A 56,374-nucleotide genomic window follows, 5' to 3' on the forward strand; every position below is an offset into this window, starting at 1 on the left:
CCCGAAGGAGCTCGAACAGTGGTGCAACGTCTTCATCTTCGACATCTACACGATCGGCGCCGAGCTTCAGCAGGATGACCCGAAGAACCTTTACGAACGGGTCACCCAGATCAAGGCGCCGATCTTCCTGGCGTTCGGCGACAAGGAGCCGTTCATCCCGACGCCCGCATTCAACGGGCTGACGGATCTCGGGCGCGACGTCATCACGCCGTTCATGACGCGCATGACCAATGCCGGCAACCGGCCGATGCTCAAGATCTACCCGGAGACCGGACACTTCATCCACACCGACAATCCGGTCGAGTATTCCGCCGACGTTGTGGACTTCGTGACCAAGGGAACGGTCGATACTTCATCGCCGCAGGGCACCGATCGTATGATCAAGGGCGCAGTGGCGTCGGCCATCCCGGTCGCACCGACACCGCCCGGCGCGGCGCCGACGGCCGGTCTCAACAAATAGGACCGGTTCATGCCGAGGGTGCAGGCGGGAGAGGTACAGCTGGGCTGGCGAGAGTGGGGACAAGGCGACGTCACCGTCGTCTTCATCCACGGCAATCTCGCTAGCAAGGACTGGATCGAGCTCGCCGCGCCGCTGTTCCCCTCGGGCCTGCGTGTGATCGGCATCGACTGGCGCGGCTGCGGCGACAGCGACCGGCCGAAGGCCGCGGCGGACTATTCCAACTACTCGATGCAGCAGCATGCCGAGGACATGCTGACAGCGCTGGATACGCTCGATATCAAGTACTGCCACCTCGCAACGCACTCGACCGGCGGCATCATTGCCGCACGCATGTTGCTGATGCAGCCGCAGCGCTTCGGTCGCGTGTTCGCGCTCGATCCGGTGACCCCGCTCGGCATGGCCTTCAACGCCGACCAGATCGGGTTGTTCAGGGCCATGATGGCCAGTAAGGAACTGACGCGGACCGTGATGGCGACCGCGGCCACGTCCCTGTTCGTCCCGGAGAGCATGGCGCCGAATGCGGTCCCGCGGTTCCGCGAGGGCCTCGGCGAGATCCAGGCCTTGTTTGACCGGATCATCGAGCAGACCTTTGGTGTCTCCGAGGGCATCTGGATCGGGACGCCGGTCAACCTCACCCGGGAGAAGGAAAGCCGCGAACTGGAGCGGCGCATGCCGGACATCGGACATTCGCATCTGGTGCTGTGGGGCGAATGGGACGGCTGGATTCCGCCGACCGACCTCCGCGCCATGGCCGAGGCGATGCCGGATTGCCGGCTGGTGATCGTGCCCCGGGTCGGGCACTCGATGAATCTCGAGCTGCCGGCGCTCTATGCCGGCTATTTTGGAGCCTGGTTCGGGGGGCTCGCTGCATAACCCAAAGGGAGTAGTGCCATGGTTGAGATCAATCCGTCCGCCGAAAACGTCCGCACGATGCTTGCCGAGGCGCTCGGGCGCATACGCAAGGCCAACGCTGAGTATTTCGATCTGCTGGAAAAAGGCCTCAGCTCCTCGCCCTTGCCGATCGCCGGCCAGGCCAAGGAGTTCTGCGCCCACATGCAGCGCAACGTGACTGCGACATTCGATCTCGGCGACAGGCTCATCCAGGCCAAGGACATGCAGGACGCCCTCAAGATCCAGTCGGACTTCTTCCAGGACCAGATGCGCACGCTCACCGATCAGGCCAAGAACATGGGCGAGTCGGCCATGAAGGCGGCGACCGGCATGTTCGGCCAAAAGAGCTAGGTTGAGAGGCCCGAGAGGAGAAGCTCATGGCTGAAATAAAGAAGCTCTCGGCCGAAAAGGCGCTCGAGAAAATCCGCAGCAGCGATCAGGAGGCGTCCAAGGACCAGCGGCGCGATGACAAGATGGATGCGCTGAACGAGGAGATCAAGCGCATGAAGGCACAACGCATGCGCCTCGATCGCAAGCGTGACTGAACTGATCGGGTTCGGGGGAGCCCGCGGGTTTGGCCGACCTTGCGTTGACCATCGCAACGAGTTCACATTGGAGCCGTCGTCGACCTCAACCCGACGACGGCTTTTTCACGGGGGGACAATGGCACTCCAATTCCTCGTCGGCACCGTCGTCAGCCTCATCAACATCATGATCCATGCGCTGGTGACGATCGGCGCCATTGACGTCGCCCGAGCGGCGGGGCTTCGCCACACGGTACGGCCGCGTTTGCATCTGATGACCGTGATGGCAGGGACCGCCGCGGCGCTGATGGTGGCGCACACGCTCGAGATCCTGGTCTGGGCGCTGGCCTATTGGACGATCGGTGCGACACCGCCCGGCAGTGAGGTGTTCTATTTCACGTTCGTGAACTACACCACGCTCGGCTACGGCGACATCACCCCGGTCGAGACGTGGCGCCTGACGGGGCCGATGGCCGCAATGAACGGCATCCTGCTGTTCGGCTGGTCGACAGCGGTCCTGTTCGAAGTCTTGCGCAAGACGCTGGAGCATCTCGCTGCGATCGACGCGCCCGGCTTCAGTTCTGAAGATCGAGGCTAGCGAGCTGCTGCCGGTCCAGCAGCACGATCTGGCGCTGGTTGTTGCCGATGAAGCCGAGCGTGCCGAGCTCGTGCAAATGCGAGATCGCGCGCGAGACGGTCTCCAGCGTCAGGCCGAGATAGTCGGCAATGTCGCGCCGTGACATCGGCAGTGCCATGACGCCTGCGGCCGTCAGCCGCTTGTCCATCTCGAGCAGGAAAGCGGCGACCCGCTCCAGCGACGTCTTCCGCCCCAGCAGCAGCATGTGGTCCTCCGCATGCTGGAGATTGGTCGTGGTCATGCTGAGCAGGTTCTTGGCGACCATGGCATCGCTCTCGGCCACGGTCTCGAGGCTTTGCCGCCGGATCAGGCGAACGGTCGTGTCGATGATGGCTTCCGCTGTGAAACGATGCGCGCTGCCGTTCTCCAGCCCGAAGATGTCGCCGGCGAGATGAAACGCGCCAATCTGGCGGCGTCCGTCGGAGAGCAGCTTGTAGCTCCTGACCGCGCCGGTCTTGACCTGATAGACGTACTCGGCCGGCTCCTTTTCGCCGTAGATCTCGTTGCCCTTTTTGTAAGTAAATTCGTTCAAACTGACCAACGGATTCGAATCGCTGGTCATGCCGAGGTCATTGAGCGAATTGGGGCGGGGAAGCGGGTCGGTCGTGACGCGTACGAACATGGGCCAACTCCTCAACGTCGATCGCTGAATTGGTCTTGAGCGAATATTCATTGCGAGGAGTGCGCCGCGCTGTCCCACTCTCGCCGAGGTTGATCTACGACGGAGGTCGGTTTTTTAACCATTGTCTCTAGGGGCATTGTACCAAGGGACAGGACGGCAATATCTTGCACGCAGTGAGAAGACCTTCGCGCCGCTGGAATGCATCTTCGTATCGCTGTTGTTTCAATTTGCGGAGTGTTCGTTATGCCCGGTACCATTCATAAGGACGGTCCCGTAGCGTCTCGAACGGACCAGGATATCGAAAATCCCGCGGAACCCACCGCGGCAAAGAGGTGAAATTGCCCGGCCTTATCCACGTGGTCGACGACGATGCATCGTTCCGGACGGCGATGGAACGCCGTCTGAAGCTCGCCGGCTATGACGTCGCGACGTATGCGGCGGCGCAAGAGCTGCTCGACCGGCTGCCCGACGACGACAAGCCCGGATGTATTTTGCTTGACGTGCAGATACCGGGGCTGAGCGGCCCCGAGCTGCAGAGCCGTTTGATCGAGCTCGGCTCGACGCTTCCAATCGTCTTTCTCACCGGCCATGCCGATACGCCGACCACCGTCCGGGCCATCAAGGCGGGCGCTGAGGACTTTCTGACCAAGCCGGTGTCGTCGGAGCAATTGATCGATGCGATCGAGCGCGCATTGGCGCGGCAGGCGACCTCGCTGAGCCAGCGCAGCAGGCTCGATGGTTTCCGTACGCTTCTAGCCCTGCTGACGCCGCGCGAGCGCCAGGTGTTCGACCTGATCGTACGCGGCAGAATCAACAAGCAGATCGCCTATGAGCTCGGCACGACCGAGCGCACGGTGAAGGCGCACCGCCACCAGGTGATGGAGAAGATGCAGGCCCGTTCGCTTGCGGAGCTCGTTTCGATCGCGGAGCGGCTGGGAATACTCGATGCAAACGACGGAACGCGTGGCTGATTGATCGTCGGTCGCGTTGTCAGCTCCCTGTAAGCCGGACCTGTCCGAAGGGACAATATGAAACTGTGTTGACAGAGCGTTGATGAGAGCGCGGCACTGACGCCTCAACTTGTCGGACGCGTTGCCCGGTCAATCCGCTCAGTCAACAAGAAGGCCATCCATCTTGTCGACACGCAGGTCAGTCTTCGTCATCGACGACGATACATCGATGCGCATGAGCATCAAGCGGCTGCTGCGCGAGCACGGTTTCAGCACGCTGCTGTTCGGCTCGGCGACTGCGCTCGTCGACCATGGCAGTTTCGACGAGGCCGTCTGTCTCATCATCGACATCAATCTGAGCGATCAGTCGGGGATCGAGCTGCGCCGGCGGCTTGCGCATGATGGCGTTACGGCGCCGGTCATCTATATCACCGGCAATGACAGTCCGGCGAACCGCGCGGCCGCGCTCGAGTCGGGATGCGTCGCCTATTTGACCAAGCCGTTCGCGGCGCATGCCTTGATCGGATCGATCGAGCGGGCCTGCGCCGGCGTCAACTAACTCATTCGTCGACGTCCTGCTGCATCGTCTTCGCTGGCGGGCCCTTGCGTGCGGACGCGAATTGCGCGAGCGGCAGCGTTGTCGTCAACGACAGAAGATTGGAATCGACGACCTCCAGAACGAGTGCCTTCCCCGATTCCATGTCCTTGATTAATTTCGAGTCGGCCACATCACCGGCAATGCAGGCATTGGTGAGGCACCAGGTGTACGGCACCTGATGAGGGCTGCCCTGGTCCACGGTCAGCTTGACCGCGTGTTGCAGATGCATGCCGACGGGCACGAACAATTGCAGCCGTGCGGTCTTGCTGTCCTCGCGCTCGATCAGGTCGATGCGCACCGCCATCTGTCCGGTCGGAAACCTGCCGGTGATCGACGTTCGGCATAGGGTCGGCGCGCCGCCCGGCTTGAAGCAGAGTTTTTGCCAATCTCCATAAGTAATGTCCTTTGCCTCGCGTGGTCCGCGCGCTGCCACCTCGGCGGGCTTGGCAACTTGCGACTTTTCGCGCGCCACAGCTCCAGTGATCGGGGTTACGCCGAAGACAGCTGCGAGCAGCAGACCCGGCAGGCAGTGACGGATATCGACCATGGTTAGCCTCCAGACATCGCCTGCGCGCTCACTTCTGCGCGTCGAGAAATTTCGAGACCAGCGGGGACCAGATCGGGACCGCGTCCGGCGAGCCGATGAAGAAATGTCCTTCATTCCCGAACGGCGGCATCAGATGATATTCGGCCTTGCCGCCGGCGGCGCTGAAGGCCTCGTGCATGCGCTTGGAGAGGGCGGGGCCAAAGAACGTATCGTTGTCGATGTAGATCCACAGCATTGGCACGCGTGAGGTGCGGCCGAAATCCGCAGTCGCCTCGACCAGCTTGTCGGGCGCGCAATTGTTGTTGGGCTTGCCGCCGACCCGACCACCGCGACCGGCCGCGAAGATGATGATCGCCTTGACTGGCGGCGGATTGAGGCTGGATAGCGCGATCGCGGCCCAGCCACCTGCGGATTGCCCGACCACGATGACGTCCTTTGGCACGATCCGCTTCTCGGCGGCCAGGAAGTCGATGATCCAGAGATCGACCTGCGCTACGGCGCGGCCTGCGTCATGGAAGTTCGGATTGGTGCACTTGCCGACCTTGGAGAAGAACGGGCCATAGATGCCGCGTTCGGGGATGTCGAGGGCGGATGCGCCATAGCCGGTGCCGACCGGCGCCACCACGAAATAGCCGCGCCGGGCGAACCATTTGGCGGCGTCACGGAATTCCACCAGCGGAAAGAAGCTGCGGTCGGTCGGATTGAGCGAGACGCCGTGGTTCATGATGACAAGCGGAAACGGACCGTCGCCCACGGGCCGTGCCACGTAGCCGAACATCGGCAACGGCAGCGCCAGCGCCCAGATCTCCTCCTGGATACGGGTGGTATCCGCCTTGTCCTCGGCGCGCGCCGGCGCGGCAATCAGGACGAGAAGTGCGGTCAGCCAGCGGAGAATGTGAGCAAACCGCATCGGCACCTCCGTCAGCCGGTGTAGGTGGCGGCCACGATGATCGGGCCGAGCACGGTCAGGATCACGTTTCCGACGGCATAAGGCACGGCAACGCCGAGCACCGGCGTCTGGCTCTCGGCGACCTCGCAGGCACCGTTCACGGCGGCATCGACGGTCATTGCGCCGGCCAGCGCACCGCACGTGACGACCGGGTTCATGCGCAGCACGTAATAGGCAAACAGCGTCGCGACGACCAGCGGCACGATGGTGATGACAAGACCCATGCCGACCAGCAGCAGGCCATGGGCCTGGATCGCGGCCCAGGCGGCGGCACCATTGCCGAGCCCGATGGCTGCGATGAAGCCGCCGAGTCCGAGATCGCTTAGTGTCTGCTGCGCAGCGGGCGGCAACGCGCCCATCGTCGGCCGGCGCGAGCGCAGATACCCGCAGACGAGACCCGCGATCAGCGCACCGCCGCCGCCGCCGAGCGTCAGCGCGACGCCGCCGACCTTGAAGCTGACGAGGCCGGCGAGCAGACCAATGGCAATACCGGCGGCGAGGAAGGCGATATCGGCGCGGTCGCCGGCGCGCAGGATCTGGCCGACATTCGCTGCGGCCCGCTCGATGTTCCGGGTGCTGCCGACCAGCGTCATGACGTCGCCAACATAGACTCGCGTATCGGCGCTCAGGGGAACCTCGCGGCCCATCCGCGTCAGCGCACGCAGGAAGACGCCGCGCGCATTGCCGCCGACGCGTTCGGCGACGTCCTTGATGGAACGGCCGTGGAGGTTCGGGCTGTCGACCAGTACCTCGATCACGTTGCCGGGGATCGCCTTGAGGATTTCGTCGGCGTCGATCTCGGTACCGATGAGCGGCTTTGCAGCAACGATGGCTGCGGTGCGTCCGGCGATGACGACGTTGTCGCCGGCCTCAAGCACGGTGTCCAGATGCGGCTCGACGTCGATTCCTTGGCGCACAATGCGCTCGACGACCGTGCGGCTGCCGATCTCCTCTTCGATCGACCTGACGGTGCGGCCCGCAGCCGCTGAAACGAGATAGGCACGCGCCTGGAATTTTCGGTAGGAAAGATTCTCGGTTTGCGGCGTCTCGCCGCCGGAGAGCTCCGCCTCCAGCTTCTTTGCTTCGACCTTGAGATCGATCCGCATCAGTTTTGGCGCGACGAACGGCACGAACAGCAGCGTCAGGATATAGCCGAGCACATAGGTGACGGCGTAGCCGGCCGCGATGTTGGCCTCCTGCTGCTTCAACAACTCGCTCGGCAGGCCGAGTTGCGCCAGCGCGCCGGATGCGGTGCCGATCACGGAGGATTGCGTCAGGGCGCCTGCGGCGATGCCGGACGCGGTGCCCGGGTCGAGCTTGAAGCTGAAAGCGAACGCAAGGACGATGAGGAGTCCCGTGCCGCCCATCACGAGCGCCATCGCGACCTGCGCCAACGTGCGGATGCTAAGCGAGGCAAAAAACTCGGGCCCCGACCGGTAGCCGATCGTGAACACGAACAGGCTGAACAGGATCGCCCTGAGGATTGGCGGGAAGGCAAAGCCCCCGAGCTGCCCGATCAGCACGGAAACGATCAGGATGCAGGCCGTGGTGCCGATTGCGAAACCGCGGACCTTCACGCGCCCCAGGATCGTGCCGATGGCAACGGCCAGCAGCAGAAAGATCTCCGGAGCCGCGGAGATGATCCACCTGAGAGTATCCATGGTCGCATCTTCCCCCGGGCGTTTTGCCCGATCTCAATCCTGCAATCCGGGGATTGCTTGATCCAAATCAAGCCAGCCGCCGGTACGGTGTTGCCCATGGGATCATGCAGCAACTGCGACAGCCGACATTCCCGACATGAGTTCTCTCGACATCACCGCCGGTTCGTCGATACGCCGCGATGAAACGGTTTTGATCGTTCTACTGCTCGCCTTCACCGGCGGTTACATCGACGCCTACACCTGGATCATCCACGGCGTGATGGCGAACGCCCAGACCGCCAACCTGATCTTTCTCTGGGTGTATGCGATGACCGGCGACTGGGCGAGGGCGCTGCACTTCATACCGCCGATCCTCGCCTTCGCGGTCGGGATCGTGATGGCGGCCTGGTTGCGCCGCGTTGCGGCAGAGCGAGCCAGCGCGATCAGCACGTTGGTCGAGATCCTGCTCCTGATCGCGATCGGCATCCTGCACAATCGGCTGCCGGATCGTGCCGGAACACTCGGGATCTCGTTCGTCGCTGCCATGCAGGCATCCATCTTCACCAAGGTCGAGGGCGCGGTTTGCAGCACGGTGATGATCACCGGCAACATGCGCCAGGCGATCGAGGCCGCCTTCGCGTCCGTCGCCGGAGCTGCCTCCAACGGAACGCTGCGCCGCTCGGGTATCCTGGCCGCGTTGTGCGCCGTCTTCGGCTTTGGCGCCGCGGTGGGTGCCTTCGCGACGAAAAACATCCCCGATCTGACGCTGGGCATTCCGGTGATCGCGCTGTTGATCGTGCTGCTGCGCTGCGAAGCCGGGCGAGGCGAGGTGCGCGCATGAACGGACCAGCCGAGCCACATGTGAGCTGGATGCGGTTTTTCCCGCCGGCCGGCTGGCTTGCCGCCTATCGCGGTGAGTGGCTGTCGTCGGATGCGATTGCTGGCATCACGCTCGCCGCTTACGCGATCCCGGTTTCGCTGGCCTACGCCGCGTTGGCCGGCCTGCCGCCGCAGGTCGGAATCTACGGCTATATGCTGGGCGGCATCGGTTATGCCTTGCTCGGATCGTCGCGGCAGCTCGCCATCGGTCCGACCTCCGCAATCTCCTTGATGATCGCCGGAACCGTCGGCGTGCTCGCCGGCGGCGATGTGGTGCGCTACGCGCAGATCGCGAGCCTTGCCGCCTGTGCGGTGGCGGTGCTGTGTTTCATCGCCTGGCTGTTCAAGCTCAGCGTCCTCGTTCGCCTGGTCAGCGACAGCATCCTGGTCGGCTTCAAGGCCGGGGCAGGGCTCACCATCATCATGAGCCAGTTGCCGAGCCTGCTCGGTGTTCCCGGCGGCGGCCATAATTTTTTCGACCGCGTCATCAAGCTCGCGGGCCAGCTCGGGGACATCAACCTCCTCATTCTGGGCGTCGGCGCGGTTGCGCTGCTACTCCTCCTACTCGGCGAACGGTTTCTGCCGGGAAAGCCGGTCGGCATCACCATCGTGGCGCTGTCGATTGCGATGGCAACGCTCCTCGGATTGCCAGCCCTTGGCGTCCCCGTCACCGGGAAGATTCCCGAGGGACTGCCGTCACTCGCGTTGCCGACGTTTGGCCTGCTGGAGTTCGACGATCTCTTCCCGCTCGCTGCCGGCTGCGTGCTGCTGGCCTATATCGAGGGTGTCTCAGCCGCCCGCAGCTTTGCCGCCAAGCACGGCTATGCCCTCGACGTGCGGCAGGAATTTTTGGGGCTCGGGGCCGCGAACCTCGCTGCGGCCTTCGGTCACGGCTATCCCGTCGCCGGTGGCCTGTCGCAATCGGCCGTCAATGACAGCGCCGGCGCACGGACGCCGCTGGCGCTGGTGATCTGCTCGGTGACGCTTGGGCTGTGCCTTCTCTTCTTCACCGGGCTCTTGACCAATCTGCCCAAGGCGGTGCTCGCGGCCATCGTCTTTGCGGCCGTCTACCGCCTGGTAGACATTCGCGCACTGCTGCGGATGTGGCGGGTCAGCCGCATCGACTTCTATGCCGCGGCCATCGCGCTGGTGTCCGTGCTGCTGCTCGGCATATTGCAGGGCGTCCTGCTGGCATCGATCGCGTCGATCTTCCTGCTGCTGGCGCGCGCCTCGCAGCCGAACGTCGCATTCCTCGGCCGGCTGCCCGGCAGCGGCCGCTATTCCGACCGCGCCAGGCACGAAGGCGTGGAACCTCTCATCGGGGTCATCGCGTTCCGCCCCGAGGCTTCGCTGCTCTACATCAATGCCGAGACGATTCTCGAGACGGTGCTGGTCGCGCTCCGGAAGGCGCCGGACATCCGCCTGGTGGCCTGCGACCTTTCGGCGTCGCCCTATATCGATCTGGCGGGCGCCCGCATGCTGCGCGATCTCTACGACGAACTCGCCTCCCGCCGCGTCGCCTTCTGCATCGTTGGTGCGCACGCGCAACTGCGCGATCTCTTGCGGGCTGAGGGATTGGCGGAGAAGACCGACAGCGGTCAGTGGCTGCGATCGCTCGACAGCGTGCTCGGCGATAGCCCTGCCAAATAGGGCCCGGGAACCAGTACACAGGGACGAGCCGATCCGTCACCTACGTCCGGACCGGCTAAGCCATATCGCTGTTGCACCGCAAAGCCCGTGCCTTCGGCTGCGGATCGTCTCATGTCATGCGCGACCGTTGACTTGGATCAATGGAGCGCGCCGCGCGCTACCCACGATCCATCATCACCTTTGCTCCAAAGGACCAGCAGGGATTCGGGAGAGAAACATGTCCAAGGACGCCAAGCCTGCACACAAGCGCATCGATCAGTTCTCTACCGGCCCGGGAGGGCGGGCCGACGATTGGCGCGATCTCGTGGAAACGGCAAAGGCATGGGCGCGCGGCGGGGACCGCGCGAAGTACGATGCCGCGCTGGCCGATCTCTCGGTGACCGAGGAGTTTCACGGCTATCCCGGCCTGCATCTGATGGGAGCCCTGCGGGAAGCGGCCGCGACGGGCGATGCGGCAACTTCGCTCGCTCTTGCGACACGGCTGACGCAGGCGTTGACGACGCGGTCCTTCCGCCAGCACGCCGGCGACTGGAATGCAAGCGATGAGGGCAATGGCGAGACCCCCGATCTTGTACCGCAGGTGTTTGGGACGCATGCCGCGCGCCGTCCCTATTTCGAAACGCTGATCGTCACAGGTGTCCCGGCCGGCAGCTGGCCCGCGCTCGCCAACGAATGGCGCAAGCTGCGGCGTCCGGTCGATGCTTTCGTCTACGAACCCGTGATCGTCGGCAGTCTCGAAGACGCCTTCTGCGCCACGCTCCTCAATCCCAACCTTGCAGCCGTCGTCATCAACGAGGGGTTCGGGCTGCGCTCGCGCCATGATGCGCCGGTGCTCCGCTCCATGACTGCCGCCGCCGGTCTCAACGACGAATCCGACGCCTCGACGCTCCGGCTCGCCCACATCATCAAGCGCGTCCGTCCCGAACTCGACATCTATCTCATGTCCAACCGCGACGTGGAGGCGATGGCCGGCAATCCCGAGGCCAATGTCGCCCGCCGCATCTTCTATTCCATCGAGGACCTGCTCGAATTGCATCTCTCGATCCTCGAGGGCGTGCAGGATCGCTACGACACGCCGTTCTTCGACAATCTCAAAAAGTATGCGCAGCGTCCTATCGGAACGTTCCATGCGCTGCCGATCGCGCGCGGCAAGTCCGTCTTCAAGTCGGACTGGATCCGCGACATGGGCGAATTCTACGGCCTGAACCTGTTTTTGGCGGAAAGCAGCGCGACCACCGGCGGCCTGGACAGCCTGCTGGAGCCGACCGGCAACATCAAGAAGGCGCAGGACAAGGCGGCGCGGGCACTCGGCGCCGATCGCGTGTTCTTCGTGACCAACGGCACCTCGACGTCGAACAAGATGGCCGTGCAGGCGTTGCTCGCGCCCGGCGACATCGCGATCGTCGACCGCAACTGCCACAAGTCGCATCATTACGGAATGGTGCTGTCGGGCGCACAGCCGCTCTATGTCGAAGCGTTTCCGATGACGGAATATTCGATGTATGGCGCGGTGCCGCTGAAGACCATCAAGCAGGCCCTGCTGAATGCCAAGGCCGACGGCCGGCTCGACCGGGTCAAGTTGCTCGACCTCACCAACTGCACCTTCGACGGCCACATCTACAACACCCGCCGGGTGATGGAGGAATGCCTCGCCATCAAGCCGGACCTGATCTTCCTGTGGGACGAGGCCTGGTTCGGCTTTGCGCGCTTCTCGCCGTTCCTGCGGCGGCGCACCGGGATGGGAGCGGCCAACGAGATCGAGGCCTGGATGCTCGATCCGAAATCGGTCGAGGCCTATGAGAAGCAGCAGGCCGAGCTCGGCAAGAATCCGTCGGACGAGGTCTTGCTCAAGACCCGGCTGATTCCCGATCCGCGTAAGATTCGCCTGCGCGTCTATCAGACCAACTCGACCCACAAATCGATGTCGGCGATCCGCCAGGGCTCCATGCTCGCGGTCAAGGACGTCGAATTCCACACGGTCGAGCAGCAGTTTAAGGAGGCCGTGTTCACGCACGCCTCGACCAGCCCGAACCAGCAGCTTATCGCGAGCCTCGACGTCTCGCGGCGCCAGATGGAGCTCGAGGGCTATGGTCTCGTCGCCAACGCCATGGAGATCGCGCTCGCGATCCGCCAGGCGGTCAACAACAATCCGCTGATCTCGAAGTATTTCCGCGTTCTCGGCGCCGACGCCATGGTGCCCGCCCAATATCGACAGAGCGGATTCACTGATTATCTCTCACCCGGCGTGAACTGGGCCAACACGCTGAAGAGCCTCGATGACGATGAATTCTGCCTCGATCCGACGCGCATGACGCTGGTATGCGGCACTGCCGGTTTCGACGGCACGCAGTTCAAAGGCATTTTGTCAAACGAGTACAACATCCAGGTCAACAAGACCTCGCGCAACTCGGTCCTGGTCCAGTCCAACATCAACAACACCCGCAGCGACGTCGCGCATCTGATCCGCGTGCTGGCCGAGATCGCGGGCGAAGTCGATCGCGGGCTCGCGCAGGGTGGTGCCAACGCCAAGAAGACGTTCGAGGCCCGGGTCAACAGCCTGATGAAGGACGTGCCGGATCTGCCGAACTTCTCGCATTTCCATCCAAGCTTCCGCAGCGATGCCGGCACCAAGACCAACGAGGGCGATATCCGCGGCGGCTTCTTTGCGGCGTACGATGCGGCTGGGTGCGAACACATCCGTCTCGGCGATCCCGAGATCGATCGCCGCCTGAAGGCGGGCCCCGAGCTTGTCTCCGCCAATTTCGTGATCCCGTATCCGCCGGGCTTCCCGATCATGGTGCCGGGCCAGGTCATCACACAGGAGACCATCGACTTCATGCGCAAGCTCGATGTGAAGGAGATCCACGGCTACGACGCCAAGGAGGGCCTGAAGCTCGTGCGGACGGAAGCCTTGGCGAAGATCGGCCGGCCGAAGCCCGGCGCCTCGCCGAAGCTCAAGGCCGCGTCATAAACAGGGGACGACAATGCAGGGGTTTTTCACATTCTTGCAGCAGAACCCATATCTGCTGCTGTTCTTCGTCGTCGGCCTCGCCGTCTGGATCGGCCGGGCCAGCATCAAGGGTTATGGCCTCGGCATGGTCGCCGGCGCCATCGTGGTCGGCGCAGGCCTGTCGGTCTGGGCGTCGACCTACGGCGTGAAACTCGAGCTGAACAACTTTGCCAAAAGTCTGTTCTACTACCTCTTCATGTACGGCGTCGGCCTGCGCGTCGGCCCGTCCTTCATCAACAGCCTCAGGGGTGACGGCCTCAAGTTCTGTATCCTGGCGGTCGTATCGAGCGTGATCGGCCTCACGCTCGTCGTGCTCGGCGCCAAGCTGTTCGCGCTGCCGACCGGCGCGGCCGGTGGCATGCTCGCGGGCTCGCAGACCATGTCGGCCGCGATCGGCTCGGCCGAGCAGGCGATCACCTCCGGCGTCGTCAAGCTGCCCGAGGGCATGAAGCCCGAGGAAGCCGCCGGCATGATCGCGCTGTCCTACGGCATCACCTATATCTGGGGTACCGTCGGCATCATCCTGATCTGCAAATACCTGCCGCGCTGGTGGGGTGTCGACGCCAAGGCGGCGGCCAAGCAGTACGAGCAGGAATTTGGCGTCAAGGATCTCGAGGGCGGCGGTCTCACCGGCTATCGCCAGTTCGGCCTGCGCGCCTACCGGCTGGAGAACCAGGCACAGGTCGGGATGAGCATTGCGGGCTTCCGCAAGAGCAATCCCGAATACAGGATCGTCAACGTGCAGCGTGGAGGGGAGGCCCTGGGCGCCGATCCCGACCTTGTCCTGCAAAAGGGCGACGTCATTGCGCTGGGCGGATCGACGCAACATCTCACCGACAAGATGGGCCTCATTGGTCCTGAAGTCGCCGACGCCAAGGCGCTCGGCATTCCCATGGACCAGGCCGACATCCTCGTCACCAACAAGGAAGTCGTCGGACGGACCTTCGAGTCCTTCCGGGATACCGCGGTGGCCGGCCAGCTCCAGGTCACCAAGGTCGAGCGCGGCGGCGTCCAGATCCCGGCCGGCCTCAAGACCGAGTTGCAGCGGATGGACATCGTCTCGGTGGTCGGTCTGAAATCCGCCGTCAACGAACTCGGCGAGATGTGGGGCCGGATCGCGCGAAGCAACACATCCACCGACCTCTTGACGCTCGCGGTCGGCATGATCATCGGCTTCCTGATCGGCCGGATCGAGTTTCCGGCCTTCGGCGCCAAGATCGGTCTCGGCAACGCCGGCGGGCTCCTGCTGTCGGGCGTGATCGTATCGTCGGTCGTGTCGCGGCTGCGCTTCTTCGGCAACACGCCGAATGCGGCGCGCAATGTGCTTGAGGATCTCGGACTTGTGGTCTTCGTCGCGATCGTCGGTGTCAATGCCGGTGCCGGCCTGCTGTCGCAGCTCACGGGAGCGATTGCGCTGAAGATCTTCATTGTCGGCTTCATCGCCTGCACGATCCCGCCGTTCATCGTCTGGGCGATCGGCTACCACGTCTTCAAGATCAACCCGGCCGTGCTGATGGGTGGTGTTGCCGGTGCACGTTCGCACTCCGGACCGTGCCGTGAGGCCGCGGTCGAAATCCAGAGCTCCGTGCCCTGGATCGGCTTCCCGGTCGGCTACGCCGTCTCGGGCATTTTGCTGACCGTGTTCGGCTACTTCGCAATGCTCCTGGCTCAATAGCCCGGCGCTGTTATCAAAGGAGAACGAAAGTTATGAGAAAGTTTGCCATCGGTGCCGCTCTGGTCGCCTTGCTCGCAGGTGGAATCGGTTTCAGCACGCCGTCGCGCGCCGAGACCGGCCAGGTCGCTGTCGTCTTCACCAAGGGCGGGTTCATCGTCGGTGTCGGTGGCGGGGAGGGCGTCCTGCTGTTCCGCGGCAAGAAGTATCCGTTCACTGTCTCCGGCATGAGCGTCGGCTTCACGGTCGGCGCATCGACCACAAAGCTGGTCGGCCGCGCGCTCAATCTGAAGAGCCCGGCGTCGATCGAGGGCTCTTATGCGGCGGGCGGGGCCGGTGGCGCCGTTGCGGCGGGGGCCGGCGCCGTGCAACTGCAAAACGCCAACGGCGTGATCTTGCAGCTCTCCGGGCCGAAGGTCGGCGCGGAGGTGTCGGCCGCGGTCGGTGGCGTCACGATCCGGCTGAAATAGGCCGGGAACCGGAGCGGGCCGTGCCTCGCGCGGCCCGCTCTTCTCAATATCGTTCGGTCACGAAGTTCATGCCCTTCAGGCTTGCCTGGTCGTCATAGCGTCCCTTGTTGGAGCGCTTCGGCAGCTTGACCTTGTCCTTCTTGACGCGCTTGTAGGGGATCGCGCTCAGCAGATGCGCGATGCAGTTCAGCCGTGCCCGGCGCTTGTCGTCGGAGCGGACGATGGACCACGGCGCATGCTTCGTGCTCGTGGCCTTCAGCATCAGGTCGCGCGCCCGCGAATAGTCGTACCAGCGGCCGTAGGATTCGACGTCCATCGGGCTCAGCTTCCATTGCCGCACTGGATCCTCGATACGGGCCTCGAAGCGACGCTCCTGCTCCTCCATTCCGACCTCGAGCCAGATCTTGACCAGGAGGATGCCGCCGTCGACGATGTATTGTTCCAACTGCGGGCAGAGCGACAGGAAACGCTGGTGTTCCGCCGGCGTGCAGAAGCCCATGACATATTCGACGCCTGCGCGATTGTACCAGCTCCGGTCGAAAATCACGATCTCGCCGCCGGCAGGAAACTGCTCCATGTAGCGTTGAAAGAAGATCTGGGTCTTTTCCCGATCCGACGGTGCCGGCAGTGCCACCACACGGAACACGCGCGGGCTCACCTTCTCGCTGATTGCCTTGATCGTGCCGCCCTTGCCGGCGGCGTCGCGGCCTTCGAAGATGACGATGACGCGGAGCTTGTTCGCCCTGACATAATCCTGGAGGTGGCAAAGCTCGATCTGGAGCTTTTCCAGCGCCTTCTCGTAGTCCTTGCGTTTCATCCGCTCCGATGTTGCGTCCTTGGCCATGCTCAATCGCCCCACGAGATCGTGACGCCGACGTCGCCGGGGACGCCGCCCGGGAAATCGATGATCTGGTAGGCGATCCGATAGCCGCGCGGCTTCAGATGGTCGGTCCAGAGCTGGAAGATCTCCTTGGGAATGCCGGTCAGGGTGTTTTCCCAGCCCTTTTCCATCTGGTTGATGGCGCGGCCCTTGTCGGTGCAAAGCGTGTTGGGAAAGCGATAGACCTGAACCTCGGTCAGGCCGTTTCGCACTGCACGTGCGATGATGGTTGAGGCGAGCTTGACCTTCTCCTCCTCGGTCTTGCCCGACGGCTTGCTGAGCCGATCGATCAGGGCATGCTTCTCGGCTTCGGCCGCGGCGGCGACACGGGCATATTCCTCGGCCTTTTGGGCCTCCTTGAGCGCAGCTTCTTTGCGGATCTGCGCGGCGTTGGGAATGAGATCATCGAGGCCGGCCATGGCTGTTGCTCCCAAATGGCGGTTTGCAGTTCAGCGTTCCCGGCAACGCTAGGTCTGGCCGGCGGCAATCCCTTGATTCAAATCAAGCAAACGCGCAACGTAGATGGGCAGGGTTGCCGCAGGAGCGTCGCGCGCGGCGGGCCTTACGTAGGAGAGATCATTGAGCGAGCAGCTTCATCCGATGGCGCCGCACCATCTGCCATTCTATCTCGCACCTGGAAGCGGCACCGACACGCTGATGGTGGTGATGGGCATATTCCTGGTCGGCGCCATATTATGGGTCGGCACGCTTTACTGGAAATTGCACAGCCTGCCCGAGCGGATGGCGCACAAATCGCAGAAGCTTCAGTTCGAACTCGTCGCTGTGCTAGGCCTGATCTCGCTCTTTACCCATATGCACATTTTCTGGGTGGCTGGCCTGTTGCTTGCGCTGATTGATCTACCCGATTTCGGGACGCCGCTGCGCAGCATCGCCGACTCCGTTGAGAAGATCGCCGACGCAACGCCGGCCGACGAGACCGTGGTTGCCGAACCCGTTCCGCCGCCGGCCGAAAAGGCCGGTCCGGCCAAGGAGAAGGAGCATAGCCATGTTTGAGCTCATGTTCTGCTCCCTCCTGACCATCGTGCCCGACTACCTCTACCGCCGCTACGTTCAGGGCAAGCGCTTCGGCAAGGAGATCACGTTCTTCTCGGTCTGGTATGAACTCAGATGGGGCATCACCGGCTGCCTGATGCTGACCGTGTCCCTGATCACGATGATCTTCTATTTCCATCCGGCGACAGACTCCGCGACGCTGTATTTCCGCACTGTGCCGGTCATGCCCGTAGGCGTCGCTGGCCGGGTGGCTGAGGTAAATGTCGGCTTCAGCCAGGACGTGAAGAAGGGTGACGTCCTGTTCACGCTGGACAGCTCGAAGCAGCAGGCCGCATTGGAAACCGCCAAGCGTAAGGTTGCGGAAATTGATGCGTCGATGGCGTCGGCGCAAGCCGACGTGGTCAAGGCGGATGCACAGGTTGGCGAAGCCAAGGCAAACCTGCAGCAGGCGAAGGACGAACTGGACGTGAAGTCCGAACTGCAGCGTCGCAATCCCGGCATCGTACCTCAGCGCGACATCGAGAAATTGCAGGTGCTCGTCGATCAGCGACAGTCCGGCGTGGACGCCGCCAACGCGGTGAAGCAATCAGCGACGCTGCGGATCTCGACACTCTTGCCCGCCGAGAGGGCCAGCGCTGAAGCAGCGCTGGCAGAGGCGCAGGTGCTTCTGGATCAGACGATCATTCGTGCCGGCCTCGACGGCCGGGTCGAGCAATTCCTGCTGCGCCCCGGTGACGTCGTCAATCAACTGTTGCGGCCGGCAGGGGTGCTCATCCCGGAAGGCGCCGGCAGAAAGGGCCTTCAGGCCGGCTTTGGCCAGATCGAGGCGGGCGTGATGAAGGAAGGCATGGTGGCCGAAGCAACTTGCATATCAAGGCCATGGGTCATCATTCCAATGGTGGTCACGTCGGTGCAGGACTATATTGCCGCCGGACAATTCCAGGGCGGACAACAACTGCTCGAAGCGCAGAATAGTTTTAAGCCCGGCACGATCCTCGCGTTCCTTGAACCGCTTCATAAGGGCGGACTCGAAGGCGTAACCCCGGGAAGCAGTTGCATCGTCAACGCCTACACCAGCAATCACGAGGAAATTTCTGCAAAGGATACCCCGACGAGCCGCAAGGTCGCGCTGCACGTCGTCGACGGTGTCGGCCTCGTGCACGCCATGCTCTTGCGGATCCAGGCGCTGCTGTTGCCGATCAAGACGCTTGTGCTGAGCGGCCATTGAATTGGCCGGAGTGATACCGTGCCGCCGCAGCTTTGGCGGCGGCCATGAACAAGCCAAGGCTTGATTCATATCAAACAAGCCCGCCTCCGATCCTCCTGAATGACGATCCATCCCAGGAGGATTGACATGAAACGAGCAAACTTCCTTTGCGCGGCATGGGGCGCGACGGCTGCGGTTCTGGTGCTGGCGGCCTCTCCGGCGCGCGCCGATGATCCGGCAAAAATCCTCAAATCGATGACGGATTATCTCGGCAGCCAGAAGACGCTGTCGGCCTCCTTCGAGAGCGACATCGAGATCATCACGCCCGAGCTGCAGAAGATCCAGTTCACGAGCTCCGGCCAGATGAAATTGAGCCGGCCGGACAAGCTGAGGGTACGCCGGACCGGCGGCTATACCGACGTTGATCTTGTCTATGACGGCAAGACGATCTCGCTCTACGGCAACGACGCCAAGACCTATGTGCAGGCCGAGGCGCCGGGCACGGTCGATCAGATGATCGCCGCGATGCAGGCGCGCTCGGGCCTCGGCATGCCCGGCACAGATCTCATCCTGTCCAACGCCTATGATGAGCTGACGGCGACGACGATCGAAGGCAAGCATGTCGGGCAGGGCGTGATCGACGGCGTCGAATGCGAACATCTCGCGTTCCGCACGCCGGAGACCGACTGGCAGATCTGGATCGAGCCCGGCGCCAAGCCCGTGCCGCGCAAATACGTCATCACCAGCAAGACGCTGACCGGCGCGCCACAATACACGCTGCGGATCAGGGACTGGAAGACCGACGCCTTCGCGGACGCGGATACTTTCGTGTTCAAGGCGCCGGCCGGCGCCAGCAAGATCGACCTTGAGTCCGCTGCCATCGCGGATTTCGACGAACTCCCCCCGGGGACCCCACAAGGAGCCAAGCAATGATCCGAGCAAAGATCTCGTCGCGAAAAATGTTCATCGGGGCGGCGGCAGCAATCGCCTTTGCCGCCGGTCTGTCCTGGAATGAGACGAGCCGTGTTGCCGACCGTGCTTTCTTCCCGGAAGCGCAGGCGCGGGTCGGGCGGCCCCTCACGCCCATGAGCTATGCGGGCGTCGCGCGACGGACGACGCGCCGCGCCGTCGCTGTCGGTGCCGCGGCCGGCGCGGCAGGGGCCTATTATGGGTCGTCCTGCGTGCAGGTCGTCGATGCCTATGGCCGGGTTGTGACGCGCTGCTGAGATGGAGATCCTGCGAGACGCTTGGCTATCGCGCGAGTCCCGCTAGAGTTGCGGTCAGGAGCAGCCGATCGAAGCTGCGGGAGAGAGGATGAGCGGGCGCATCGCCGTTGCTGCGGTCAAGCCGGGCTGGCCGATGATGGTCGCACGGCTGTGGTTTTGCTTGTGCGTCGGGATCGTCGTCGCGGCTGGACCGGCGAGCGCCGCCGATCGCGCCGAACCAAAGCGGATCGTCCTGCTGCATTCCTTCGGCCGGGATTTTCGTCCCTGGAGCGAATATGCGCGCAGCATCAAGGCCGAGCTCGAACGCCAATCGTCCTATCCCCTGGACATCCAGGAACACACGCTGCTCTCGGCCCGCTTCAACAATCCGGGTCCGGAAACGCCGTTCGTCGATTATCTGCGCTCGCTATACGTGGGGTGTCCGCCTGATCTTGTGATGAGTATCGGTGCGCCGGCGGCAAGGTTCTTGCAAAAGTATCGTGCGGAGCTGTTTCCCGACACGCCTATGGTGCTGGCGGCCGTAGAGCAGCGCCTCGTCAACCGCGCGGGCCTGACCGGCAACGACACCGTTGTCTCCGTGTACAACGATTTTGCAGCGTTCTTCGCTACCATGCTGAAGGTCATGCCGGATACCAGGACCATCGCCGTCGTGACCGGCACCTCGCCGCTGGAAAAGTTCTGGCGCGACGAGATCAAGCGGGAGGCAAGACCGTTCGAAGACAGGGTTGCCTTCGTCTGGCTCGCCGATCTTCCCTTTGCGGAGATATTGGCGCGGGCTCCGAGCCTGCCGCCGCACACGGTCCTGTTCTGGCAGTTGATGTCGGTCGACGCTGCTGGCGTCTCGCATGAGGGCGACAACGCTGTGCGCCAGCTTCACGCGGTCGCCAACGTGCCGATCTTTTCCTATCAGGAAGCTTTCTTCGGTCGTGATACCGTGGGCGGCCCCATGCATTCGATCGCGGACGTCTCAAGTCGGACCGCCAATGCAGCGGTCCGAATTCTCGACGGCGAAAAGCCCGCCAACATCAGGTTCGAGCCGGTCCAGTTCGCTCCCCCGCGATATGACTGGCGCGAGATGCAGCGCTGGGGCATCAGCGAGCAGAACCTGCCAGAAGGCAGCCAGATTCTGTTTCGGGAGCCGACCTTGTGGGAGGCTTACCGGTGGCAGATCGTGCTCATCGCCGCGGTGATCCTGATGCAGGCGGGCCTGATCAGCGGAATGCTTCATCAGCATCGTCGACGCCGCCTTGCCGAGGTCGAGTCGCGCCAGCGCCTTGCCGAGCTCGCGCATGTCAATCGTTATGCCGCGGTCGGCGAGCTCACGACCTCGATCGCACACGAATTGAACCAGCCGCTCGGCTCCATTCTCACCAATGCCGAGACGGCGGAGCTCATGCTGAAGAGCGCTTCGCCCGATCTCGACGAGATCAGGGAAATCCTCGCCGACATCAGGCGCGACGATCAGCGGGCCAGCGAAGTGATCCGCCGGTTGCGCAGCATCTTGCGAAAAACACCGTTCGAGACCGCCGAGATCGACCTGAACGAGACGGTCGGCGAAGCGATCGGGTTTCTGACGGCGGTCGCCGACCGGCGCAAGATCGCCCTGAGATTCGCAGCCGCCGGAAACGCGTTGTACGTGAAGGGCGACACCGTCCAGCTTCAGCAGGTCATTCTCAACCTGATCATCAATGCGATCGATGCCCTTGCGGAGACGGAGACGAGGGCACGGGAGGTCGGCGTGACGACGGTGCGCTCCGGCGCGTTCGCAGAGATCCGGATCGAGGACAGCGGCCCCGGCATTACGAGCAACGATCTCAGGGACGTCTTCAATCCGTTCTTCACCACCAAGCCGCTCGGCATGGGGATGGGTCTGACGATTTGCCGGACTATCGTCGAGGCGCATCGCGGACAGATCCTTGCCGAGAACAAGCCGACAGGCGGGGCGCTGTTCACGATCCGGCTGCCGATCGCGCAATAGTTCTCTTGCATCGCAACAGGACGCGCTGCGGCGATGACGACCGCTCCGCTTCCTTTGATCTTTGTCAAAGAATGCGCCGTCCGCGGCCCGATGCTCGCTGCCGAAATGCCAATGGAGGGTGTGATGTTTCGCTGCGGCAAAACCCTGATCGCGCTTGCGCTGGTGATGACGATCCCCGTCGCCGCGATGGCGCAGACCCCGGCCGCGCCAGCGACGCCGGCGCCGGCCGCAACTCAGGCGCCGCCAGCAACGCCGCCGGCTGCGGAGTTGCTGAAGCCGGAGCAACTCGAGGCGCTGGTGGCGCCGATCGCGCTCTATCCCGATGAACTGCTGGCCAACGTGCTGGCAGCTTCGACCTATCCTCTCGAAGTCGTGCAAGCCGACCGCTGGCTGAAGGAGCGCAAGAACCTGAAGGGCGATGCGCTCAGGACAGAGGTCGAGAAGCAGTCCTGGGACGACAGCATCAAGGCGCTGGCGAGCACCGCCGAGGTTTTGACCATGATGAGCGACAAGCTCGACTGGACCAAGAATCTCGGTGACGCCTTTCTCGCGCAGCAGCCTGACGTGATGGACGCGATCCAGCGCCTGCGCACCAAGGCCTATGACAACAAGAAGCTCGTCACCACCAAGCAGCAGAAGGTCACGGTCCAGACCCAGGAGAACAAGCAGGTGGTCGTGATCGAGCCGGCCGAGGCGGGGCAGATGTACGTGCCCTACTACGAGCCCGCGACTGTCTACGGCGACTGGCCCTATGCCGAGTATCCGCCGTATTATTTCGGCTATCCGTCCTATATCGGCGCCGGAATGGTCGCGGCGGGCCTCGCCTTCGGCACTGCCTGGGCCATCGGCCGCTGGGGCAATTACTGGGGCGGCGGCTGCAACTGGGGCAACCGCAACGTCTACGTCAATCACCGGACCACCAACATCGGAAACGGCTGGCAGCACAATCCGGCACATCGCGGAGGCGTGCGCTACAACAACGTCAATGTTCAGAACCGCTTTGGCAACACCAACATCAAGGCCGGCGCTGCCGACCGCATGGATTTCCGCGGCCGAGATGGAAACCAGGTGCTGCGTCCCAATCAGGGTGCAGGAGACCGGGCGGGCGATCGTGCTGGCGACCGCGCAGGAGATCGTGCGGGTGATCGCGCCGGAGATCGTGCGGGTGATCGTGCAGGAGATCGTGCGGGTGATCGTGCAGGAGATCGCGGTGGCGACCGTGGCGGCGATCGCGCAGGTGCAGGCGATCGTGCCAAAGGTGGCGGCGATCGCGCGGGAGCCGGTGACCGTGCGAAGGGCGGCGGTGATCGTGCCAAGGGTGGCGGTGACCGTGCAGGCGCCAAGGGCGGTGGCGGAGCGAAGGCCGCCAACCGCGGCGGTGCCGGCGGCGGCAATCGCGCTGCAGCAGGTGGCGGCAATCGCGGCGGCGCCATGAACGTGTCATCCGGCCGGTCGGCGGCCGCGGCTTCCGCGCGCGGACGCGCCAGCATGGCAAGCATGCCGCGCGGCGGCGGCGGTGGCGCGGCCTTCGCAGGTCGTGGCGGCGGAGGCGGCATGTCTATGGGGGGCGGCGGCCGTGGCGGCGGCGGCTTTGGCGGCGGCGGAGGTCGCGGCGGCGGCGGTGGTGGGCGGCGCTCGGACATCGCGCTGAAGCACGACATCACACTGCTCGGCCATCTCGCCAACGGCCTCGGCTACTACCGCTTCAGCTACATCGGCAGCGACAAGGCCTATGTCGGCGTGATGGCGCAGGAAGTCGAGAGCGTGAAGCCGGAGGCCGTGACCCGCGGCAGCGACGGCTACTTGCGCGTCCATTACGAGAAGCTCGGTCTGAAATTCCGCACGTACGGCGACTGGCTTGCAGGCGGTGCAAGGATTCCTGCGGAGGTGACGCCATGATCGCGCTGAGATCGCTTCAACGGGCAGCCTTGCCCGCTCTTGGGCCGAGTCTCCTGGCTCTGGCGCTGCTGACTTCGCCGTCGCTGGCGCAACAATCGTACAAGTCGCCGGAGGACGCGGCCGCGGCGCTCGCCGCCGCCGTGAAGAGCGGCCCAAGCGACATTCTGAAGGTGCTGGGCAGGGCCGCCGACGACATTGTCTCGTCCGGCGACGAGGTTGCGGACGCCGACATTCGTCAACGCTTCACCTCCCTGTACGACCAGAAGCATTCGATCAAGGCGGAAGGCAACAAGAAGGCCACGCTGCTGCTCGGGCCGGAGGATTTCCCGTTCCCGATTCCACTGGAGAACGCCAAGGCCGGCTGGGAGTTCAATACCGCCGAAGGCCGCATCGAGGTGCTTCGCCGCCGCATCGGCCGCAACGAGCTCGATGCAATCCAGACCTCTCTCGCCTATGTCGATGCCCAGAACGAATATGCCGACAAGGACCACGGCGAGGGTGTCGGCGTCTATGCGCAGCGTATCGTCTCGACGCCCGGCAAGAAGGACGGCCTGTTCTGGCGCGACGACGCCGACCCGAGCCCGCTCGGCGCGTTGGCGGCCGAGGCGTCGCGCGAAGGCTACCGAGCCGGCGACCTCGAGCCCGCGCCCTATCACGGCTATTACTTCCGTATCCTCAAGGGGCAGGGGCCGGATGCTCCGGGCGGCGCACTCAACTACGTCGTCAAGGGCAAGATGATCGGAGGCTTTGGGCTGATCGCCTGGCCTGCCGAATACGGTAATTCCGGCGTGATGACTTTCCTCGTCAATCACAACGGCGTCGTCTACCAGAAGGATCTGGGACCGCGGACCGACTTCGTCGCCAAGCGCCTCATGCTGTTCGATCCCGACCAGACCTGGAAGAAAGCCGATGCAGCCAAACCGTGAGGCGAGGGACGCCTTGCCGCGCGCGCTTGCCATCTTCCTGACGGTCGTCGCGCTGCTCGCCGCAGCCGCGCCGGTGCCGAGCCTTGCGCAAGCCTCCGGCCATGTCCGGGTCAAGATCCTCAAGGCAGGCCTTCTGGTCGGCGGCGGCGCCGGCAGCGGCGTCCTCACCTATCGCGGCCGCAACTATCCGTTCCGCGTCTCCGGCGTGAGCTTTGGCATCACGGCCGGCGCAACCATCGGCCGCCTCGACGGCTGGGCCTCCGGCATCCGCGAGGTCGGCGATTTCGCCGGCACCTACAGCTCCGTCGGCGGCGGCTTTGCGCTGGTCGGCGGCGTCAACGGCGTCCATTTGCGCAACGAGAAGGGCGTCACCATCGTGCTGCAGGGACCGAAGGCCGGCATGGAGGTCGCCGCCAACCTCAGTGCGATCACGATTTCCATGAAGTGATTCCGTTGTGATTCGGCTGGGCGCAGCGTGTGGTATTGCGCAGGTCGGATAATCGCGCGGTATGCGCGATGGGCGTTCACGTTGGGTCATGGAAAGTGCATGTGACGCCGATCGAACCGTCCCGATCTTTCCGCAACGCGGCGCGCGAGATATAGACGGTACTGTAAGGATCTGCGAAGGTCTCGCGCATCTGCATCAAGAGTGCGTTGTCCGCGAGCGTCATCACACGCCCTGGCACGTCCGATCCATCGGCCGCCCGCGCCAGGCAATACCGGAAGTTCACAGGCTCATAGGCCGGAAGCGGAAATAGCTTGCCGCTGTCCGGGTCTGTCGGCCGCTCCATCACCCATTCCACTGACGATCCGAGCGGTCGGATGTCCCCGAGAGGCTGTCGTTTGGCGAGAAACGAACGGAACTCGCCCGTGCTCTGGTTCTTGATGAAGTACAGAACGTCTTCGCTGGCCAGGACCGCAAGACCAGCGAGAATCTTGTCACCAGCATCGATGGCGAGGTTGTCGATCATCGTGATCACTTGCCTTGGCGAATGCTTCGTGAGTTCCTCCTGCTCCGGAAGCTTGCGCCACCAATCCCACCACGCAAAGTGCGCGGGCTTGCCATTGGGCCAGTGGCCGGTGCCGATTTGAGGAAGGGAAGTCTTCGGCAACATGCCGTTGTGGCCGTCGAGGCCCACCCACAACAACGATTTCGCATCGTCCGAGTGTGTGAAATGCCCCGACGGCAGACTCACGTTCGGTGCAGTCCACCCGGCAGCCGCGAAAAAGAACCGCTTTGGCCAGGGTGTCGAAACGAGCGCCCCCGACCAGTTCAGCATCGATTGAAGCGGACTTCCGAGCGACGGGGGATGGATGTCGCGAAACGTCGGTCGCTTCGCCGAGAAGGGTGACGAAACGAGTGTTTTCCAGAACTCGAACAGGCCCGGCTCGGCATCGGCATCCGGTCTTCGCGGAATGCCGTAGGCATCGAGCTCGTCGCGTGACGCAGTCAGGAGATTGAACCCTTTGGGCACCTCCTTGTAGAGGCTAAAGTGAGCATTCTCAGACATTTCCAGCTCCCATGCGGCGCCAACGGGCGCTGTTACCGAGCCTTTGCATCCTTCGATGGCGGCGCAATCAGGAATTCACCAGAGGTGGCCCACTCCGCCCTCGCGAACTCGACGAGCCCCTGGAACTTCGGCAGATATTCCTGGTCCAGGAGAATCTTGGCGGTGATTGCCGCCGCGAGTGTCACGCCGGCGCTGGAATCCGACGGGTAGTGAAGGCCGGCGATTTCGCGATTTCGCGCAACTCTGTCAGCAAGGGCGACAAGCGATTGTCCGATCGTGGTCCTCGTGGGGGCTGCCAGCGTCGGAGCCTTAATACCGAGTGACGGCGGAAGGATCTCCGTGAGAAGCGCCGCGAAGACGTGAGCCTGGGTGGAGTGACCGCTCGGAAACGATGCGTGTCCGCTGTGCTGGATCGGCGTCAACAGCCCGGGGACGACCTGCGAGGGACGCGGGCGATTGAAATGCGCTTTGTAATGCATCGTGATCAGCGCCGTCAGCGCGTCGGCGACGATCAGCATGCGCGAGGTCGCCGGGTGCGTTGTCGCCGTTGCGGACAGGAGGTGCAGGAATTTGCTGATGAATTCGTCAGCCTCGGACACGATCTCATCGAGCGCGCCGGGGCGCTCATGGATTGTCATGGTCTTCAGCGTGTCAATGTCTCTATCAAGATACCGTTCCCATGGGGCTGGATCCTCGCCGAGGAGTGCAAACCCGCCGAGCCTCTCGAGCCAATCCGCCTTAAGGGCAAGATCGGACATCACGACCCACGCGTACCACCGGGTCGACCAGAGCCTGCTGCCAAAGCCGTTGGCATTGAACCTGGCGAACTCGATTTCGGGGTCGCTAGCGAACGGGAGATCGGCGCGATCGCTGAACATTGCGCCTCCCGACCCGCCGGAGCCACCATATCCTCCATACCCACCATAGCCGCCATACCCTCCATAGCCGCCATAGCCACCGTAGCCACCGTATCCGCCCGCCATGTGAACCTCCTCAGTTACGATCTGCGTGCCTGTCCTGATGTTTCAGTGCCGAAGCATACGCGCCAGCCGTGAGAACGCCGTCTCGATGCGCACCAGGATTGCTTTCGGCCAAGGTGATATCGCGATCCATTTCAGGTCGATCTCGCCCTCACTCATGAGCGGCCGGGCATAGGCCTGCGCATCGTCAAGGCGTCCGCTCTCCATGAGTGCGGCGATCAGGATGCGCAGGTTCACCTGGTTGTTGGGCAGGAGCGCTGCGACCCGCGTTGCGTGCTCGATGGCCGCGTCGAGATCTTCCATCGCAAAATGTGCCTGGGCCGAAATCATCTCCGCGAACCACGCGTGCCGGTCTCTGGGTGATAGGCGCAGATTGATCGCCGCATCGCGAAGTGCGTCCAGGTAGAGTTCGCAGCGAATATGCACTGCGGCCCGATATGCGAATGCGAGCGCCAGGTTCGGCGTGAGCTCGATCGCACGGTTGAGCTGCTTGAGTGCGCCGACATGATCATGTTTGCATTGCGACAAGGTGTAGCCGCTGACGACGTTGGCGAGCGGATCGGCCGAGTTGCGTTCCAGCGCTCGCTCGGCAAGCGCGCGAGCCGTGTCGAGTTCGCTCAATGCATTCGCAGACCATCCGCGCGCCACGCGCTGCATGTGCCAGATGGCGCTGTAGGACAGGGGCGGCGCCCAGGCTGGGCTGAGGACATGCGCCCGCTCGAAATTGGTTCGCGCCGTGACGAATGTCGTGTAGTCCGGACTGAACATCTGATCATAGCCGACCAGTGCCAACTGATAGGAATCCAGATCGTCAGGTCTTTTCTGCATTGCGCGATGAAGCTCCCGATCGCGAACTTGCGGTGCCAATGAGCGTATGACCTCGACGGCGATGCGATCCTGCAAGTCGAAGACGTCGGCGGCGGTTCCGCTGAGACGGTCGGCACGAACCACTTCGACCGACTCGGTGGCAACGAGCTCGGTCGAGATCCGGATCAGATCGCCGGCGCGCTGAATACTTCCATGAAGCAGATATTGTGCATTGAGATCGCGGCCGATCGCGCGCAGATCCAGTGTCTGCAACATCGGGATCATCGTCGAGCCACGGGAAATGACGAACAGCTCCTTCAGGCTCGACAGGGCCTGAACGACGCTGTCGACGATACCGATCGTGAATTGAGGCTCCAGATTCGGTGATAACGTGCGGAAGGGGAGAACGGCGACCGACGGACGGCTGGCGGCAAATCCGGCCAAGCCGACTGCTTGTGCCACCGTGGAGGGCTGAACCGGCCGCGCGACGGGTTCAGGCTGCTGCTGCCGCAGAGTGGCAATCAGATCCTGCGTGAGTTTATGAGGTTCGATGTCGTAGGCATCCTCAAGCTGACGCCAGAGTCGTGCATAGACCGCGAGGGCAGCGCCAATATTTCCAGCGGCCGCGTGGCCTTTGATGAGAACACGTACGGCCCGCTCGTTCTCGCAATCCAGCCGGTAGATCGCCTTGGCTGCAGTTTCGCCGGCGGCCGAAACGGTTGTTTGGACCTCATCGGGCAGTAACTTTGTCAGTGCATCGATCAGCCGCTCGTGGATCAGCGGTCGTGTCTCCGCAAGCCAGTCCGAAAATGCGGGGTCGATTCCTTCCAGGTCGTCGAGAATATGATCCGTCAGACGATCGTATGCGAGCAGGAGGGGATGGACGATACCGCGCTCGGCGTCCGAGACGATCTCCGCCACGTCAGACGCCACCTGTTCGATCTCGAGTGCTACGTTCAGTTGATCTGCGTGAAAATGCTTGCAGCCGCAAGCCTTCAATTCGCGCTGGATCTGACTCAGCGACTGGCGCAGCGAACCTTTCGCGAGCGAGTCTTCCTTCTCGCTCCAGAGCAGGCCGACCAACTTGGTCCTCGGCAACTGCCTTGAGGAGGAGAGCTTCATATAGCCGAGAAGCGCTTGCGCCTTTCGGCTGAGATCGAGCTCGTGTCCGTCCACGGACGCAGAAAATGTTCCGATAATATTCAGTCTCAGACGGCCGCTTTCGCCTTTGCCAACCGCCTTATCGTCGACCCCAGACATCCCGTCCCATCTCCCGTCGACATCATCGACGCCAGTGTAGGAGAGCAAATTCCGGGACGCCAGACTTGGCGGAATGCAGGCTAGCCGCGGTCCGCGAAGCCAACGATACGTCGGCTCGGGAGTGCAACCGGTCGGATCGGGTAAAGGTCCTAATTGGTCCATATTGGGTTGCGACGCGGTCAATGGTTGCGAAATAACCGAAGTGCGGTCATTGGGCGGAGCAAGGTTGCTGCCCCCACTCGAGCCGACCAGCGTGAAATGATCGTGAACGGGGGCTCCTCGGTCGCCTGTTGTGCCCATTCCTGGGAAAAGAGGGGGCAGTCGGTTCGGCTCGCGAGGATTCACCGACATGCCGGGGTTCGCGGCACGAGGTCGGGCAGGGTCGGACGACGCGGCCGCCGGTATCGGTGGGGGGCTAGCCCGGACGGCCGTCGCAGCGGCGTCTTGAGCTCGCATCGAATTCACGCGCCATTCACGATCAGATTCGAGGATCGCACAGTCCTTCTGAGGAAGATGTGTCGTGCCGGTCCTGCTGCGAAACACCTTCAAGGCCTGGATCGACCATGCACCGGGGGCGCCGCCCAAGCTGGTCATGGTCGGTGATGTACGAGTGCCGACCAATGGCTGGCGCGCGCGGCTGACCAAGCGCTCTCCGCAGGGCATCAATCCGAAGATACTGATCCTGGACGTGAACGCTCAGGAACTCGGCGGCGGCGCACAGGAAGAGATCACCACGATCTCGCTCCGCTACGAGGAGAGTCCGCCCCAGGACGACTACGGTCAGGTGATGATCGCGACCGGCAAGGGCGAAATCGTCGTTCGCATCGGGGGCCCCGGGCCAGGTGAGACTCAGATGAGACACTGAAACATGAGGACTCGCCATGATGCTCGATAGCGCCGGGAGATGGATCATAGCGTTCGCCTTCGGCGTCATCTGGATGTACTCGTGGTCCCTCTTCGACGCCGTTACCGCCATCGCAGCGAAAGGCGATCCGTCAAAGGCGATCGAAGGGCTTCAGTTGGCGGCTGCCGTGGCGCTGGTTGTGCTTCAGAACGTACAGAGCCTTAAGGTGCTGGAGCGGCGATTTCGCGGATCTCTGCATTCCGTCGCGCGCATGCCCGACAGCGTGCGCCGAACTGTCGCGCAAATGCGCAAATCACCGTTCACTTTCGAACACGGCGCTTACCCGTGTCTGACAAGAGGACTCCTTTTGCAGCCCGGCACGGCGAACCAGCTGCTGTTCTACGCCAGATATCGGATAAGTGGCGGACTGAGCAGGCAAACGCCAAAGCGACTGAGAGAGAGCGGCGGTGGTCTGAATCGGCCTGCCATTTGCGCAAGGGCGTCGCCATCGTCCTCCAGGGCTCGAAGGCGGGAATGGAGGTCATCGCCAACCCCAGCGCGATCACGATCTCGTTGAAGTGAGGCGGACGGGAATCGGGAGAGATATCTCATACCGACGCCAGATCGCAACCTCGACGGCGGAGATAGGACAGCATGGGCCATTTGGCTCCGGCCAGGGGACGTGATAGGCGGTGGAAACGCTTACTTCGGGGGAAGTCGAGCACTTGAGGCATTCCGCGCCGCCGCTACACTCTGCTCGAAATTTTCGGAGAAAAAAATGCTCAAAGTTGGACTTCTCGGCGCCGGCCGTATCGGGGCTGTTCATGCCAAGGCCATCTCTTCACATCCGGGGAGCCGACTCGTGGCGATCTCCGACGTCAATGCCGATGCGGCGTCGATGCTCGCCGCCAAATACGGCGCCAAGGCATCGAGCAACGATGAAATACTCGATGACGCGTCCATCGACGCGGTCCTCGTCGCCACTTCAACCAACACGCATTCGGATCTGATCGAAGCGGCGACCAGGGCCGGCAAAGCGGTTCTATGCGAAAAGCCCGTTGATTTGAGCCTTGCGCGAGCTCGAGCATGCCTGAAGGCGGCGGGCGCAACCGGACGTCCCGTGATGATCGGGTTCAATCGTCGCTTCGATCCGAACTTCGCTGCGCTCAAGGCCGCAGCGGACCGCGGTGAGATCGGCAAGACCGAACTCCTGTCGATCACGTCTTTCGATCCGGCTCCGCCGCCGATCCCCTACGTAAAGGTGTCGGGCGGCCTGTTCCGCGACATGATGATCCATGATTTCGATATGGCAAATTTCATCATGGGTGAGCTTCCGAAGACTGTTTATGCATCAGGAAGCTCCATCGTCGATCCGGATATCGGCGCAGCTGGCGATGTCGATACGGCGGTCGTGACGCTGACTTACGGCAATGGCCGCATCGCGGTGATCAAGAATAGCCGTCGTGCAGTTTACGGTTACGATCAGCGCGTTGAATTGCTCGGCTCTGATGGGCTGTTGTCGGCCGCAAATGTTCTCGAGAACACGGTCTCCAAATCCACAAAAGGGGGCGTGACCAGCGCCAAGCCGGAGTTATTCTTTCTCGAACGCTACATGCGGGCCTACGTCGCCGAGTGGGATGCGTTTGTTTCGGCGGTGATTGACAACAAGGCCGTGCCCGTCACGCTGCAAGATGGCGTCGACGCTCTCGCCGTCGCGGAAGCTGCAACGGCATCGCTCAAGGCCGGAACTCCGGTGCCTGTCTGACGAGGTGGGTTGAAGATGCGCGGTGGCAGATTTCGGACGTTGGCCGCGCCCCAAATCTCGCCGGTGCCTTGCGTAGGCATTTTCGATGGGCAGTTGAGGGAAACGGCACGGGAGCAGGCTGCATGGGTACGATTCGGCTGACAGCGGCACAGGCCATGGTGAAATGGCTGTCCTCGCAGTTGACGGAAGATGGCCAGCGTTTCGTCGATGGTGTCTGGGCAATTTTTGGCCACGGCAACGTCGCTGGCCTCGGTGAGGCGCTTCAGAAGGCGGGCAACAGCCTGCCGACCTGGCGCGGCCAGAACGAACAGACCATGGCACATGCTGCGATTGCTTACGCCAAGGCCAAGAAGCGCCGACAAATACAGGCCGTCACGTCCTCCATCGGGCCTGGCGCGACCAACATGGTCACCGCGGCGGCGCTCGCCCATGTGAACCGACTGCCGATACTTTTCATTCCCGGCGACGTGTTCGCCAATCGCAGACCCGACCCTGTGTTGCAGCAGGTCGAGGATTTCGACGACGGGACCGTGTCGGCCAATGACTGCTTCCGTCCTGTCAGTCGCTACTTCGACCGCATCATGCGACCCGAGCAATTGCTGTCGGCACTCCCGCGGGCGCTGCGCGTGATGGTCGATCCGGCGAGCTGCGGCCCGGTGACGCTTTCCTTCTGCCAGGACGTGCAGGCGGAGGCTTATGATTGGCCCGAAGCCTTTTTCGAACCCAAGGTCTGGCGCATCCGCAGGCCGCACCCCGATCGGCGCGATCTCGAGGACGTGGCGGTTCTGATACGCGCGGCCAGGAATCCGGTGATTGTGGCTGGTGGTGGCGTCATTTACAGTGATGCGGAGCAGGAACTTGCCGATTTCGCGACCCGTCATGCGATCCCGGTGATCGAAACCCAGGCGGGCAAGTCCGCACTGGCACAAGGCCACCCGATGAACTTCGGCGCTGCCGGCGTCGACGGTTCTGCCGCCGCCAACGCACTTGCACGCAAGGCGGACCTGGTTGTCGGCATCGGCACGCGCTTTCAGGATTTTACGACCGGCTCGTGGTCGCTTTTCGAAGCAAGGGATCGCCGACTAGTCTCCATCAACGTGCAGGGTTACGACGCAGACAAGCACGGTGCGGCTGGTCTCGTCGCCGATGCAAAGGTTGCACTCGTTGCGTTGAGCGAAGTCCTCGGCGGGCATCGTGCTCGGGCGCCCGACGCGAGCTCGCGAACCGAGTGGCTTGCCGCCGTCAATCGCCACTGCGCAGCGCCAAAGGGCGAGGGGCTACCCACGGACGCGCAGGTCATTGGCGCCGTGCAGCGCGCGACCGGTGAAAACGCCATTGCGATGTGCGCAGCAGGCACCATGCCCGGTGCGCTCAAGCTTCTCTGGCAGCCGAGCCAAGGTGGTTATCACATGGAGTACGGCTATTCCTGCATGGGTTACGAGATCGCCGGCGCCATGGGCCTGAAACTCGCGCGTCCAGAGCGGGAGGTTATCTGCTTCGTGGGCGATGGCTCCTACATGATGGCCAATTCGGAGCTTGCGACCGCGGTCATGCGCAAGGTGCCATTTACCGTCGTGCTCACCGACAACAGCGGCTATGGCTGCATCAATCGCCTTCAGCAGGCAAGCGGCGGTGAGCCGTTCAACAACCTCTACCGGGATTGCAACGTCGAGCAGCAACCTCGGATCGACTTCGTCGCCCATGCCGCATCCATGGGCGCGGTCGCGGTTAAGGCGAAAGACATTGGCGATCTCGAAATGCAGATCGGCTCGGCGCGCGGGCGCGACGTTCCGACCGTCATCGTCATTGAGACCGACCCGACCGATGGCCCCGGCTTCGGCGATGCCGGGCACTGGTGGGACGTCGCCGTTCCGGAGGTGGGCTCCACCGACAAGTTGAAAGACGCTTACGCGCGCTACCTCGAAGGTGCGGCAAAGCAGAGACTCGTGAACTGAGGACAAGACATGATCCGCTTCGGCACCAATCCCATCGCCTGGGCCAACGATGACGACCAGACGCTCGGCGCTGATATCCCGACTGAGCAGATCCTGCGCGAGGCCTCAGAGATCGGCTTCGACGGCATCGAAAACGGACACCGCTGGCCGGATGATCCGGCAGCGCTGAAGCAGTTGCTCGGCTCTCATGGTCTGGCCTTCGTATCCGGCTGGTATTCCCTCAACCTGCTTGCGCAGTCCGTTGAGGACGAGAAGAGGGCAATCCAGCGGCATCTCGACAAGCTGAAATACAATGGTTGCGCGGTCTGCATTGCCTGCGAGACGTCGAACAGCATTCAGGGACATCAGCAACCGCTGTCCCAAAGCCCCGTCTTGTCGCCAGCCGACATGAAGGCCTTTGGCGCCAAAGTCGAGGCGCTCTCGAGCTACACAGCTTCGCAAGGCATCAGCCTCGTCTACCATCACCACATGGGGACTGTGGTCGAAACACCCGAGGAGATCGACGCCTTCATGGCCGCGACCGGTCCTGAGACGCGGCTGCTCTTCGATGCCGGACACTGTTATTTCGGAGGAAACGGACGGGACCCTGCGCCGGTTCTGGCAAAGCATGTCGACCGGGTCAGCCACTTCCACGCCAAGAACGTCCGGCCCGCGGTCATGCAACAGGTCCGGAACAGCGGCATGTCCTTCATGGACGGCGTACGCGCCGGCGTCTTCACCGTCCCTGGTGATGACGAGGGCGGAGTCGATTTCGCACCGCTTCTCAAGATCCTTAGGGCTGCCGGCTATGATGGATGGATCGTCATCGAGGCTGAGCAGGACCCGGCGATCCGTACCCCCTTCAAATACCAGTCCCTCGGCCTGAAGACCCTCAAAGCCGCGGCCGTCGAAGCCGGCCTCGTCTGACGGGTCTGGCTGGGGAACCTGGATTCGAACCAAGACAAACAGAGTCAGAGTCTGTTGTGCTACCGTTACACCATTCCCCAACGGAATTGCCGAACGAAATCAATATCTTATTGAAGTGATCGGCGTCGGCCGGCGGCGCTTTTGGCGCAAATCACGGCTCGGGCGTGGAGGGGTTTCTACCCGCTCGCCCCCAGCCTTGCAAGCGTCGCGGTGGGCGGGACTTTTGCGGTCCACCGGGCGGTTCGGAGCGCGCTCACGCCGAAGCCAGGCGGTGCGATCGCGCGACGGTTTGCCCCATCTTCAAAACGGCGGCGGGTGTCGGCCCACGCGCTCCTGCATCGTCCTTGGGTGAAGCATTCACCGAGGAGATCCCCATGCCCTATGTCGATGGTTTCGTGCTCGCCGTGTCGAAGGACAAGATCGACGCCTACAAGGCGCTCGCGCGCAAGGCCTGCGATGTCTGGATGGAGCATGGCGCGCTCGACTATGTCGAATGTATCGGCGACGACGTTCCCTATGGAACGCTGACCTCCTTTCCGCGTGCCGTGATGGCCACCGAGAACGAGGTCGTGGTGTTTTCCTGGGTCGTCTACCGTGATCGCGAAGCGCGCGACGCCATCATGAAGAAGGTGATGGAGGACCCGCGCCTCAAGGGCGGCGACATGCCCTTCGATGGCAAGCGCATGATCTTCGGCGGCTTTGACACGTTCCTGCAGGCGCGCGTCGCATCGTGACCGTGCGAACTGGCGGCGGTACAGGACGCGGCGGAATAGGGACCCGCAATCCCTCGTGCTGCCTATCGGGCAATCGTTAGTTGCGGGTATGAAGGTCGCTGCTGCGCGCAGCGACCTTCGATCGCCGCTTTCCAATGCGGCATTGTGCAAAGCCATTTCACCTTGCCGGTTCCAGGCTGGCATGCCATCCTGTCGCACCAGGACGCCAAACGAAAAAATCAAAACATAGGCGGGTGGCTGGCCCAGCCTTCACGCGCTTTACGAAGCCTTGGTCGGGGAAACTCTTGGGGAGAGACGTTTCATGAGATTTAAGCACGCGCTCGGGCTGCTTTCTGCGGCCGCAATGTCGCTTGCGCTGGCGGGAGCTGCCACAGCGCAGGACAAGACCGTCAAGATCGGCGTCATCCTGCCGATGTCCGGCGGCACGGCCTCGATCGGCGCCCATGCCAAGGCTGCGCTCGAAGTCGCCGTCGACATCATCAACAACGCCCATCCCGAGCTCGAAAAGCTTCCGCTTGCCAAGAACGCCGGGCTCGCCGGCCTCAGCGGCGCCAAGGTCGAGCTCGTCATCGCCGACAACCAGGGCAGCCCCGCCACCGGGCAGAACCAGGCACTGCGGCTGATCACCGAAGAGAAGGTGGTCGCGATCCTCGGCGCCTACCAGTCCGGCATCACGCTGACCGCGAGTGCCATCGCCGAGAAATACGGCATTCCCTTCCTGACGCCGGAATCGGTTGCCGCCAATCTCACCGAGCGCGGCTTCAAATGGTTCTTCCGCACCACGCCGATCGCGCCCGATTTCGTCCGCATCTACGACCAGTTCCTCACCGACATGAAGGCCGCCGGCGCCAAGACCGACGCGATCGCGCTGGTGCATGACAACACCGAATATGGTTCGTCGGTCGCCAACACCATCGCCACCGGCTTCAAGGAGAAAGGGCGCGCGGGCGTGATCGACGTCGCCTATCCCGTGAACGCCACCGATTTGCAGTCCCAGGTGCTTCAGCTCAAGGAGAAGAAACCCGACGTCGTCCTCATGATCTCCTACACGTCGGATGCGATCCTGTTCGCAAAAACTATGCAGTCGCTCGACTACAAGCCGCCGCTGCTGCTGGCCGACGATGCCGGCTATTCCGATCCATCCTTCATCAAGGCGGTCGGCAAGCTGTCGCAGGGCGTGTTCAACCGCTCGGCCTGGGCCGTCGGTCCTGCCGGCTCGCCCTCCGCGGTCGTTGCCGACATGTACAAGAAGAAGAGCGGCGAGGAGATGGAGGACACGGTCGGCCGCCAGATGCAGGGCTTCTTCGTGCTGGTCGACGCGATCGACCGCGCCGGCTCGACCGATCCCGCAAAAATCCAGGCGGCACTGAAGGCGACCGACCTCAAGCCGGATCAGTTGATCATGGGCTACCAGGGCGTGAAGTTCGACGACAAGGGCCAGAACGTGCTCGCCTCGGCCTACATCATCCAGCTTCAGGACGGCGAGAACTACGTCTCGGTGTGGCCAAAGACCAATGCCGAGAAGGCGCCGATGCTGCCCTACAAGGGCTGGTGATAGTATAAAGGCGGGGCCTCGGGTCCCGCCTTTTTCCTTGGAAAGCCTGGTTAGAGCAGCGCGGCTCATGTCTCTCATTCTCGTGCAGGTGATTGTCGGCGGCCTCCTGTTGGGCGCCGTCTATGCCCTGTTTTCATCCGGCCTCACGCTGGTGTGGGGCATGATGAACATCGTCAATTTCGCCCATGGCGACTTCGTCATGCTCGGCATGTACGTCGCCTTCGTGGTCTACACCTTGATGGGGGGAGGGCCGATCCTCGGCGCGCCGCTGGCGACGCTGGTGCTCGCCACCCTCGGCGTCATCGTCTATTTCGGCCTGATCCGCGACATCATGAAGGGGCCGATGCTGGCGCAGATCCTCGGCACCTTCGGGCTCGCGCTCTTGCTGCGCTACTCCGTGTTCTGGTGGTTCGGCGCCAACTTCCAGTCGCTGCCGCAAAACATTGTCGGCGGCACCTATGCGGTCGCGGGTCTGCGCATCGAGGCCTCGCGGCTGCTGGCCGGCGTCGTGGCGCTTTTGGTGACGCTCGGCTTGCACCTTCTGCTGACCCGCACCTCGCTCGGCTCAAAAATGCTGGCAGTGGCGGAAGACGCGACCGCGGCGCAGCTCATGGGCATCCGGCCCGACACCATGCAGGCGATCGCCTGGGCGATTGCCGCGGGCGCCACGGGCCTTGCCGGCGCGCTGATCGCAAATTTCTTCTACATCGTGCCGACCGTCGGCGAGACGCTCGGCATCGTCGCCTTCGTCACGGTTTCGCTCGGCGGCTTTGGCAGCGTGCCCGGCGCGCTTGTTGCGGGCCTCTTGATCGGCGTCATCGAGTCCTTGTCCGGCTATCTCATCGGCGCCGTCTACAAGGACATCGTGGTGTACTTGCTGTTCCTGTTCTTCCTCTGGTTCCGGCCACAGGGCCTGATGGGGAAGATGTGATGCGGCGTCTGCTCTGGCCTTCGGTGTTTCTTGCGCTTGCGATCGCCTATCCCTTGCTGCTGGCCTCGCCGTTCCAGCAGCGCCTCGGCGCGCTGGTGCTGCTCTATGCGATCGCGGCATCCGCCTGGAACATCGTCGGCGGCTATGCCGGGCAGGTCTCGGTCGGGCACGTCGTGTTCTTCGGCTGCGGCGCCTATGCCGCGATGGGCTCCTACGCAAAATTCGGCCTGTCGCCGCTGTTCGGCATTCCCGGCGGCATCGTGATTGCGGTGGCGCTGGCTGCGATCATCGGCGTGCCGACGCTGCGGCTGTCCGGCCACTATTTCAGCATGGCGACGATCGCGGTCGCCGAGACCATGCGGCTGATCGTCACCAACACCGAATGGCTCGGCGCCGCCGTCGGCCTCTCCGGGCCGACGGTCGCGCGCAACGTGTTCGATCTCTCCTTCATCTCCTCGCTGCCGTACTATTATCTCTTCCTCGGCGTGCTCGTGATCACGCTGCTCATCACCTGGTGGATGACGAACAGCCGGATGGGATTTTACCTGCGCGCGATCAAGGATTCCGAGCGCGCCGCGCGCTCGCTCGGCGCGCCCGCAAGCCGCACAAAACTCTACGCCTTCATGCTGAGCGCGGCGCTGACCAGCGTCGCCGGCGCGCTCTATGCGATGATGGTCGGCTTCGTCGATCCGGAGTCCGGCCTCGGCATCTTGATTTCGGTGAAGATCTTGATCATGGCCGCGCTTGGCGGCGCAGGCCTGCTGTTCGGGCCGGTGGTGGGGGCCGCGATCCTGGTGCCGCTGGAAGAGATTTCCAACTCCTGGCTTGGCGGCAAAGGGGCAGGGCTCACCTTCGTGGTCTATGGCGCGATCATCCTCTTGATCGCGCGCTTCCAACCCGGCGGCATTTTGAGCCTGATCAACCGCACCGTCGGCAAGGACAGGAAGCCGGCGCGCGCGGAAGGAGCGGGCCATGCTCCTTGAGGCACGCGGCATCACAAAGGCGTTCGGCAGTTTCAAGGCGGTGGATGATGCTTCCGTCACGCTGGAGCAGGGCGACATCCTCGGCCTGATCGGCCCCAACGGTGCCGGCAAGTCCACCTTCTTCAACTGCCTCACCGGCGATCTCCAGGCCACTGCGGGCCGGGTGTTGTTCGAGGGGCGCGACATCACCGATCTTCCGCCGGAAGGGCGCGCAGAGCTCGGGCTCGCACGCACCTTCCAGGTCCCGCAGACGTTTGAGGGCATGACGGTGCTCGAGAACGTCATGATCGGTGCCTTCCTGCGCACCTCCCACCGCGCCGAAGCGGAGACGAAAGCGCGCGGGGTGCTGGAGCGCGTCGGCATGATCCGGCTGGCGGATGCGCCGGCGCGTTCGCTCGGCACGCCCGGCCGCAAGCGGCTGGAGATCGCGCGGGCGCTCGCGACGGAGCCAAAGGTGCTGCTGCTGGATGAGGCCATGGCGGGCCTCACGGCACGCGAGGTGCAGCTTGCGATCGATCTCGTGCGCGACATCCACCGCTCCGGCATCACGCTCGTGATCGTCGAGCACATCATGGAAGTGATCATGTCGCTCGCAAGCCGGGTCATGGTGTTCCACCAGGGCAAGGAGATTGCTTGCGGCAGTCCGCGCGAGGTGACGTCCAACCCGGCCGTGATCGCGGCCTATCTCGGCACGCGCGCGGCAAAGGCCGCTGCCGGACATGCGCCGATCGAGCTGATGGGCGGGCCCAACACATGAGCGGATTGTTGCTCAGGATCGAGCACCTAGAGGTGCGCTACGGCGATCTGATCGGCGTGTCCGACGTCTCGTTGGAGGTGCCCGAGGGCAGCGTCGTCGCGCTGCTCGGTTCCAATGGCGGCGGCAAGACCACCACGCTGAACGCGATCGCGGGGCTGATCCCCGTGCATTCCGGCGCGATCAGCTTTCGCGGCGAGGAGATCGCCGGCCAAAACGCATTTGTGATCGTGCGCAAGGGGCTCGCGCTGTCGCCGGAGGGCTGGCGGCTGTTCGTGCAGCAGAGTGTCGAGAACAACCTCCTGCTCGGCGCCACGCCCTTGCACGACAAGTCGCGCAAGGCCTCCCTGCTCGAACGCGTCTACGAGATTTTTCCAAAACTGAAGGAGCGCCGCAGCCAGCGCGCCGGCACCATGTCCGGCGGCGAGCGGCAGATGCTCGCGGTCGGCCGCGCGCTGATGAGCGATCCGAAGCTCTTGATGCTGGATGAGCCGTCGCTCGGCCTTGCGCCTGCGGTCGTCGAGTCCATGTACGAAACTTTCGGCCGCCTGCACCGCGAGGGCCTGACCATCCTGCTCGCCGAACAGTCGATCGAGCTCGCGCTCGAGGTCTCCGACTTCGCAACCGTGCTCCAGGTCGGCAAGAGCGTGCTGTCGGGCACGGCAGCGGCGCTGGCCCAGGATCCCCAGGTGCAGAAGGCCTATCTGGGCGTGGGGTGATGGATTTCCGTTACTTGATTTTGTCGTAGGCCGCCGCAAAGTCGGTCAGTGGCATCGGAATGGCGATCGTCTCCTTGGCCATGTTCTGGAAGGAGACCTTCAACTGCTTGCCCGAATTCAGGCTCGCGAGCAGCTCGGCCGAGATCGGCGTCGAGGCATAGCAGCCGCGGTTCTCGCAGGTCTGGACCTGCAGGTCGATGGCCTTGCCCTCATCGACCTGGAGTTTTGCGCCGGCCGGCAGGTTGAGCCCGAGCGGCAACTGGACGAGCGCGACGGGCACGCGGGTGTCGGCGGGGACGCGGATGTTGATGAGCACGATGAGCTGTCCGGTCTTGGTCAGGACCGCGTTCTGCTCGATCGCGCATTCGAGCGGGGCGTCGCGGCTGACGCTGGAGCAGCGCGCGGCCCAGCCAGGTTGCGGGGCGGGCGCAGCCTCGCCCTGTTGCTGCGGGGCGGGAGCAGGCGTCGCGGCCGGCGCAGGCGCCGCCTTCTGCTTCTGTTGGGCGTGAGCGGTGCCGGTGACGAGCAGGCCGGCGGCAACGAGAGCTGCGAACTTGGATTGCATGTGCATGGATCAACGCTGATTGCTGGAAGGGGGGAAGGATTGCCGCAAAGACCTACTCGGCGGCTTCCTTGACGGTGCTGCGCTCGGCCGTCGCGTGCTCGGTGCCGTCGGAGCCGCGGCCCCAGCTCGAGAACATGTTGGAGAACTTGTCGAGATAGAGATAGACGACCGGGGTCGTGAACAAAGTGAGCGCCTGGCTGACGAACAGGCCGCCGACCATGGCGTAGCCGAGCGGCTGGCGGATTTCGGCGCCGGTGCCGTGACCGAGCATCAGCGGCACGCCGCCGAGCAGCGCGGCCATCGTCGTCATCATGATGGGGCGGAAGCGCAGGATCGCCGCCTGGCGAATCGATTCTTCCGGCGATTTGTGCTCGTCGCGTTCGGCGGCGATGGCGAAGTCGACCATCATGATGCCGTTCTTCTTCACGATGCCGATCAGGAGGATGATGCCGATCAGCGCGATCAGGCTGAAGTCGTAGCCGGCCGCCATCAGGATCGCGAGTGCGCCGACACCGGCCGAAGGCAGCGTCGAGAGAATCGTGATCGGGTGGATGTAGCTTTCGTAGAGGATGCCGAGGATCAGATAGACCACGACCAGCGCGGCCAGGATCAACAGCGGCACCGTGCCGAGCGACTGCTGGAACGCCTGTGCGGTGCCCTGGAAGCTCGAATTGAGCGTGGCCGGCGCGCCGAGGTCGGCCATTGCCTTCTGCACCGCCTCGGTGGCCTGGCCGAGGGCGACGCCCTGCGCGAGGTTGAAGCTGATCGTGATCGCCGGGAACTGGCCCTGGTGGCTGATCGAGAGCGGGCGCACCGGATCGGTCGTCCAGGTCGCGAAGGTCGACAGCGGCACCTGCTCGCCGGTCAATGGCGACTTCACGTAGAGCTTGTTGAGCGTGTCGAGATTGCCCTGCAGCTCGGGCAGGATCTCCAGGATGATCTTGTAGGTGTTGAGCTGGGTGAAATACTGCGTGACCTGGCGCTGGCCGAAGGCGTCGTAGAGCGTGTCGTCGATCAGCTGCGGCTGGATGCCGTAACGTGAGGCGGTGTCGCGGTTGATCCTGAGCTGCAGCGTCGTGCCCTGGGTCTGCTGGTCGGTGGCGACGTCGCGCAACTGCGGCAGCGTCTGCATCTTGGCCAGAATCTTCGGCGCCCACTCGTTGAGCTCGGCAAGATCGGAATCCTGGAGCGTGAACTCGAACTGGGTGCGGGTCGGCCGGCCGCCGAGCCGGACGTCCTGCGCCGCCTGCATGAAGAGGCGGGCGCCCTCGACCTTCTCGACCTTCGGGCGCAGGCGGGCGATAATCTGCTGTGCGGAGGCCTCGCGCTCGTTGCGCGGCTTCAAGGTGATGAAGATATTGCCATTGTTGCCGGCGCGGCCGCTGCCGCCGATCGCCATGGCGACGGTGGCGACGTCAGGGTCAGCCATGATGATCTTGGCGAGAGCTTCCTGCTTGCCCTTCATGGCCTCGAAGGAAATGTCCTGGGAAGCCTCCGAGGTCGCGGTGATCAGGCCGTTGTCCTGCTGCGGGAAGAAGCCCTTGGGGATCAGGACGAAGAGGTAGACCGACAGCCCGAGCGTCGCAAAGAAGATGAGCAGCGTGGTGCGACGCCAGATCAGCGCGATGTCGAGGACATATTCATAGCCGCGCAGCATCGCGTCGAAGCCGCGTTCGCTCCACGCGTAGACGCGGCCATGCCTGACCTCGCCATGGGCGCGTAGGAAGCGCGAGGCCATCATCGGCGTCAGGGTCAGCGAGACGATCATCGAGACGAAGATGGTCATCGCCAGCACGACCGCGAATTCGCGGAACAGGCGCCCGATGATGCCGCCCATCAGCAGGAGCGGGATCAGCACCGCCACCAGCGACACGCTGATGGAGACGATCGTGAAGCCGATTTCCTTGGCGCCCTTGTAGGCGGCGGCCATCGGCGATTCGCCTTGCTCGACGTAGCGCGTGATGTTTTCGAGCATCACGATGGCGTCGTCGACCACGAAGCCGACCGCAATCGTGAGCGCCATCAGCGACAGATTGTCGAGCGTGTAGCCCCACACCCACATCAGCGCGCAGGCGCCGAGCAGCGCCAGGGGCACGGTGATGGCCGGGATCACGGTCGCCCAGAAGCTGCGCAGGAAGACGAAGATCACGGCCACCACGAGCATGATCGTAAGCAGCAGCGTGAACTGGACGTCCTCGACCGCGGCGCGGATCGTCTGGGTGCGGTCGCTGATCAGCTCGATCTTGATCGCAGGCGGGATTGCCGCCACCAGCCGCGGCAAGGTGGCCTTGATGCGGTCGACGGTCTCGATGACGTTGGCGCCGGGTTGCTTGAAGATCACCAGGAAGACGCCGCGCTTGCCGTTTGCCCAGGCCGCCTGCTTGGCGTCTTCCGGGCCGGTGACCGCCTGACCGATGTCGCGGATGCGCAACGGACCGCCGTTGCGGTAGGCGATGATGACGTCGTTCCAGTCCTTGGACTGGGTGAGCTGGTCGTTGGCGTAGATCGTATAGGCGCGCCGCTCGCCGTCGATATTGCCCTTGGGCGCGTCGACAGTGGAGATGGCGATCTGGCTGCGCACGTCTTCCAGCGACAGGCCCTTGGCGACGAGCTTCGCCGGATCGACCTGGACGCGGATGGCCGGCTTCTGCTGACCTCCGATGAAGACCTGCGCCACGCCGGAGATCTGGCTGATCTGCTGGGCGAGCTGGGCGTCGACGGCATCGCTGACGGTGGTCAGCGGCAGCGTCTCCGAGGTCGCCGACAGCAGCAGGATCGGCGAGTCCGCCGGGTTGACCTTGCGATAGGTCGGCGGCGACGGCAGGTTCTTCGGCAACTGGCCACTGGCGGCGTTGATTGCGCCCTGAACGTCGTTGGCCGCACCGTCGATGTTGCGGTTGAGGTCGAACTGAATGGTGATCGACGCGGTGCCCAGATAGCTCGTCGAGGTCATCTGGGCGATGCCGGGAATCTGGGCGAACTGACGTTCCAGCGGCTGCGCCACGGAGGAGGCCATGGTCTCGGGGCTGCCACCGGGCAGGTTCGCGGTGATCTGGATGGTCGGGAAGTCGACCTGGGGCAGGGGCGCGACGGGCAGTAGCGGATAGGCAACCAGACCGACAAAGAGGATGCCGGCCATCAGCAGCGAGGTGCCGATGGGATAGCGAATGAAAGGTGCCGAAATTCCGCCGCCGTTCATTCCTGTCGGACCTTGCTCTGCCCCGGATCGGAGCTTGCGACCGCCGTCGAGACCAGGCTGCCGGGCTGCACCCTGAACTGGCCGCCCGTGATCACCTGTTGTCCCGGACTAAGGCCTTCCTCGATCACCGAGCGGCCGTCGATGGAGTAGCTGACCTTGACCTTGCGAAGCTCGGCCTTGTTCTCCTGGTTGACGGTATAGGCATAGAGACCGTTGGTCGAATGCTGGACCGCGTCATCCGGGACCACGACCGCATCCTTGATCGTCCGCATCAAAAGGCGCGTCGATACCGACTGTCCCGGCCACAAACTGCGGTCCTTGTTGTCGAACACCGCCTTGAGCCGAATAGTCCCGCTTGTCGTGTCGACCTGATTGTTGACGACGGCGAGCTGGCCCTCGGCGAGCTTCTTCTTGCCGTCGGTGGTCAAGGCGATGACCTTGAGCGGAGCAATCTTCTGGCCCTCGCTGATATAGGGCAGCTGGTCCTCCGGCGCCGTGAAGATCACCGCAATGGGCTCGATCTGCGCGATGGTCACCATTGCCGTCTGGCTGGACGCGTTGACGATGTTGCCGATGTCGACCTGGCGCAGGCCGGCGACGCCGGCGATCGGCGCCGTGATCTGCGTATAGTCGAGCTGGGTCTGGGCGTTGGTGATGGCGGCTTCGTCGGCCGCGATCTGGGCGGTGAGCTGGGCGACGGTCGAGCGCTGGGTATCGACCCGCTGCGCGGTCGCGAATTCGCCGAGCTTCATGGCGCGCTGGAGCTCGAGATTGGCGTTGGCGAGATTGGCCTCGTCCTGCGCCTTCTTGGCCTTGGCCTGATCGAGCGCGGCCTGATAGGGCCGGGGATCGATCGAGACCAGAAGCTCACCCTGCTTGACGATCTGGCCTTCCGTAAACGCGATCTTGTCGATCTGGCCGTCGACCCGCGTCCGGACCTGGACGGTGTTGAAGCCCTGGGCCGTGCCGAGCCCGGTCAGATAGACAGGGAAATCGGCCTTCTGGACCGGCGACACGCTGACCGGGACCGGGGGTGCCCGGGGCGGGCCTTTTTGCGCGGTCTGGGTCTTTGCCGCTTCGGGAGGGAGGAACCGCTGCCAGCCAAAATAGCCCGCCAAGGCCACGGCTGCGATGATCAAAATCCAGAGGATCGGCCGTGACTTCTTCATGTCGGCTTCGTATTGGCTCGCCTGCCCAAAGGGATAATACTATGGCTTTGAAAGCGTTCAGCGCGAGCTTGTATATTACACGCCAAGTTCCAGTGTAAACAGCACTATCAGTTGAGAATCCTAAACAATTGGAAAGCTTTGCGGCCATTCCGGAAGCCCCTCCGGAAGGGCATCGCGGCGCACAGGTCGATCAGCGTGCATGGGTGTTGCGATGCCCGCTGACCGAGCATTGCCGTGGCCGCGCAAATCGGACTGTCGCGAACGGTTCTAAACTGCAGGCCCGGCGTTTCGGTTGTCAGGGGAATGGACGTCGTCCATATCAGCGCCCGCAAATTCGGGAGCGCATGATGGATGAACTGAACGGCAAGATGATCGCGTGTCAGATTCTGATCACAGGACTGATCGCGCGCGTCGCCAATGAGCAACGCGATCCTCTCGCCTTTCTCACCGACTTCCGCGACGAGATCAGAGCGGTCGTCAACGGCGTCAACATCGCGGGCCTCGACAACAGCGATCGCGTGCGATCGGCTGCGCGGCAGACCGTGGACGAGTTGTTTTCGCTGATGAAGCCGCCGAGCAGTGATTGATCAGCTCGTGCATTCTGCTTTGCAGGCGCGCGCTGTCTTGCAGTTTAGAATGCTTACAAACGATAGTTTAGAACGGTTTCAAACTACTGTTTTAGAATCGTTTTGATCTGGATCGATTCAAGAATATTCGCAGCCCCTTTGCGTTGACCCGACTTTTTGCGGTCGATAACCAACGCCCAACGCTCGTTGCAAGTGGGACGCACGAGCGACTTGAAAATTGGGGCGTGTTGAAATGGGGCAGGCAGTTGCACCGAAGTCGCTGCGTTCGATCGCGACGTTCGAGTTGCTGGATGAAAAATTCGACGCAGGATCCGCAAAGGCCGTATCGGCTTTTGCCGGCCTGATCGCGGTGGCGTCGTTCTCGGGTACTGCGGAAGCGCAGCAATCGAATCTGCCGCCGGTCGCGGTCGACGCGCCGGTCGAACGTCCGCGTCCTGCCGCCTCAAAACCGTCGGCGGAGCAGATTCGCGCGCGCAACGCGCTCAGGCGCGCGGCCCAGCGTCAGCAGACGACGCAGGCGCCGGTGCCGTTTCCCAACGCCGGCGGCCTGCCGGCCGATCGCAACCCGTATGCCGATCCCGTTGCGCCCTACAAGGTCGATCGCGTGCAGGCATCGGGAAAGTTTCCCGAGCCGCTGCTCAACACGCCGAAGACCATCACCGTGCTCAGCAAGGAAGTGCTGGCGGACAAGAACATCACCACCCTGAAGGAGATCGGACGCTCCACCGCGGGCGTGACGCTGGGCTCGGGTGAGGGCGGCAACGCGTTCGGCGACCGCTTCTTCATCCGCGGCTTCGATGCGCGCAACGACGTGTTCGTCGACGGCATTCGCGATCCCGCGGTCTCGATCCGCGAAAACTTCTTCACCGAGCAGATCGAGATTTTGCGCGGCCCGGCCTCGTCCTACGCAGGCCGCGGCACCGCAGGCGGCGCGATCAACATCGTGACCAAGCAGGCGGCCGACTACAATTTCACCAATGCCGAGACCACGTTCGGCACCGACATGACCAAGCGCGTCACGATCGACACCAACCAGGTGATCAATCCGACCTTCTCGGTGCGCACCGGCGGCATGTTCCAGGACGCCAACGTGGCGGGGCGCAACTACGTCACCGACAATCGCTGGGGCACCTTCATCTCCACGAAGTACTCGCCGACCACCGACTTCAAGCTCACCACGAACTACGTCCACACCGACCTCAGCGGCCTGCCTGATTTCGGCGTGCCCTGGTACAAGCAGGGCAACGTGCCCGTCACCGAGGCCGGCATCCCGCGCCAGAACTGGTACGGCTTTATCAACCGCGACTGGCAGACCGCGCGGCAGGATTTTGGCACGCTCACGCTCGAGTATAAGCCCACCGACAACATCACGCTGAACAGCCGGACCCGCGGCGAGCACTCGCTGCTGGCCTATATCGGCACGCTGCCGCAGCAGCCGAATACGACCAGCCCCAATCCCTTGCTCTGGACGTTCACGGCGAGCGCACAGAGCCGCAACCAGTGGGTCGACGTCTGGGCGAACCAGGAAGACGCCACCTTCAAGTTCGATACCGGATCGGTCAAGCACACGGCCGTGGTCGGGCTGGAAGTCGCCAATGAGCGCGTCGGGATCGGCCGCTACACCGGCCTTTCATCGGAGGCATTCGGCACCGGGTTCAACAGCAATGGCGCTTTGACGCTCCAGAACATCTATTCGCCGGGCTACACATTCACCCCCGGCCCGTTCTACCCCGTGCTGACCGGCGATCCGACCCGGTACGATGTCGACAGCAAGGCCGTCTATGTCCTCGATACCGCGAATTGGGAGGACAAGATCATCGTGAACGGCGGCATTCGCTATGACGGCTACGACCTGAAGTCATCGGTTGCTGCGAAATCGTCCACGGTGAACTCGGATTTCGTCAACTACAACGGCGGCATCGTCTTCAAGCCGGTGCCGATCGGAAGCCTCTACGCTGCCTACGCGACCTCAACCAATCCGTTCGGCTCCGAACTCGACGGCACCGCGGCAGATTACGGCGGAGCTGTCCCGGGCGGCGTCGTCCTCGGGCCCGAGCGCAACAAGGCCGCGGAGGTCGGCACCAAATGGGAGCTGTTCGATCGTCACCTGTTGGTGAGCGGTGCGCTGTTCCAGACCGAGAAGGACAATGCCCGCGAGACGGTCGCCGGCAACCTGACGTCCGGCGCGGCCTACAAGATTCGCGGTATCGACATCGAGGCCAGCGGCAATCTGACCGATCGTTGGAGCATGTTCGGTGGCATCGTGCTGATGCAGTCGCAGGTGACGAAGAGCTACACTGCCTCCAATATCGGCCTGCCGCTCGCCAACGTCGCGCACCAATCGTTCAGCCTGCTCTCCAAGTACAAGTTCGACGGCGATTGGGAGGTCGGCGGCCAGGCGGTGTTCCGCTCGAAGGTGTTTGGCGGCACCTTCGGCGCCAACACCGGTACGCTGATCCCGAGCTACTGGCGCTTCGATGCGTTCGTCGAGAAGAAGATCGACAAGAACTGGACCATGAAGTTCTACGCGCAAAACCTCACCAACAAGCTCTATTACGACACGCTCTATCGCAGCGCGACGCCATTCGTCGCGGTCGCGCCAGGGCGGGCGTTCTACGTCGTCACCACCGCGAAGTTCTGATCATGCTGACATGCGTACCGGGCGTCCTGAGCAAACATGATGTGGCGGAGTTCCGCCGCATCATGGACGCCAGCGAGTGGGAAGACGGCCGTTCCACGGCCGGCGCGCAATCGGCCATGGTCAAGCGCAACGAGCAATTGCCGCCGGATGGCGAGGTCGCGCGAAAACTCGGCAACCGGATCATCTCGGCGCTGACGTCGAATCCGCAGTTCCTGTCGGCGGCGATCCCACTGCAGATCTTCCCGCCGCTGTTCAACCGCTATGCGGCGAGCGGCGGGCATCATTTCGGCCTCCACGTCGACAATGCGATCCGCGGTGATCGGCTGACCGGGCTTCGCATCCGCACCGACCTCTCGGTCACGCTGTTCCTGGCGGAGCCGGAGGAGTACGACGGTGGCGAACTTGTGATCGAGGACACCTACGGTTCGCACGAAGTGAAGTTGCCGGCCGGCGACTGCGTGCTTTATCCCTCGACCAGCCTGCACCTCGTCACGCCGGTGACGCGGGGCGCAAGGGTCGCGTCTTTCTTCTGGTTGCAGAGCATGATACGGGATGACCAAGCCCGCAGCCTGATCTACGACCTCGACACCGCCATCCAGGCGCTGGCGGGGCGGCTTGGACGCGACGACCCCGAAACGGTCAAATTGACGGGTATTTATCACAACCTCATTCGCAGCTGGGCCGAAGTATGAAGTCGATTTTCCTCCGAGCGAGCCTTGCCGCAGCCCTGGCGCTGGCGGCTGCGTGGCTGGCGCAGCCGGTTGCGGCGCAGCAGCAAACGGCCCCTCAGGCTCCGCCCGTGACCTCGCAGCCGGCGGCCAATCCGGCGCCGGCGCCAGCGGCGTCTCCGGCTCCGACCGTCGCCGCGCCCGCGGTTCCGGCGGCTGAGGCGGCTTCTGTGAAATCGACCGCGCCCCTGATGAAGGAGCTGTCGCCCTGGTCGATGTTCATGTCGGCGGACGTCGTCGTGAAGGCCGTCATGATCGGGCTCGCCTTCGCGTCACTCGTGACCTGGACCGTCTTCATTGCGAAGTCGATCGAGCTGTCGGTCATGCAGCGCAAGCTGCGTTCGGCTCTGAAGAAGATCGCCGAGTCCAGGTCGCTTGCCGAGGCGCAGTTTGCGCTCGGCACCAAGGAGGGCATTTTGCCGTCCTTGCTCGCGGCCGCCATGCGCGAGGCGCGGATGTCGGCGGGCATCTCCAGCGATGCCGGTATCAAGGAACGCGCGGCCTCGAGCTTTGCCGAGATCGTGCGAGCGGAGTCGCGACGCATCCGCATCGGCATGGGCGTGCTTGCGACCATCGGCGCGACGTCGCCCTTTGTCGGCCTGTTCGGAACCGTCTGGGGCATCATGAACAGCTTCATCGGCATCTCGAAGTCGCAGACGACGAATCTCGCGGTCGTCGCGCCCGGCATCGCCGAAGCCTTGCTCGCCACCGCGATCGGCCTCGTCGCGGCGATCCCGGCCGTCATTATCTACAATCACTTCTCGCGCCTGACGAAGGGCTATCTCGAGCTCGTCAATCGCGCCTCGGGAGTGTCGGCGCGCCTGTTGTCGAGGGATCTCGACCGCAGCCATGGCAGCGTGCATTCGCGCGCAGCGGCGGAGTAGGCGATGGGCGCTTCGATCGCCGATAACGATCTGGACGACGATGCGGACTTCGCCGAGACGCACGAGATCAACGTCACGCCCTTCATCGACGTCATGCTGGTGCTCTTGATCATCTTCATGGTCGCCGCACCGCTGTCGACGGTCGATCTGCCCGTGGACCTGCCGACCTCGAGCGCGACGCCGCAGAAGAAGCCGGACAAGCCGACCTATGTCAGCATCAAGTCCGATCTGACGCTGGCGATCGGCGAGGATCCGGTCCGGCGCGCCGAGCTGGTCACCGCGCTCGATGGCCTCGCCGACATGACCAAGGACAAATACGTCTTCCTGCGTGCCGACAAGTCCGTGCCCTATGGCGAGCTGATGGGCATCATGGAGATTCTGCGTTCGGGGGGGTATTCTAAGGTCAAGCTGGTTGCCCTCGAAGGGGTGCCGGCTGGAGCTGCACCGGCTCCGGCGGCGGAAGCCGCAAAGCCGTAAGACGCGAAGCCATGTCCGACCTCGAGCACGAGCCAAAGTCACCCAAGCGGCTATGGATCGCCGCCGCCGTGACAGCGCTTGCGCTGCATCTCGGCGGCGCGGCGCTTGCAATCGCCCATCTGCCGTCCAATGATGGCAATGATGGCCTGGGCGCGAGCGGCGCGGAATTCGCAGTCGAGATGGCCTCGCCCAAGGTGGTCGACTACGACCTGCCCCCCGGACCCGACACCGAGGCCGCACAGGAATCGCCGCAACTGACCGAGCAGAAAGCGGAGGTCAAGGAAACCGAGCTTCCGAAGGACCGGCCGAACGAGGCGGAAGATCCCGACCGGATCGTCACCCAGAACGACTCCAAGAAACCGAAGGAAGATGAGCCGAAGGTCGCCGCGATCGAGACCCCAGCGTCGGACGAGTCCCATGCCCAGCTCGAGACGGCCCGGCAAACGCTCGACGAGAATGCGCGCGAGTCCGACAAGGCCAAGGCGCCGGTGATCGGCATCGGCAAGGACGCGTTGCAGCTCACCGCCGAGTGGGGCCGCAAGATCAGCGCCTATTTCCAGCAGCACTTGCGCTATCCCAAGGAAAAGAAGGGCAAGGCGACGGTGACCGTGAGCGTGGTCCTCAACCGCCGCGGCAACATCGTTTCGGTCGAGATCGCCGAATCCTCCGGCGATCAGGCCTACGACCGCGAGGCGATCTCCATGGTCCGGCGCTCCGACCCGGTGCCCCAGCCGCCAGCCGCCCTGACCGAGGAGACCTTCAGCTTCAGGCTGCCGGTGATTTTCAGAGACGAGCAGAAAAAGAAGAACGGTTGAGCCGCTGCCGGTCCCGCCGGCTATTTCCAGAGCATGCGGATCGCGACGTAGACCACGACCAGGCAGGCAAAAATCAGCGCCACCGGAAGCGGCCGCCTTGCGGAGTTCCCGATCGAGTTGCCCCCGAACCGGTTCGACGGCTTGGGCTTGGGCGACGGCCTCCGGAAGGCGGTAACATTGTCCGTCACCGGCTCGCTGGTCCGCGGACGAACGTCAGGCGGAGTTCCGCCGCCACCCATCTCGGCATAATAGGCCTTGTAGACCTCGGTGATAGTGGCCTCGGTCGCGTCATCCTCGCCCATCCGCTCCAGAAGCGTCTTGTAGCCCGCGAGGAAATTCTGGGCCTCGGGCGGTAATGCCGAAAAGCCATTGAGCTTCGCCATCATCTTCCAGGTGGCAAAATCGGCGCGGGCGCGGGTGTCGGCCCGTCGCGCGATCAGCATGTCGGCAGCTTTGACCAAATTGGCCTCGGGCCCTTCGGGTGTGGCGTCAAAATCCAGTCACTTCAACTACGCATTGCCGGTCAGGAGGAGAACCACCTGAATCACATATCCGGTCAACGTTCGCAGTATTGCAGAAATAACATCAAGATTTAGACCGAACTGCGAACCGGCCAGCGGCAGCAGGATCAGGAGCCCGATCAGGATCAGCATGCCGAACGGCTCGAGCCGCGCCAGCGGCAGAGCGAGCGGTCGGGGCAAGAGGCCGACCGCGACCCGTCCACCGTCGAGCGGCGGTATCGGCATCATGTTGAAGACCGCCAGCACCGCGTTGATCAAGAGCGCGTTCTTGAGATTGTCGGCGATCCACTTTGCGGAGGTCGCCGGCGCCAAGGGCAGGGCGTGAAAGGCCAGCGCCGCCGCGAGCGCCAGCAAAATGTTGGTGGCGGGGCCGGCGAGCGCCACCCAGACCATGTCGAGCTTGGGATTGTTGAGGTTGCGAAAATTGACCGGCACCGGCTTGGCGTAGCCGAACAGGAACGGCGAATGCGCGAATAGCAGCATCGCCGGCAGCAGCACGGTGCCGAACGGGTCGATGTGCCGCAGCGGGTTGAAGCTGACGCGGCCGAGCTGCCAGGCCGTGTTGTCGCCGAGCTGATGCGCCACGAAACCGTGCGCGGCCTCGTGGAAGGTGATGGCGATCACCAGCGGCAAGACCCAGACGGACAGATCGTAAAGGGTGATATTCACGCGATAAGGATTCCCGGACGCCGGCACCTTAGCACGGCGCGGTCACGAGGGAATGGTCGTCGGGTGCTGCGGCAGGCCGTCGTCGAACTTCAGCCAGTTGAGCTTTTCCTGCACCCAGATGTGCTCTGAAGGTGCAAAGGCGTTGCGGTCATCGAAGGTTGCCAGCGCAACACCCGCGGCGGAACCGTCGCGCCGCCAGGAGAACAGCCGCGTGCCGCATTGCTTGCAGAACACGCGGTCGATGCGCTCCGACGTCGGATAGCGGCCGGTTTCGCCTTCGACTGACAGCGTGGTCTGCGGGAACAGCGCGCGGGCGAAGAACGGCGAGCCCATCGCCTTCTGGCAGTTGCGGCAATGGCAGACGCGAACGTTGAGCGGCTCGCCTTGCGCCTTGTACCTGACAGCACCGCACAGGCATCCGCCTTCTCTGATCATGACGCCCTCAATAGGTGGCACGGCCGCCGGAAATGTCGAACACGGCGCCGGTGGAAAACCCGCAATCCTCGGACGACAGCCAGGCGACCATCGCGGCCAACTCCTCGACCAGCACGAAGCGGCCCTTCGGAATCTTCGACAGCATGAAGTCGATGTGCTGCTGGGTGAGCTGATCGAAAATCGCGGTCTTGGCGGCGGCGGGCGTCACCGCGTTGACCAGGATGTCGTGCTGGGCGAGCTCCTTGCCCAGCGATTTCGTCAGCGCGATCAAGCCGGCCTTTGACGCCGAGTAGTGCGCCGCATTCGGATTGCCTTCCTTGCCGGCGATCGAGGCGATGTTCACGATGCGCCCGTATTTCTGCTTCAGCATGGCGGGCACGATCGCCTTGCAGCAGATGAAGGGACCGTCGAGATTAATGCGCATCACCTTGCGCCATTCCTCGAGATCGGTTTCCCAAACGGTCTTGTTGATGCCGGCAATGCCGGCGTTGTTGACCAGGATGTCGATCTTGCCGAATGCCTTCAGCGTCGCGTCACGCGCGGCATCGACGGAAGCGGCGTCGGAGACGTCGACCTTGACCACGATCGCGCTGTCGCCGATCGCCTTGGCGGTCTTCTCGGCGAGGGCCTGGTCAAAATCCCAGATCGCGACCTTTGCGCCTGACGCGACGAAGCGCTCGGCGATGGCTCGACCAAAGCCCTGCGCACCACCGGTGACGACCGCCGCGCGTCCGTTGAGATCGATCTTGTTCATGCTTGCTCCCCGAGCGTCAGAGCATGTAGCCGCCGTCGACGACGAGGTCGACGCCGGTGGTGAACGCGCTTTCGTCGCTCGCGAGATAAATCGCCATGTTGGCGATTTCATCCGCGGTGCCCAGCCGGCCCATCTTCTGGCGGGAGATGAACATCTCCTTGCCCTGCGGACCCTGGGCGGCGGCGCGGTCGAGCATCGAGGGGGTCTCGACCGTGCCGGGGCAGATGCTGTTGCAGCGGATGCCCTGCGTGATGAAATCGAGCGCGACCGCGCGCGAGAGTAGCGACACCGCGGCCTTTGACGCGCTGTAGACGTAGCGGTTGGCCGGCGGCCGCAACGCCGCGCAGGACGAGATGTTGACGATGCTGCCGCCGCCGCCCGCGATCATCGCCGGCAGAAACGCCCTGATGGTCCGGTGCATGGATTTGACGTTGAGGTCGAACGAAAAATCAAAGTCTTCTTCCGAGCACTCCAAAATGGTGCCGTGGTGGACGAAGCCGGCCGCATTGAGCAGGATGTCGATCTTGCCGATGCGCTTGGCGAAGGCGTTGACGTCGGCGGTGTTGCGAACGTCTAGTTTTGCGGTTTCGGCGATGCCGTCCTTGGTCAAGGTGGCGATGCCGCCTTCATTGATGTCGGTGGCGATCACGGTTGCGCCCTCACGCGCAAACGCGATGGCGCAGGCTCGACCGATGCCTGCCGCGGCAGCGGTGACGACAGCGCGTTTGCCCTTGAGGCGATCTGGCATTTTCTTGTTCTCCTCGACTTCTTTATTGCCGTAGCGCCGTAGCCCGGATGGAGCGCCAGCGTAATCCGGGATACCGCGTTCGCGGATGGTGACCCCGGATTGCGCTACGCTCCATCCGGGCTACGCGTAGCTAACTCAGTGGTTATCCCGTGCGACGCCAAACGTGCCGGCGACGTTCTGGTAGCGCGTGGCGAGCTCCATGCAGGCGCCGGTCGACTGCTGGCCGACGGTGTTGCGATAGAGCTCCTGCCACGGCGTCTGGTTCGGCGGATGCTTGAAGCCGCCACTGGCCTTCAACTCGGCGTGGCGCTTCTTCACCTCGTCGTCCGAGATCAGGATGTTGGCGCTGCCCTTGTTGAGGTCGACGCGCACCTTGTCGCCGGTCCTGAGGATCGCGAGCCCGCCGTCGGCGGCGGCTTCGGGCGAGGCATTGAGGATCGAGGGCGAGCCCGAGGTGCCCGACTGCCGGCCGTCGCCGATGCAGGGCAGGGACAGGATGCCGCGTTTGATCAGCGCCGCCGGCGGCTGCATGTTCACGACCTCGGCGCCGCCGGGATAGCCGATCGGACCGGTGCCGCGGATGAACAGCACGCAGCGCTCGTCGATGTCGAGGGAGGGATCGTCGATCCGCTCGTGATAGTCCTCCGGCCCCTCGAACACGATGGCGCGTCCCTCGAAGGCGTTGAGGTCTTTCGGGTTGCTCAAGTAGCGATCGCGGAACTCCTTGGAGATCACGCTGGTCTTCATGATCGCGGAGTCAAACAAATTACCGCGCAGCACCAGGAATCCGGCGTCCTTCACCAGCGGCTTGTCGTAAGCCCAGATCACGTCGTTGTCGGGTTTTGGCGCTTCCTTGCAGTTCTCGCCGATGCCGCGGCCGTTGACCGTCAGCGCGTCCTCGTGGATGCGCTTGTGCTTCATGAGTTCGCGCACCACCGCCGGCACGCCGCCTGCGCGATGAAATTCCTCGCCGAGATAGAAGCCGGCCGGCTGCATGTTGACGAGCAGCGGCACGTCATGGCCGAACCTCTGCCAGTCGTCGATCGACAGCTCCACGCCGATATGGCGCGCCAGCGCGTTGATGTGGATTGGCGCGTTGGTCGAGCCGCCAATCGCCGAGTTCACCACGATGCAGTTCTCGAACGCCTTGCGGGTCAGGATGTCAGAGGGTTTCAGATCTTCCCACACCATCTCGACGATGCGTTTTCCGGTCTCGTAGGCGATCTGGCCGCGCTCGCGATAGGGCGCAGGGATTGCCGCGCAGCCCGGTAGCGAGAAGCCGAGCGCTTCCGCCAGCCCGTTCATGGTCGAGGCGGTGCCCATGGTGTTGCAGTGGCCGACCGACGGCGCCGACGAGGCCACGATCTCCATGAATTCTTCGTAGTCGATCTCGCCCGCGGCGAGCCGCTCGCGGGACTTCCAGACGATGGTGCCCGAGCCGGTGCGCTCGCCGCCATGCCAGCCGTTGAGCATCGGGCCGCCCGACAGCACGATCGCCGGCAGGTTGACGGTCGCCGCTGCCATCATGAGGGCGGGCGTCGTCTTGTCGCAGCCGGTCGTCAGCACCACGCCGTCGAGGGGATAGCCGAACAGGATCTCGACCAGGCCGAGATAGGCGAGGTTGCGGTCAAGTGCCGCGGTCGGCCGCTTGCCGGTCTCTTGAATCGGGTGGGTCGGGAATTCCATCGCGATGCCGCCGGCCATCCGGATGCCCTCGCGGACCCGGTGCGCCAGGTCGATATGGTGACGGTTGCAGGGGGAGAGGTCGTTGCCGGTCTGCGCGATGCCGATGATCGGCTTGCCGGACTGCAATTCCTCGCGGGTGAGCCCGAAATTGAGGTAGCGCTCC

At 63.4% G+C, this 56,374-nt stretch carries 54 protein-coding genes and 1 tRNA gene (2 of these 55 cut by a window edge); 36 read left to right on the forward strand and 19 right to left on the reverse strand.

Annotation, left to right across the window (positions count from 1 at the left end; all coding sequences use genetic code 11):
• The 5 genes from JQ632_RS04755 to JQ632_RS04775 form a co-directional block, all read left to right on the forward strand.
• Positions 1-460, forward strand: the 3' portion of a protein-coding gene (locus JQ632_RS04755; protein WP_212401127.1) for an alpha/beta hydrolase. The gene continues 2,048 nt to the left of window position 1, outside the view; only the last 460 of its 2,508 coding nucleotides appear in the window; its start codon lies beyond the left edge, outside the window; it ends in the stop codon at positions 458-460.
• Positions 461-469: 9 nt separating this feature from the next.
• Entirely contained in the window at positions 470-1,333 is an 864-nt protein-coding gene (locus tag JQ632_RS04760) for an alpha/beta fold hydrolase (protein ID WP_212401128.1), read from the forward strand.
• A gap of 18 nt (positions 1,334-1,351) precedes the next feature.
• On the forward strand, positions 1,352-1,702 hold the full coding sequence (locus tag JQ632_RS04765) for a phasin (protein WP_212401129.1): 351 nt from the start codon (positions 1,352-1,354) through the stop codon (positions 1,700-1,702).
• A gap of 26 nt (positions 1,703-1,728) precedes the next feature.
• The gene (locus JQ632_RS04770; RefSeq protein ID WP_212401130.1) at positions 1,729-1,896 is read left to right on the forward strand and encodes a hypothetical protein; all 168 of its coding nucleotides are present in this window, start codon (positions 1,729-1,731) and stop codon (positions 1,894-1,896) included.
• 118 nt (positions 1,897-2,014) lie between these two features.
• Positions 2,015-2,473, forward strand: coding sequence for a potassium channel family protein (locus JQ632_RS04775; protein ID WP_212401131.1), 459 nt, complete (start codon positions 2,015-2,017; stop codon positions 2,471-2,473).
• On the opposite strand, the gene JQ632_RS04780 is transcribed toward JQ632_RS04775, so the two are convergent.
• Positions 2,451-3,134 (reverse strand): helix-turn-helix domain-containing protein, encoded by a 684-nt coding sequence (locus JQ632_RS04780; RefSeq protein ID WP_212401132.1) that lies wholly within the window; start codon positions 3,132-3,134, stop codon positions 2,451-2,453. The two genes, JQ632_RS04775 and JQ632_RS04780, sit on opposite strands and share 23 nt — an antisense overlap.
• A 338-nt stretch (positions 3,135-3,472) precedes the next feature.
• Between JQ632_RS04780 and JQ632_RS04785 the strand changes: the two genes are divergently transcribed.
• Positions 3,473-4,105 (forward strand): response regulator transcription factor, encoded by a 633-nt coding sequence (locus JQ632_RS04785; protein WP_212401133.1) that lies wholly within the window; start codon positions 3,473-3,475, stop codon positions 4,103-4,105.
• Positions 4,106-4,268: 163 nt separating this feature from the next.
• On the forward strand, positions 4,269-4,643 hold the full coding sequence (locus JQ632_RS04790) for a response regulator transcription factor (protein ID WP_212401134.1): 375 nt from the start codon (positions 4,269-4,271) through the stop codon (positions 4,641-4,643).
• 1 nt (position 4,644) lies between these two features.
• Here the strand turns inward: JQ632_RS04790 and JQ632_RS04795 are convergent, their stop codons facing one another.
• Genes JQ632_RS04795 through JQ632_RS04805 form a run of 3 tightly spaced genes read right to left on the reverse strand, consistent with a single transcriptional unit; the run spans position 4,645 to position 7,839 of the window.
• Positions 4,645-5,229, reverse strand: coding sequence for an invasion associated locus B family protein (locus tag JQ632_RS04795; RefSeq protein ID WP_212401135.1), 585 nt, complete (start codon positions 5,227-5,229; stop codon positions 4,645-4,647).
• 28 nt (positions 5,230-5,257) lie between these two features.
• Positions 5,258-6,139 (reverse strand): S9 family peptidase, encoded by an 882-nt coding sequence (locus JQ632_RS04800; RefSeq protein ID WP_212401136.1) that lies wholly within the window; start codon positions 6,137-6,139, stop codon positions 5,258-5,260.
• Between the two features lie 11 nt (positions 6,140-6,150).
• Complete coding sequence (locus JQ632_RS04805) at positions 6,151-7,839, reverse strand: aspartate:alanine exchanger family transporter (protein WP_212401137.1); 1,689 nt, start codon at positions 7,837-7,839, stop codon at positions 6,151-6,153.
• 136 nt (positions 7,840-7,975) lie between these two features.
• Between JQ632_RS04805 and JQ632_RS04810 the strand changes: the two genes are divergently transcribed.
• The 5 genes from JQ632_RS04810 (at position 7,976) to JQ632_RS04830 (ending at position 15,499) form a co-directional block, all read left to right on the forward strand.
• On the forward strand, positions 7,976-8,659 hold the full coding sequence (locus tag JQ632_RS04810; RefSeq protein WP_212401138.1) for a YoaK family protein: 684 nt from the start codon (positions 7,976-7,978) through the stop codon (positions 8,657-8,659).
• Positions 8,656-10,347 carry a SulP family inorganic anion transporter gene (locus tag JQ632_RS04815; RefSeq protein ID WP_212401139.1) on the forward strand — a complete coding sequence of 564 codons (1,692 nt, stop codon included), beginning with the start codon at positions 8,656-8,658 and terminating at the stop codon, positions 10,345-10,347. Before JQ632_RS04810 ends, JQ632_RS04815 begins: the two co-directional genes overlap by 4 nt.
• 217 nt (positions 10,348-10,564) lie before the next feature.
• The gene (locus tag JQ632_RS04820; RefSeq protein WP_212401140.1) at positions 10,565-13,318 is read left to right on the forward strand and encodes a decarboxylase; all 2,754 of its coding nucleotides are present in this window, start codon (positions 10,565-10,567) and stop codon (positions 13,316-13,318) included.
• A gap of 13 nt (positions 13,319-13,331) precedes the next feature.
• The gene (locus tag JQ632_RS04825; RefSeq protein ID WP_212401141.1) at positions 13,332-15,032 is read left to right on the forward strand and encodes an aspartate:alanine exchanger family transporter; all 1,701 of its coding nucleotides are present in this window, start codon (positions 13,332-13,334) and stop codon (positions 15,030-15,032) included.
• Positions 15,033-15,064: 32 nt separating this feature from the next.
• Complete coding sequence (locus JQ632_RS04830; RefSeq protein ID WP_212401142.1) at positions 15,065-15,499, forward strand: hypothetical protein; 435 nt, start codon at positions 15,065-15,067, stop codon at positions 15,497-15,499.
• A gap of 43 nt (positions 15,500-15,542) precedes the next feature.
• On the opposite strand, the gene ppk2 is transcribed toward JQ632_RS04830, so the two are convergent.
• A complete protein-coding gene (gene ppk2, locus JQ632_RS04835; protein WP_212401143.1) occupies positions 15,543-16,343 on the reverse strand; it encodes a polyphosphate kinase 2 in 801 nt (266 codons plus the stop codon).
• Between the two features lie 2 nt (positions 16,344-16,345).
• Entirely contained in the window at positions 16,346-16,798 is a 453-nt protein-coding gene (locus JQ632_RS04840; RefSeq protein ID WP_212401144.1) for a hypothetical protein, read from the reverse strand.
• A 181-nt stretch (positions 16,799-16,979) separates the two neighbouring features.
• Between JQ632_RS04840 and JQ632_RS04845 the strand changes: the two genes are divergently transcribed.
• The 8 genes from JQ632_RS04845 to JQ632_RS04880 all read left to right on the forward strand — a co-directional run bounded on the left by JQ632_RS04845 (position 16,980) and on the right by JQ632_RS04880 (position 25,077).
• Positions 16,980-17,393, forward strand: a complete 414-nt coding sequence (locus tag JQ632_RS04845) for a hypothetical protein (RefSeq protein WP_212401245.1) — start codon at positions 16,980-16,982, stop codon at positions 17,391-17,393.
• Positions 17,386-18,621, forward strand: coding sequence for an HlyD family secretion protein (locus tag JQ632_RS04850; RefSeq protein WP_212401145.1), 1,236 nt, complete (start codon positions 17,386-17,388; stop codon positions 18,619-18,621). The genes JQ632_RS04845 and JQ632_RS04850 overlap by 8 nt, the downstream gene beginning before the upstream one ends.
• 126 nt (positions 18,622-18,747) lie before the next feature.
• Positions 18,748-19,533, forward strand: coding sequence for a DUF2092 domain-containing protein (locus tag JQ632_RS04855; protein ID WP_212401146.1), 786 nt, complete (start codon positions 18,748-18,750; stop codon positions 19,531-19,533).
• A complete protein-coding gene (locus JQ632_RS04860) occupies positions 19,530-19,826 on the forward strand; it encodes a hypothetical protein (RefSeq protein ID WP_212401147.1) in 297 nt (98 codons plus the stop codon). Before JQ632_RS04855 ends, JQ632_RS04860 begins: the two co-directional genes overlap by 4 nt.
• Before the next feature lie 88 nt (positions 19,827-19,914).
• On the forward strand, positions 19,915-21,804 hold the full coding sequence (locus JQ632_RS04865; protein ID WP_212401148.1) for a sensor histidine kinase: 1,890 nt from the start codon (positions 19,915-19,917) through the stop codon (positions 21,802-21,804).
• Between the two features lie 123 nt (positions 21,805-21,927).
• Positions 21,928-23,703 (forward strand): DUF3300 domain-containing protein, encoded by a 1,776-nt coding sequence (locus tag JQ632_RS04870; protein WP_212401149.1) that lies wholly within the window; start codon positions 21,928-21,930, stop codon positions 23,701-23,703.
• On the forward strand, positions 23,700-24,629 hold the full coding sequence (locus tag JQ632_RS04875) for a DUF2950 domain-containing protein (RefSeq protein ID WP_212401150.1): 930 nt from the start codon (positions 23,700-23,702) through the stop codon (positions 24,627-24,629). Before JQ632_RS04870 ends, JQ632_RS04875 begins: the two co-directional genes overlap by 4 nt.
• Positions 24,613-25,077: a hypothetical protein gene (locus JQ632_RS04880; RefSeq protein WP_212401151.1), complete on the forward strand. Its 465-nt coding sequence runs from the start codon at positions 24,613-24,615 to the stop codon at positions 25,075-25,077. The genes JQ632_RS04875 and JQ632_RS04880 overlap by 17 nt, the downstream gene beginning before the upstream one ends.
• Before the next feature lie 76 nt (positions 25,078-25,153).
• On the opposite strand, the gene JQ632_RS04885 is transcribed toward JQ632_RS04880, so the two are convergent.
• The 3 genes from JQ632_RS04885 to JQ632_RS04895 are packed head-to-tail and all read right to left on the reverse strand — an operon-like array spanning position 25,154 to position 29,187.
• Positions 25,154-26,140, reverse strand: a complete 987-nt coding sequence (locus JQ632_RS04885) for a G1 family glutamic endopeptidase (protein ID WP_212401152.1) — start codon at positions 26,138-26,140, stop codon at positions 25,154-25,156.
• A 32-nt stretch (positions 26,141-26,172) separates the two neighbouring features.
• A complete protein-coding gene (locus JQ632_RS04890) occupies positions 26,173-27,123 on the reverse strand; it encodes a phosphatase PAP2 family protein (protein WP_212401153.1) in 951 nt (316 codons plus the stop codon).
• A gap of 42 nt (positions 27,124-27,165) precedes the next feature.
• On the reverse strand, positions 27,166-29,187 hold the full coding sequence (locus JQ632_RS04895) for a BTAD domain-containing putative transcriptional regulator (protein ID WP_212401154.1): 2,022 nt from the start codon (positions 29,185-29,187) through the stop codon (positions 27,166-27,168).
• Between the two features lie 520 nt (positions 29,188-29,707).
• Between JQ632_RS04895 and JQ632_RS04900 the strand changes: the two genes are divergently transcribed.
• From JQ632_RS04900 to iolE, 4 genes are all read left to right on the forward strand, one after another.
• Complete coding sequence (locus JQ632_RS04900; RefSeq protein WP_212401155.1) at positions 29,708-30,052, forward strand: hypothetical protein; 345 nt, start codon at positions 29,708-29,710, stop codon at positions 30,050-30,052.
• Between the two features lie 757 nt (positions 30,053-30,809).
• Positions 30,810-31,796, forward strand: coding sequence for an inositol 2-dehydrogenase (iolG, locus tag JQ632_RS04905; RefSeq protein ID WP_212401156.1), 987 nt, complete (start codon positions 30,810-30,812; stop codon positions 31,794-31,796).
• A gap of 122 nt (positions 31,797-31,918) precedes the next feature.
• Positions 31,919-33,751: a 3D-(3,5/4)-trihydroxycyclohexane-1,2-dione acylhydrolase (decyclizing) gene (gene iolD / locus JQ632_RS04910; RefSeq protein ID WP_212401157.1), complete on the forward strand. Its 1,833-nt coding sequence runs from the start codon at positions 31,919-31,921 to the stop codon at positions 33,749-33,751.
• 9 nt (positions 33,752-33,760) lie between these two features.
• The gene (gene iolE / locus JQ632_RS04915) at positions 33,761-34,657 is read left to right on the forward strand and encodes a myo-inosose-2 dehydratase (RefSeq protein WP_212401158.1); all 897 of its coding nucleotides are present in this window, start codon (positions 33,761-33,763) and stop codon (positions 34,655-34,657) included.
• Between the two features lie 6 nt (positions 34,658-34,663).
• Here iolE and JQ632_RS04920 read toward each other — a convergent pair.
• A tRNA-Gln gene (locus JQ632_RS04920) sits at positions 34,664-34,737 on the reverse strand.
• 294 nt (positions 34,738-35,031) lie between these two features.
• Here JQ632_RS04920 and JQ632_RS04925 point away from each other — a divergent pair.
• The 6 genes from JQ632_RS04925 to JQ632_RS04950 all read left to right on the forward strand — a co-directional run bounded on the left by JQ632_RS04925 (position 35,032) and on the right by JQ632_RS04950 (position 40,333).
• Positions 35,032-35,391 (forward strand): DUF1428 domain-containing protein, encoded by a 360-nt coding sequence (locus tag JQ632_RS04925; protein WP_212401159.1) that lies wholly within the window; start codon positions 35,032-35,034, stop codon positions 35,389-35,391.
• Positions 35,392-35,692: 301 nt separating this feature from the next.
• Positions 35,693-36,946 (forward strand): ABC transporter substrate-binding protein, encoded by a 1,254-nt coding sequence (locus JQ632_RS04930; RefSeq protein WP_212401160.1) that lies wholly within the window; start codon positions 35,693-35,695, stop codon positions 36,944-36,946.
• 67 nt (positions 36,947-37,013) lie between these two features.
• Positions 37,014-37,877, forward strand: a complete 864-nt coding sequence (locus JQ632_RS04935) for a branched-chain amino acid ABC transporter permease (RefSeq protein ID WP_212401161.1) — start codon at positions 37,014-37,016, stop codon at positions 37,875-37,877.
• A complete protein-coding gene (locus JQ632_RS04940) occupies positions 37,877-38,860 on the forward strand; it encodes a branched-chain amino acid ABC transporter permease (protein WP_249151389.1) in 984 nt (327 codons plus the stop codon). The genes JQ632_RS04935 and JQ632_RS04940 overlap by 1 nt, the downstream gene beginning before the upstream one ends.
• Positions 38,850-39,617 (forward strand): ABC transporter ATP-binding protein, encoded by a 768-nt coding sequence (locus tag JQ632_RS04945; RefSeq protein WP_212401162.1) that lies wholly within the window; start codon positions 38,850-38,852, stop codon positions 39,615-39,617. Before JQ632_RS04940 ends, JQ632_RS04945 begins: the two co-directional genes overlap by 11 nt.
• Positions 39,614-40,333 (forward strand): ABC transporter ATP-binding protein, encoded by a 720-nt coding sequence (locus tag JQ632_RS04950; protein ID WP_212401163.1) that lies wholly within the window; start codon positions 39,614-39,616, stop codon positions 40,331-40,333. Before JQ632_RS04945 ends, JQ632_RS04950 begins: the two co-directional genes overlap by 4 nt.
• Before the next feature lie 10 nt (positions 40,334-40,343).
• Here the strand turns inward: JQ632_RS04950 and JQ632_RS04955 are convergent, their stop codons facing one another.
• From JQ632_RS04955 to JQ632_RS04965, 3 genes are read right to left on the reverse strand one after another with little or no spacing between them, the layout of a single operon-like run.
• Positions 40,344-40,904 carry an invasion associated locus B family protein gene (locus tag JQ632_RS04955; protein ID WP_212401164.1) on the reverse strand — a complete coding sequence of 187 codons (561 nt, stop codon included), beginning with the start codon at positions 40,902-40,904 and terminating at the stop codon, positions 40,344-40,346.
• Between the two features lie 46 nt (positions 40,905-40,950).
• Complete coding sequence (locus JQ632_RS04960; protein WP_212401165.1) at positions 40,951-44,097, reverse strand: multidrug efflux RND transporter permease subunit; 3,147 nt, start codon at positions 44,095-44,097, stop codon at positions 40,951-40,953.
• Positions 44,094-45,266 carry an efflux RND transporter periplasmic adaptor subunit gene (locus JQ632_RS04965; protein WP_212401166.1) on the reverse strand — a complete coding sequence of 391 codons (1,173 nt, stop codon included), beginning with the start codon at positions 45,264-45,266 and terminating at the stop codon, positions 44,094-44,096. The genes JQ632_RS04960 and JQ632_RS04965 overlap by 4 nt, the downstream gene beginning before the upstream one ends.
• Positions 45,267-45,613: 347 nt before the next feature.
• Here JQ632_RS04965 and JQ632_RS04970 point away from each other — a divergent pair, with 347 nt between their 5' ends.
• From JQ632_RS04970 to JQ632_RS04995, 6 genes are all read left to right on the forward strand, one after another.
• Positions 45,614-45,853: a hypothetical protein gene (locus tag JQ632_RS04970; RefSeq protein WP_212401246.1), complete on the forward strand. Its 240-nt coding sequence runs from the start codon at positions 45,614-45,616 to the stop codon at positions 45,851-45,853.
• Positions 45,854-46,085: 232 nt separating this feature from the next.
• Positions 46,086-48,494 carry a TonB-dependent siderophore receptor gene (locus JQ632_RS04975; protein ID WP_212401167.1) on the forward strand — a complete coding sequence of 803 codons (2,409 nt, stop codon included), beginning with the start codon at positions 46,086-46,088 and terminating at the stop codon, positions 48,492-48,494.
• A 2-nt stretch (positions 48,495-48,496) separates the two neighbouring features.
• Positions 48,497-49,186: a Fe2+-dependent dioxygenase gene (locus JQ632_RS04980; protein WP_212401168.1), complete on the forward strand. Its 690-nt coding sequence runs from the start codon at positions 48,497-48,499 to the stop codon at positions 49,184-49,186.
• A complete protein-coding gene (gene exbB / locus JQ632_RS04985; RefSeq protein WP_212401169.1) occupies positions 49,183-50,106 on the forward strand; it encodes a tonB-system energizer ExbB in 924 nt (307 codons plus the stop codon). The genes JQ632_RS04980 and exbB overlap by 4 nt, the downstream gene beginning before the upstream one ends.
• A 3-nt stretch (positions 50,107-50,109) precedes the next feature.
• Positions 50,110-50,583: a TonB system transport protein ExbD gene (gene exbD / locus JQ632_RS04990; RefSeq protein ID WP_212401170.1), complete on the forward strand. Its 474-nt coding sequence runs from the start codon at positions 50,110-50,112 to the stop codon at positions 50,581-50,583.
• A gap of 11 nt (positions 50,584-50,594) precedes the next feature.
• Positions 50,595-51,398: an energy transducer TonB gene (locus JQ632_RS04995; protein WP_212401171.1), complete on the forward strand. Its 804-nt coding sequence runs from the start codon at positions 50,595-50,597 to the stop codon at positions 51,396-51,398.
• Between the two features lie 20 nt (positions 51,399-51,418).
• Here the strand turns inward: JQ632_RS04995 and JQ632_RS05000 are convergent, their stop codons facing one another.
• The 6 genes from JQ632_RS05000 to JQ632_RS05025 form a co-directional block, all read right to left on the reverse strand.
• Complete coding sequence (locus JQ632_RS05000; RefSeq protein WP_212401247.1) at positions 51,419-51,841, reverse strand: hypothetical protein; 423 nt, start codon at positions 51,839-51,841, stop codon at positions 51,419-51,421.
• Positions 51,842-51,907: 66 nt separating this feature from the next.
• Positions 51,908-52,588: a site-2 protease family protein gene (locus JQ632_RS05005; RefSeq protein WP_212401172.1), complete on the reverse strand. Its 681-nt coding sequence runs from the start codon at positions 52,586-52,588 to the stop codon at positions 51,908-51,910.
• A 42-nt stretch (positions 52,589-52,630) separates the two neighbouring features.
• The gene (locus JQ632_RS05010; RefSeq protein ID WP_212401173.1) at positions 52,631-53,023 is read right to left on the reverse strand and encodes a GFA family protein; all 393 of its coding nucleotides are present in this window, start codon (positions 53,021-53,023) and stop codon (positions 52,631-52,633) included.
• A 7-nt stretch (positions 53,024-53,030) separates the two neighbouring features.
• Positions 53,031-53,777, reverse strand: a complete 747-nt coding sequence (locus JQ632_RS05015) for an SDR family NAD(P)-dependent oxidoreductase (protein WP_212401174.1) — start codon at positions 53,775-53,777, stop codon at positions 53,031-53,033.
• A 16-nt stretch (positions 53,778-53,793) separates the two neighbouring features.
• Positions 53,794-54,525 carry an SDR family oxidoreductase gene (locus JQ632_RS05020; protein WP_212401175.1) on the reverse strand — a complete coding sequence of 244 codons (732 nt, stop codon included), beginning with the start codon at positions 54,523-54,525 and terminating at the stop codon, positions 53,794-53,796.
• A gap of 135 nt (positions 54,526-54,660) precedes the next feature.
• Positions 54,661-56,374, reverse strand: the 3' portion of a protein-coding gene (locus JQ632_RS05025; RefSeq protein ID WP_212401176.1) for an IlvD/Edd family dehydratase. The gene runs 113 nt beyond the window's last position; 1,714 of the gene's 1,827 nt are visible here — the last part of the coding sequence; the start codon falls outside the window, past its right edge; its stop codon occupies positions 54,661-54,663.

The sequence above is a fragment of the Bradyrhizobium liaoningense genome (assembly GCF_018130955.1).
Lineage (GTDB): Bacteria > Pseudomonadota > Alphaproteobacteria > Rhizobiales > Xanthobacteraceae > Bradyrhizobium > Bradyrhizobium liaoningense_C.

Bases quoted from the DNA above. Each gene is read 5' to 3' on its own strand.
- JQ632_RS04760 (WP_212401128.1), top strand. From the start codon at position 470: ATGCCGAGGGTGCAGGCGGGAGAGGTACAGCTGGGCTGGCGAGAGTGG.
- JQ632_RS04765 (WP_212401129.1), top strand. From the start codon at position 1,352: ATGGTTGAGATCAATCCGTCCGCCGAAAACGTCCGCACGATGCTTGCC.
- JQ632_RS04770 (WP_212401130.1), top strand. From the start codon at position 1,729: ATGGCTGAAATAAAGAAGCTCTCGGCCGAAAAGGCGCTCGAGAAAATC.
- JQ632_RS04775 (WP_212401131.1), top strand. From the start codon at position 2,015: ATGGCACTCCAATTCCTCGTCGGCACCGTCGTCAGCCTCATCAACATC.
- JQ632_RS04780 (WP_212401132.1), bottom strand. From the start codon at position 3,134: ATGTTCGTACGCGTCACGACCGACCCGCTTCCCCGCCCCAATTCGCTC.
- JQ632_RS04795 (WP_212401135.1), bottom strand. From the start codon at position 5,229: ATGGTCGATATCCGTCACTGCCTGCCGGGTCTGCTGCTCGCAGCTGTC.
- JQ632_RS04800 (WP_212401136.1), bottom strand. From the start codon at position 6,139: ATGCGGTTTGCTCACATTCTCCGCTGGCTGACCGCACTTCTCGTCCTG.
- JQ632_RS04805 (WP_212401137.1), bottom strand. From the start codon at position 7,839: ATGGATACTCTCAGGTGGATCATCTCCGCGGCTCCGGAGATCTTTCTG.
- JQ632_RS04810 (WP_212401138.1), top strand. From the start codon at position 7,976: ATGAGTTCTCTCGACATCACCGCCGGTTCGTCGATACGCCGCGATGAA.
- JQ632_RS04815 (WP_212401139.1), top strand. From the start codon at position 8,656: ATGAACGGACCAGCCGAGCCACATGTGAGCTGGATGCGGTTTTTCCCG.
- JQ632_RS04820 (WP_212401140.1), top strand. From the start codon at position 10,565: ATGTCCAAGGACGCCAAGCCTGCACACAAGCGCATCGATCAGTTCTCT.
- JQ632_RS04825 (WP_212401141.1), top strand. From the start codon at position 13,332: ATGCAGGGGTTTTTCACATTCTTGCAGCAGAACCCATATCTGCTGCTG.
- JQ632_RS04830 (WP_212401142.1), top strand. From the start codon at position 15,065: ATGAGAAAGTTTGCCATCGGTGCCGCTCTGGTCGCCTTGCTCGCAGGT.
- ppk2 (WP_212401143.1), bottom strand. From the start codon at position 16,343: ATGGCCAAGGACGCAACATCGGAGCGGATGAAACGCAAGGACTACGAG.
- JQ632_RS04840 (WP_212401144.1), bottom strand. From the start codon at position 16,798: ATGGCCGGCCTCGATGATCTCATTCCCAACGCCGCGCAGATCCGCAAA.
- JQ632_RS04845 (WP_212401245.1), top strand. From the start codon at position 16,980: ATGGCGCCGCACCATCTGCCATTCTATCTCGCACCTGGAAGCGGCACC.
- JQ632_RS04850 (WP_212401145.1), top strand. From the start codon at position 17,386: ATGTTTGAGCTCATGTTCTGCTCCCTCCTGACCATCGTGCCCGACTAC.
- JQ632_RS04855 (WP_212401146.1), top strand. From the start codon at position 18,748: ATGAAACGAGCAAACTTCCTTTGCGCGGCATGGGGCGCGACGGCTGCG.
- JQ632_RS04860 (WP_212401147.1), top strand. From the start codon at position 19,530: ATGATCCGAGCAAAGATCTCGTCGCGAAAAATGTTCATCGGGGCGGCG.
- JQ632_RS04865 (WP_212401148.1), top strand. From the start codon at position 19,915: ATGAGCGGGCGCATCGCCGTTGCTGCGGTCAAGCCGGGCTGGCCGATG.
- JQ632_RS04870 (WP_212401149.1), top strand. From the start codon at position 21,928: ATGTTTCGCTGCGGCAAAACCCTGATCGCGCTTGCGCTGGTGATGACG.
- JQ632_RS04875 (WP_212401150.1), top strand. From the start codon at position 23,700: ATGATCGCGCTGAGATCGCTTCAACGGGCAGCCTTGCCCGCTCTTGGG.
- JQ632_RS04880 (WP_212401151.1), top strand. From the start codon at position 24,613: ATGCAGCCAAACCGTGAGGCGAGGGACGCCTTGCCGCGCGCGCTTGCC.
- JQ632_RS04885 (WP_212401152.1), bottom strand. From the start codon at position 26,140: ATGTCTGAGAATGCTCACTTTAGCCTCTACAAGGAGGTGCCCAAAGGG.
- JQ632_RS04890 (WP_212401153.1), bottom strand. From the start codon at position 27,123: ATGGCGGGCGGATACGGTGGCTACGGTGGCTATGGCGGCTATGGAGGG.
- JQ632_RS04895 (WP_212401154.1), bottom strand. From the start codon at position 29,187: ATGTCTGGGGTCGACGATAAGGCGGTTGGCAAAGGCGAAAGCGGCCGT.
- iolG (WP_212401156.1), top strand. From the start codon at position 30,810: ATGCTCAAAGTTGGACTTCTCGGCGCCGGCCGTATCGGGGCTGTTCAT.
- iolD (WP_212401157.1), top strand. From the start codon at position 31,919: ATGGGTACGATTCGGCTGACAGCGGCACAGGCCATGGTGAAATGGCTG.
- iolE (WP_212401158.1), top strand. From the start codon at position 33,761: ATGATCCGCTTCGGCACCAATCCCATCGCCTGGGCCAACGATGACGAC.
- JQ632_RS04925 (WP_212401159.1), top strand. From the start codon at position 35,032: ATGCCCTATGTCGATGGTTTCGTGCTCGCCGTGTCGAAGGACAAGATC.
- JQ632_RS04930 (WP_212401160.1), top strand. From the start codon at position 35,693: ATGAGATTTAAGCACGCGCTCGGGCTGCTTTCTGCGGCCGCAATGTCG.
- JQ632_RS04935 (WP_212401161.1), top strand. From the start codon at position 37,014: ATGTCTCTCATTCTCGTGCAGGTGATTGTCGGCGGCCTCCTGTTGGGC.
- JQ632_RS04940 (WP_249151389.1), top strand. From the start codon at position 37,877: ATGCGGCGTCTGCTCTGGCCTTCGGTGTTTCTTGCGCTTGCGATCGCC.
- JQ632_RS04945 (WP_212401162.1), top strand. From the start codon at position 38,850: ATGCTCCTTGAGGCACGCGGCATCACAAAGGCGTTCGGCAGTTTCAAG.
- JQ632_RS04950 (WP_212401163.1), top strand. From the start codon at position 39,614: ATGAGCGGATTGTTGCTCAGGATCGAGCACCTAGAGGTGCGCTACGGC.
- JQ632_RS04955 (WP_212401164.1), bottom strand. From the start codon at position 40,904: ATGCACATGCAATCCAAGTTCGCAGCTCTCGTTGCCGCCGGCCTGCTC.
- JQ632_RS04960 (WP_212401165.1), bottom strand. From the start codon at position 44,097: ATGAACGGCGGCGGAATTTCGGCACCTTTCATTCGCTATCCCATCGGC.
- JQ632_RS04965 (WP_212401166.1), bottom strand. From the start codon at position 45,266: ATGAAGAAGTCACGGCCGATCCTCTGGATTTTGATCATCGCAGCCGTG.
- JQ632_RS04970 (WP_212401246.1), top strand. From the start codon at position 45,614: ATGGATGAACTGAACGGCAAGATGATCGCGTGTCAGATTCTGATCACA.
- JQ632_RS04975 (WP_212401167.1), top strand. From the start codon at position 46,086: ATGGGGCAGGCAGTTGCACCGAAGTCGCTGCGTTCGATCGCGACGTTC.
- JQ632_RS04980 (WP_212401168.1), top strand. From the start codon at position 48,497: ATGCTGACATGCGTACCGGGCGTCCTGAGCAAACATGATGTGGCGGAG.
- exbB (WP_212401169.1), top strand. From the start codon at position 49,183: ATGAAGTCGATTTTCCTCCGAGCGAGCCTTGCCGCAGCCCTGGCGCTG.
- exbD (WP_212401170.1), top strand. From the start codon at position 50,110: ATGGGCGCTTCGATCGCCGATAACGATCTGGACGACGATGCGGACTTC.
- JQ632_RS04995 (WP_212401171.1), top strand. From the start codon at position 50,595: ATGTCCGACCTCGAGCACGAGCCAAAGTCACCCAAGCGGCTATGGATC.
- JQ632_RS05000 (WP_212401247.1), bottom strand. From the start codon at position 51,841: ATGCTGATCGCGCGACGGGCCGACACCCGCGCCCGCGCCGATTTTGCC.
- JQ632_RS05010 (WP_212401173.1), bottom strand. From the start codon at position 53,023: ATGATCAGAGAAGGCGGATGCCTGTGCGGTGCTGTCAGGTACAAGGCG.
- JQ632_RS05015 (WP_212401174.1), bottom strand. From the start codon at position 53,777: ATGAACAAGATCGATCTCAACGGACGCGCGGCGGTCGTCACCGGTGGT.
- JQ632_RS05020 (WP_212401175.1), bottom strand. From the start codon at position 54,525: ATGCCAGATCGCCTCAAGGGCAAACGCGCTGTCGTCACCGCTGCCGCG.